Annotated in this window: 53 protein-coding genes and 1 pseudogene (2 of these 54 running past the window's edge); 35 read left to right on the top strand and 19 right to left on the bottom strand. The window is 64.9% G+C overall.

What is annotated here, in order from left to right; all coding sequences use genetic code 11:
- From HWQ56_RS08350 to HWQ56_RS08365, 4 genes are all read left to right on the top strand, one after another.
- Window positions 1-134 carry the 3' portion of a DUF58 domain-containing protein gene (locus HWQ56_RS08350; protein WP_176570193.1) on the top strand. The gene continues 853 nt to the left of window position 1, outside the view, so 134 of the gene's 987 nt are visible here — the last part of the coding sequence; the start codon falls outside the window, past its left edge; the stop codon is at window positions 132-134.
- The gene (locus HWQ56_RS08355) at window positions 92-2113 is read left to right on the top strand and encodes a transglutaminase TgpA family protein (RefSeq protein ID WP_425331956.1); all 2022 of its coding nucleotides are present in this window, start codon (window positions 92-94) and stop codon (window positions 2111-2113) included. The genes HWQ56_RS08350 and HWQ56_RS08355 overlap by 43 nt, the downstream gene beginning before the upstream one ends.
- Window positions 2114-2878 (top strand): CHAD domain-containing protein, encoded by a 765-nt coding sequence (locus HWQ56_RS08360; protein ID WP_176570195.1) that lies wholly within the window; start codon window positions 2114-2116, stop codon window positions 2876-2878.
- An 83-nt stretch (window positions 2879-2961) separates the two neighbouring features.
- Window positions 2962-3759 (top strand): acyl-CoA thioesterase, encoded by a 798-nt coding sequence (locus HWQ56_RS08365; RefSeq protein ID WP_176570196.1) that lies wholly within the window; start codon window positions 2962-2964, stop codon window positions 3757-3759.
- Between the two features lie 21 nt (window positions 3760-3780).
- Here the strand turns inward: HWQ56_RS08365 and HWQ56_RS08370 are convergent, their stop codons facing one another.
- From HWQ56_RS08370 to HWQ56_RS08380, 3 genes are all read right to left on the bottom strand, one after another.
- On the bottom strand, window positions 3781-3978 hold the full coding sequence (locus tag HWQ56_RS08370) for a terminase (protein WP_158153707.1): 198 nt from the start codon (window positions 3976-3978) through the stop codon (window positions 3781-3783).
- Between the two features lie 102 nt (window positions 3979-4080).
- Window positions 4081-5334, bottom strand: a complete 1254-nt coding sequence (locus HWQ56_RS08375; RefSeq protein ID WP_176570197.1) for a methyl-accepting chemotaxis protein — start codon at window positions 5332-5334, stop codon at window positions 4081-4083.
- Window positions 5335-5418: 84 nt separating this feature from the next.
- Window positions 5419-6225, bottom strand: coding sequence for a TatD family hydrolase (locus HWQ56_RS08380; RefSeq protein ID WP_176570198.1), 807 nt, complete (start codon window positions 6223-6225; stop codon window positions 5419-5421).
- 125 nt (window positions 6226-6350) lie between these two features.
- Here HWQ56_RS08380 and HWQ56_RS08385 point away from each other — a divergent pair, with 125 nt between their 5' ends.
- From HWQ56_RS08385 to HWQ56_RS08410, 6 genes and pseudogenes are all read left to right on the top strand, one after another.
- Window positions 6351-7781: an MltF family protein gene (locus HWQ56_RS08385; protein ID WP_176570199.1), complete on the top strand. Its 1431-nt coding sequence runs from the start codon at window positions 6351-6353 to the stop codon at window positions 7779-7781.
- A gap of 147 nt (window positions 7782-7928) precedes the next feature.
- Window positions 7929-8365 (top strand): annotated as a pseudogene (locus tag HWQ56_RS08390) (DoxX family protein).
- A 212-nt stretch (window positions 8366-8577) separates the two neighbouring features.
- Window positions 8578-9387: an alpha/beta fold hydrolase gene (locus tag HWQ56_RS08395; protein WP_176570200.1), complete on the top strand. Its 810-nt coding sequence runs from the start codon at window positions 8578-8580 to the stop codon at window positions 9385-9387.
- Entirely contained in the window at window positions 9384-10238 is an 855-nt protein-coding gene (locus HWQ56_RS08400) for an alpha/beta hydrolase (RefSeq protein ID WP_176570201.1), read from the top strand. Before HWQ56_RS08395 ends, HWQ56_RS08400 begins: the two co-directional genes overlap by 4 nt.
- A gap of 101 nt (window positions 10239-10339) precedes the next feature.
- Window positions 10340-11152 carry a DUF4892 domain-containing protein gene (locus tag HWQ56_RS08405; RefSeq protein ID WP_176570202.1) on the top strand — a complete coding sequence of 271 codons (813 nt, stop codon included), beginning with the start codon at window positions 10340-10342 and terminating at the stop codon, window positions 11150-11152.
- Between the two features lie 17 nt (window positions 11153-11169).
- Complete coding sequence (locus HWQ56_RS08410) at window positions 11170-12222, top strand: AI-2E family transporter (RefSeq protein ID WP_176572360.1); 1053 nt, start codon at window positions 11170-11172, stop codon at window positions 12220-12222.
- A 35-nt stretch (window positions 12223-12257) separates the two neighbouring features.
- Here HWQ56_RS08410 and xopAW read toward each other — a convergent pair whose 3' ends face one another.
- The 3 genes from xopAW to HWQ56_RS08425 all read right to left on the bottom strand — a co-directional run bounded on the left by xopAW (window position 12258) and on the right by HWQ56_RS08425 (window position 15136).
- A complete protein-coding gene (xopAW, locus tag HWQ56_RS08415) occupies window positions 12258-13154 on the bottom strand; it encodes a XopAW family type III secretion system calcium-binding effector (protein WP_176570203.1) in 897 nt (298 codons plus the stop codon).
- A gap of 132 nt (window positions 13155-13286) precedes the next feature.
- On the bottom strand, window positions 13287-14372 hold the full coding sequence (locus HWQ56_RS08420; protein ID WP_158153716.1) for a sensor histidine kinase: 1086 nt from the start codon (window positions 14370-14372) through the stop codon (window positions 13287-13289).
- Window positions 14372-15136, bottom strand: a complete 765-nt coding sequence (locus HWQ56_RS08425; protein ID WP_027978584.1) for a response regulator — start codon at window positions 15134-15136, stop codon at window positions 14372-14374. The genes HWQ56_RS08420 and HWQ56_RS08425 overlap by 1 nt, the downstream gene beginning before the upstream one ends.
- Before the next feature lie 394 nt (window positions 15137-15530).
- On the opposite strand from HWQ56_RS08425, the gene kdpF reads away from it, so the two are divergent.
- Genes kdpF through HWQ56_RS08455 form a run of 6 tightly spaced genes read left to right on the top strand, consistent with a single transcriptional unit; the run spans window position 15531 to window position 23369 of the window.
- Window positions 15531-15620, top strand: coding sequence for a K(+)-transporting ATPase subunit F (gene kdpF / locus HWQ56_RS08430; protein WP_158153717.1), 90 nt, complete (start codon window positions 15531-15533; stop codon window positions 15618-15620).
- A gap of 8 nt (window positions 15621-15628) precedes the next feature.
- Window positions 15629-17323: a potassium-transporting ATPase subunit KdpA gene (kdpA, locus tag HWQ56_RS08435; RefSeq protein ID WP_158153718.1), complete on the top strand. Its 1695-nt coding sequence runs from the start codon at window positions 15629-15631 to the stop codon at window positions 17321-17323.
- 4 nt (window positions 17324-17327) lie between these two features.
- Window positions 17328-19391 carry a potassium-transporting ATPase subunit KdpB gene (gene kdpB, locus HWQ56_RS08440; protein WP_425331937.1) on the top strand — a complete coding sequence of 688 codons (2064 nt, stop codon included), beginning with the start codon at window positions 17328-17330 and terminating at the stop codon, window positions 19389-19391.
- Window positions 19392-19410: 19 nt separating this feature from the next.
- A complete protein-coding gene (kdpC, locus tag HWQ56_RS08445; RefSeq protein ID WP_176572361.1) occupies window positions 19411-19968 on the top strand; it encodes a potassium-transporting ATPase subunit KdpC in 558 nt (185 codons plus the stop codon).
- Window positions 19969-20025: 57 nt separating this feature from the next.
- The gene (locus HWQ56_RS08450) at window positions 20026-22683 is read left to right on the top strand and encodes a sensor histidine kinase (protein ID WP_176570205.1); all 2658 of its coding nucleotides are present in this window, start codon (window positions 20026-20028) and stop codon (window positions 22681-22683) included.
- On the top strand, window positions 22680-23369 hold the full coding sequence (locus HWQ56_RS08455) for a response regulator (RefSeq protein WP_176570206.1): 690 nt from the start codon (window positions 22680-22682) through the stop codon (window positions 23367-23369). The genes HWQ56_RS08450 and HWQ56_RS08455 overlap by 4 nt, the downstream gene beginning before the upstream one ends.
- A 36-nt stretch (window positions 23370-23405) precedes the next feature.
- Here HWQ56_RS08455 and HWQ56_RS08460 read toward each other — a convergent pair whose 3' ends face one another.
- Window positions 23406-24806, bottom strand: coding sequence for an MATE family efflux transporter (locus tag HWQ56_RS08460; protein ID WP_176570207.1), 1401 nt, complete (start codon window positions 24804-24806; stop codon window positions 23406-23408).
- Window positions 24807-24942: 136 nt separating this feature from the next.
- Between HWQ56_RS08460 and pdxB the strand changes: the two genes are divergently transcribed.
- Window positions 24943-26088 (top strand): 4-phosphoerythronate dehydrogenase PdxB, encoded by a 1146-nt coding sequence (gene pdxB, locus HWQ56_RS08465; RefSeq protein WP_176570208.1) that lies wholly within the window; start codon window positions 24943-24945, stop codon window positions 26086-26088.
- A 75-nt stretch (window positions 26089-26163) separates the two neighbouring features.
- Here the strand turns inward: pdxB and HWQ56_RS08470 are convergent, their stop codons facing one another.
- The gene (locus HWQ56_RS08470) at window positions 26164-26349 is read right to left on the bottom strand and encodes a PA1571 family protein (protein ID WP_158153724.1); all 186 of its coding nucleotides are present in this window, start codon (window positions 26347-26349) and stop codon (window positions 26164-26166) included.
- Between the two features lie 262 nt (window positions 26350-26611).
- Here HWQ56_RS08470 and HWQ56_RS08475 point away from each other — a divergent pair, with 262 nt between their 5' ends.
- Window positions 26612-28381 (top strand): ABC transporter transmembrane domain-containing protein, encoded by a 1770-nt coding sequence (locus HWQ56_RS08475; RefSeq protein ID WP_176570209.1) that lies wholly within the window; start codon window positions 26612-26614, stop codon window positions 28379-28381.
- Between the two features lie 30 nt (window positions 28382-28411).
- On the opposite strand, the gene ppnP is transcribed toward HWQ56_RS08475, so the two are convergent.
- Window positions 28412-28693 carry a pyrimidine/purine nucleoside phosphorylase gene (ppnP, locus tag HWQ56_RS08480; protein WP_158158510.1) on the bottom strand — a complete coding sequence of 94 codons (282 nt, stop codon included), beginning with the start codon at window positions 28691-28693 and terminating at the stop codon, window positions 28412-28414.
- 78 nt (window positions 28694-28771) lie between these two features.
- Entirely contained in the window at window positions 28772-29314 is a 543-nt protein-coding gene (locus HWQ56_RS08485; RefSeq protein ID WP_158158509.1) for a 3'-5' exonuclease, read from the bottom strand.
- A gap of 169 nt (window positions 29315-29483) precedes the next feature.
- Here HWQ56_RS08485 and HWQ56_RS08490 point away from each other — a divergent pair, with 169 nt between their 5' ends.
- From HWQ56_RS08490 to HWQ56_RS08500, 3 genes are all read left to right on the top strand, one after another.
- Window positions 29484-30107 (top strand): TetR/AcrR family transcriptional regulator, encoded by a 624-nt coding sequence (locus tag HWQ56_RS08490; RefSeq protein ID WP_176570210.1) that lies wholly within the window; start codon window positions 29484-29486, stop codon window positions 30105-30107.
- Between the two features lie 148 nt (window positions 30108-30255).
- Window positions 30256-31029 (top strand): substrate-binding periplasmic protein, encoded by a 774-nt coding sequence (locus tag HWQ56_RS08495; protein ID WP_158158512.1) that lies wholly within the window; start codon window positions 30256-30258, stop codon window positions 31027-31029.
- Between the two features lie 99 nt (window positions 31030-31128).
- Window positions 31129-31557, top strand: a complete 429-nt coding sequence (locus tag HWQ56_RS08500) for a hypothetical protein (RefSeq protein WP_158158507.1) — start codon at window positions 31129-31131, stop codon at window positions 31555-31557.
- Here the strand turns inward: HWQ56_RS08500 and HWQ56_RS08505 are convergent.
- Window positions 31543-32397 carry a TlpA family protein disulfide reductase gene (locus HWQ56_RS08505; RefSeq protein WP_176570211.1) on the bottom strand — a complete coding sequence of 285 codons (855 nt, stop codon included), beginning with the start codon at window positions 32395-32397 and terminating at the stop codon, window positions 31543-31545. The two genes, HWQ56_RS08500 and HWQ56_RS08505, sit on opposite strands and share 15 nt — an antisense overlap.
- 161 nt (window positions 32398-32558) lie before the next feature.
- On the opposite strand from HWQ56_RS08505, the gene HWQ56_RS08510 reads away from it, so the two are divergent.
- The 4 genes from HWQ56_RS08510 to HWQ56_RS08525 all read left to right on the top strand — a co-directional run bounded on the left by HWQ56_RS08510 (window position 32559) and on the right by HWQ56_RS08525 (window position 35762).
- A complete protein-coding gene (locus HWQ56_RS08510) occupies window positions 32559-33224 on the top strand; it encodes a response regulator (protein WP_176570212.1) in 666 nt (221 codons plus the stop codon).
- Window positions 33221-34540: an ATP-binding protein gene (locus HWQ56_RS08515; RefSeq protein ID WP_158158504.1), complete on the top strand. Its 1320-nt coding sequence runs from the start codon at window positions 33221-33223 to the stop codon at window positions 34538-34540. The genes HWQ56_RS08510 and HWQ56_RS08515 overlap by 4 nt, the downstream gene beginning before the upstream one ends.
- Before the next feature lie 69 nt (window positions 34541-34609).
- Window positions 34610-35113 carry a GNAT family N-acetyltransferase gene (locus HWQ56_RS08520; protein ID WP_176570213.1) on the top strand — a complete coding sequence of 168 codons (504 nt, stop codon included), beginning with the start codon at window positions 34610-34612 and terminating at the stop codon, window positions 35111-35113.
- A 169-nt stretch (window positions 35114-35282) separates the two neighbouring features.
- Window positions 35283-35762, top strand: a complete 480-nt coding sequence (locus HWQ56_RS08525) for an ANTAR domain-containing protein (protein WP_176570214.1) — start codon at window positions 35283-35285, stop codon at window positions 35760-35762.
- 45 nt (window positions 35763-35807) lie between these two features.
- On the opposite strand, the gene HWQ56_RS08530 is transcribed toward HWQ56_RS08525, so the two are convergent.
- Window positions 35808-36353, bottom strand: coding sequence for a PaaI family thioesterase (locus tag HWQ56_RS08530; RefSeq protein WP_176570215.1), 546 nt, complete (start codon window positions 36351-36353; stop codon window positions 35808-35810).
- A 212-nt stretch (window positions 36354-36565) separates the two neighbouring features.
- On the opposite strand from HWQ56_RS08530, the gene HWQ56_RS08535 reads away from it, so the two are divergent.
- From HWQ56_RS08535 to HWQ56_RS08570, 8 genes are all read left to right on the top strand, one after another.
- On the top strand, window positions 36566-37876 hold the full coding sequence (locus HWQ56_RS08535; RefSeq protein ID WP_176570216.1) for an MFS transporter: 1311 nt from the start codon (window positions 36566-36568) through the stop codon (window positions 37874-37876).
- Window positions 37877-38068: 192 nt separating this feature from the next.
- Window positions 38069-39067 (top strand): 2-dehydro-3-deoxygalactonokinase, encoded by a 999-nt coding sequence (locus HWQ56_RS08540; protein WP_176570217.1) that lies wholly within the window; start codon window positions 38069-38071, stop codon window positions 39065-39067.
- Between the two features lies 1 nt (window position 39068).
- Window positions 39069-39689: a 2-dehydro-3-deoxy-6-phosphogalactonate aldolase gene (locus tag HWQ56_RS08545; protein WP_158154628.1), complete on the top strand. Its 621-nt coding sequence runs from the start codon at window positions 39069-39071 to the stop codon at window positions 39687-39689.
- Between the two features lie 33 nt (window positions 39690-39722).
- On the top strand, window positions 39723-40871 hold the full coding sequence (gene dgoD / locus HWQ56_RS08550) for a galactonate dehydratase (protein ID WP_176570218.1): 1149 nt from the start codon (window positions 39723-39725) through the stop codon (window positions 40869-40871).
- A gap of 169 nt (window positions 40872-41040) precedes the next feature.
- Window positions 41041-42351, top strand: a complete 1311-nt coding sequence (locus HWQ56_RS08555) for an MFS transporter (protein WP_176570219.1) — start codon at window positions 41041-41043, stop codon at window positions 42349-42351.
- Window positions 42352-42413: 62 nt separating this feature from the next.
- Window positions 42414-43247, top strand: coding sequence for an IclR family transcriptional regulator (locus HWQ56_RS08560; protein ID WP_176570220.1), 834 nt, complete (start codon window positions 42414-42416; stop codon window positions 43245-43247).
- 87 nt (window positions 43248-43334) lie between these two features.
- Entirely contained in the window at window positions 43335-43517 is a 183-nt protein-coding gene (locus tag HWQ56_RS08565; protein WP_176570221.1) for a type II toxin-antitoxin system HicA family toxin, read from the top strand.
- Window positions 43518-43548: 31 nt separating this feature from the next.
- Window positions 43549-43950, top strand: coding sequence for a type II toxin-antitoxin system HicB family antitoxin (locus HWQ56_RS08570; RefSeq protein ID WP_176572362.1), 402 nt, complete (start codon window positions 43549-43551; stop codon window positions 43948-43950).
- Window positions 43951-44059: 109 nt separating this feature from the next.
- On the opposite strand, the gene HWQ56_RS08575 is transcribed toward HWQ56_RS08570, so the two are convergent.
- From HWQ56_RS08575 to argC, 5 genes are all read right to left on the bottom strand, one after another.
- Window positions 44060-45250 (bottom strand): DUF3322 domain-containing protein, encoded by a 1191-nt coding sequence (locus tag HWQ56_RS08575; protein ID WP_176570222.1) that lies wholly within the window; start codon window positions 45248-45250, stop codon window positions 44060-44062.
- Entirely contained in the window at window positions 45247-48627 is a 3381-nt protein-coding gene (locus tag HWQ56_RS08580; RefSeq protein WP_176570223.1) for an ATP-binding protein, read from the bottom strand. The genes HWQ56_RS08575 and HWQ56_RS08580 overlap by 4 nt, the downstream gene beginning before the upstream one ends.
- A complete protein-coding gene (locus tag HWQ56_RS08585; protein ID WP_176570224.1) occupies window positions 48620-49363 on the bottom strand; it encodes a DUF4194 domain-containing protein in 744 nt (247 codons plus the stop codon). Before HWQ56_RS08585 ends, HWQ56_RS08580 begins: the two co-directional genes overlap by 8 nt.
- Entirely contained in the window at window positions 49360-50814 is a 1455-nt protein-coding gene (locus HWQ56_RS08590; protein ID WP_176570225.1) for a DUF3375 domain-containing protein, read from the bottom strand. The genes HWQ56_RS08585 and HWQ56_RS08590 overlap by 4 nt, the downstream gene beginning before the upstream one ends.
- Window positions 50815-50970: 156 nt before the next feature.
- Window positions 50971-51897: an N-acetyl-gamma-glutamyl-phosphate reductase gene (argC, locus tag HWQ56_RS08595; protein WP_176570226.1), complete on the bottom strand. Its 927-nt coding sequence runs from the start codon at window positions 51895-51897 to the stop codon at window positions 50971-50973.
- 107 nt (window positions 51898-52004) lie between these two features.
- Here argC and HWQ56_RS08600 point away from each other — a divergent pair, with 107 nt between their 5' ends.
- Window positions 52005-52889, top strand: coding sequence for a LysR family transcriptional regulator (locus HWQ56_RS08600; protein ID WP_176570227.1), 885 nt, complete (start codon window positions 52005-52007; stop codon window positions 52887-52889).
- 9 nt (window positions 52890-52898) lie between these two features.
- Here HWQ56_RS08600 and HWQ56_RS08605 read toward each other — a convergent pair whose 3' ends face one another.
- Both HWQ56_RS08605 and HWQ56_RS08610 read right to left on the bottom strand, forming a co-directional pair.
- A complete protein-coding gene (locus HWQ56_RS08605) occupies window positions 52899-53123 on the bottom strand; it encodes a hypothetical protein (RefSeq protein WP_158155918.1) in 225 nt (74 codons plus the stop codon).
- 209 nt (window positions 53124-53332) lie between these two features.
- Window positions 53333-54997 carry an electron transfer flavoprotein-ubiquinone oxidoreductase gene (locus tag HWQ56_RS08610; RefSeq protein WP_176570228.1) on the bottom strand — a complete coding sequence of 555 codons (1665 nt, stop codon included), beginning with the start codon at window positions 54995-54997 and terminating at the stop codon, window positions 53333-53335.
- A 202-nt stretch (window positions 54998-55199) separates the two neighbouring features.
- On the opposite strand from HWQ56_RS08610, the gene HWQ56_RS08615 reads away from it, so the two are divergent.
- Window positions 55200-55330: the 5' portion of a hypothetical protein gene (locus tag HWQ56_RS08615; protein WP_158155914.1), read on the top strand. The gene runs 19 nt beyond the window's last position; 131 of the gene's 150 nt are visible here — the first part of the coding sequence; the start codon lies at window positions 55200-55202; its stop codon lies off the right edge, out of view.

Consider the following 55330-nt stretch of genomic DNA (forward strand, 5'->3'; position numbering starts at 1 on the left):
TGCTGGCATTGTCCCGCGAGCAACGGCCGTTTGCCCTGCGACTACCGGGTGTGTACCTCCCGGTGGACAACAGTGACGGCCACCGCGAGGCCTGCCTGCGCGCCTTGGCGCTGTACCGGCAGGGGGGCGCATGACCCCGAGCATCCCGCGGATCAGCCTGACGTGGCTGCTGTTGGCCCAATGCCTGGTGATCGTGCCGTTCTGGCCCCATGTGCCCCTGTGGATGGTGGGCCTGTGGCTGGGCTGCACCCTGTGGCGGGTGCAGATTTTGCGCATGCGCGCCGCGTTCCCGGGCTTGCTGCTGAAAGTCGCGATGGTGGTGGCCACCGCCGCCGGGGTGTTCATGTCCCGGGGTGTGCTCATCGGCCTCGACGCGGCGGCGACGCTGCTGGTCGCCACCTTCATGCTCAAGGTGGTGGAGATGCGCACCTTGCGCGACGCGCGGGTGCTGATCTACCTGGGCTTTTTCTGTGTGGTAGTGGCTTACCTGTACGACGCCAGCCTGCCCTGGGCACTGTACAGCGTGCTGCCGGTGACGGCGTTGCTGACGGCCATGATCGGTTTGCAACAGACCCGCCTGGTGGCGCAGCCCCTGGCGACCCTGCGCCTGGCCCTGGCGATCCTGGCCCAGGCCTTGCCGCTGATGCTGTTGTTCTTCGTGTTCTTTCCACGCCTGGAGCCGCTGTGGTCGCTGCCCATCCCCAGTAACAAGGCGCAGACGGGCCTGGCCGAGAGCATGACGCCGGGGGACGTGGCCGAGCTGGGGCGCTCGGCGCAGTTGGTGATGCAGGTCAGCTTCGAGGGGCCGATGCCGTCGCGCCAGGCGTTGTACTGGCGGGCCTTCACCCTGGAGCGGTTCGACGGCGGGCGCTGGAGCCAATCGGAAATGTCCCGAGGCTTGCCGGTGGCCGCCTGGCAGCCCAACGGCCCGCAAGTGCGCTACCGCATCATTCAACAGCCCGGGGACCGTTGGCTGTATGGCCTGGACGTGGCCCACACCGACTTGCCGGGCGTGCGCCAGATGGCGGACTTCCGCCTGACACGGGTTCAGCCGCTGGACCGCCCCTTGCTGTACAACGTGACATCGTCGCCCCAGGCCATTCGCGACCTGCAGTTGAGCGAAGCCATGCGCCGCCAGGACCTGCGGCTACCTGCCACCGGCGACCCGCGGACTCGCCAATGGGCCCAGGAGCTCAAGGGGCGCTACCCGCAGCCTGACGCCCTGGTGCAGGCGGTGCTTCAGCGTTTTCACGACGACGATTACCATTACACCCTCAGGCCGCCGGCACTGGGTAGCGATAGCATCGACAGCTTCCTGTTCAACAGCCGCGCCGGTTTCTGCGCCCACTACGCCGGGGCCATGACGTACCTGCTGCGTGCCGCCGGCATACCGGCGCGCATGGTGGTGGGCTACCAGGGCGGTGAGTTGAACCCGGCCGGGCGCTACCTCACGGTGCGTCAGTTCGATGCCCATGCCTGGGTCGAGTATTGGCAGCCTGGGCGCGGTTGGCGCAGCGCCGACCCCACGGCGGCAGTATCGCCGCTGCGCATCGACCAGGGCCCGGAAGAGGCATTGGCCAGCGACGAGGAGTTCCTCAGCGATGCACCCTTTTCGCCGTTGCGCCTGCGCCACTTCAGTTGGGCCAACGACTTGCGCCTGGGCTGGGATAACCTTAACTATGGCTGGCAGCGCTGGGTACTCGATTACCAGAGCGCGCAGCAACTGGACTTCCTCAACCGCTGGTTCAAGGGCCTGGCCAGTACGGTGTTGCCGGTGGGCCTGCTGGTGGTGCTGGGAGCATTGGCCCTGGTGCTGTTAAAGCCTTGGCGTCGGGCGGCCGATAGTCAGTTGCAACTGTATCAGCGCTTCGAGGCGTTGCTGGCCCGCCACGGGCTTGCCCGTGCCACGGGTGAGGGCGCCCAGGCTTACGCACGCCGGGCCAGCCGGCATTTTGCCGACCAGGCGGGGGTGATCGAGGCGTTCAGCGAGGCGTTCATCGCCCAGCGCTACGGCGGCCAGCCGGCGAACCTGGGCCAGTTGCGTCAACAATTCAAGGCAGTGCGGGCCAGCCTGGACGGCGTGCATCGCGTGGCGGTTCGGGAGTCCTCTTAAATGTCGACATTGCTGGATGAAGTCATCGCCCACCTGTTGGGCATCGAAATACGCTTACTGGCGTGCCAGGCGCGGCTGGAAGCGCACACCGACCCTGAGGCGCTGCACGATCTGCGCACCACGGTGCGTCGCTTGCGCAGCCTGATCCGGCCGCTGCGTGGCCTGCCCGGAGTGGATCAGCTGGAGGAGGCCGCCAAGGGCGTTGGCCAGCTGACCACCCCCTACCGCGACCGCGAGGTGTTGGCCGCTCACCTGCATAAACGTGGGCATCACGCGTTGGCGCAGCGACGGGTGGCGCAGATGAAGGGTGTTTACCCTCAGGTCGCGGCCAGTGCCGAACTGGCGCGGCTGGTGCGCATCCTCGATGGTTTCCCACGCTTTGCCCGCGCGGCGCAACGGGAAAAATTGCTCGGTGGCCTGCACAAGCGGGTCGACAAGCGCCTGGGCAAGCAGTGGCGGCAGCTGGAAGCAGCACTGCAGGACCCGGGGCACGACCGGCACCGCCTGCGCTTGCTGATCAAGCGTGTGCGTTACGCGGTGGAAGCCTACCCCGCGCTCAGCCGCGCCAGCGACCCACTGGTCAAGCGGCTCAAGCAGGCCCAGGGCGCCCTGGGGGATTGGCACGACAACTGGCAATGGTTGCTGAAAGTCGAACAGGAACCCGACCTGCTGCCGTGCCTGCCCGAGTGGCAGGCAGCCCTGGTCGAGGGCGAGCAGCGCAGCGACCGGGCGTTGGACAAATTGCTGGCCGCCGTGAAGTATTAACCCGCGAAAATGGCTGAAACAGCGCCTGCTGGCCCAAGGCTTGCTGGTTAAGATTCGCCTTTGTCACCGTATTCGAGGTCGCCATGAAATTCGCCGAGCTGCTGGCCGCTGTCCGTCATCACCCCGAGGCCGTGACCATTCCCGGTGAATGGGCCCAAGGCCGCGCGGGGTACGGCGGGCTGATGGCGGCGCTGCTGTTCGAAGCGCTGCAGGCAAAGGTGGGGCCGGGGCGACCGGCGCGGTCCTTGGCCATCACCTTCGTGGCGCCCGCGCCGCTGGACGCCCCCATCCGTTTTGACGTGGAGGTGCTGCGCGAGGGTAAATCGGTGGTTTCCCTGCTGGGCCGGGCGGTGGCCGAAAGCGGCACGGTGACGCTGATGCAGGCAAGCTTCGGCGCGCCGCGTGAATCGGCCATCGAGGTGCCGGCGTTACCCGCGGTGGCACTCAAGCCGTGGGCCGAATCCACCGCCTTGCCGTATATCCAGGGCGTGACGCCAGAGTACATTCGCCATCTGGACATGCGCTGGGGGATCGGCGGGCTGCCGTTCACAGGAAGCGGTGGCCGGCAGATGGGCGGCTGGGTGCGCCTGCGTGACGACACCGAAGCGGGGCCCATCACCGAGGCGCACCTGCTGGCGCTGGTCGATGCCTGGCCGCCGGCGGTGCTGCCACACCTGCGCCACCCGGCGCCGGGCAGCACCCTGGCCTGGACCCTTGAATTCATGCAACCGCTGGCGGCGTTGAGCACCCTGGACTGGTGCCGTTATTGCGCGACCATCGAGCACGCCCGTGATGGGTACGGGCATACCTCGGCGATGCTGTGGACGGAAGCGGGGGAGTTGGTGGCCATCAGTCGGCAGACGGTCACCGTGTTCGGGTAAGCGGGGTTGTGCGGCAGCGGATCAATGCGCTTTGCGCAACCCCAGCCCGGCGACCACGCCTATCACGCCGACAGCCAGGGGAAGGAAGCTGGCGTCCAGCACGCCCGAGACGATCAGCACGCCACCCAGCCCGATCAGCGGCAAACCGATCAGCTCGCCGGTATGGTCGGCGTTGTTCTGCCAGTGGAAACCGGGGATGTGGGGCAGGTACTTGCTCATGGTGCTCTCCTCAATGCATTGCGTTGTTGCTTGAGGTAAGCGTAGCGCCGGGCGCCGAGCCCGGCGAATGATGCTTGGCTATCGTCGCGATAGCCGCCGTCTTTACAGCTTCAGCTGCCCGATGGCCTGGTTCAGTTCCGTGGCCAAGCTGGCCAGGTCGGTGCTGGTGGTGGCCGAATCGACGGTCTGTTGCACGGTATTTTCGGTGACGTCGCGAATGCTCACGACCGCCCGGTTCATTTCCTCGGCCACCTGGCTTTGCTGCTCGGCGGCGACGGCGATCTGCGTGTTGCTTTCGCGCATCTGCGCCACCGCCCCGGTGATCTGCGCCAGCGCCTCACCGGCTTCGCGGGCCTGCTGCACGCAATCGTCGGCCTTGAACGAACTCTCTTGCATGAAGTCGACGGCGTCGCGGGTACCCGCCTGCAGGGCGGTAATCATGGTGGTGATTTCGTCGGTGGATGCCTGCACGCGCTTGGCCAGGTTGCGTACCTCATCGGCCACCACGGCGAAGCCGCGGCCCATTTCCCCGGCCCGCGCGGCTTCGATGGCGGCGTTCAGGGCCAGCAGGTTGGTCTGCTCGGCGATGCTGTGAATGACGCCGACCACGCCATTGATCTTCTGACTGTCCTCAGCCAGGCGCTGGATCATCTCGGCGGTTTGCTGCACGCCGGTGGACAGGCCGGCGATGGACAGTTGCACCCTGTCCACCACCTGCTGGCCGCTGCCGGCCAGGCTGTCGGCGCTCTGTGACAGGTCGCGGGTGGCACCGGCGTGCTGGGCGATGTGGTGCACGGTGGCGGTCATTTCATTGATGGCGGTGGCGGCCTGGTCGGTCTCGCTCTGCTGCCCCAGCATGCCATGGCGCACCTGGCCCATGCTGCTGGCCAGGCGGGCCGCACCTTCGTCCAACTGCGCGGCGGTGCGCGCCACGGTGCCCACCACGCGCTGGTAACCGGCCTGCATGGCGTTGAAGGCCGCGGCCATCTGCCCGACCTCGTCATGGCCGGCCACGGGCACCCGGGCCGACAGGTCACCGGTTTTCTCGACGTGCAAGATCACGTCCTTGAGGGTGTTGAGCTGGCTGAGTAGAAAGCGGATCAACAGCTGCGAGGCGCCGAGCATGGCCAGCATCAACACCAGCACGGCCCCGGCGTACTGGGCGAAGCGCGCTTCGAACACCTGGGCGAAGCTGGGGCCTATGGCGCCGGCCGACACTGCCTGCAGGTCAGCCACCCGGCCCTGCTGCTCCAGGTGCACGGCGTACAACACCAGCAGCAGGGTGGTGACGAAGGCGACCGCGTTCACGGCCCAGAATTTGTACTTGAGGGAAAGGTTGCTGAGCCAGGTACCCATGGAGGTCTTCTCTGAAGTCGCGGAACATTAAAGGCAAGGTGCCATCATTGTTCCAGAAGACCATGATGCAAACGTTGACGTGGGTCAAGCCGGGCTTGGCAGGTTGAAGAACGCGCGTGCGCATGCCGTGGTGTGGGCGGCCAGGTCGTCGGCGCTTTCGCCTCGGTGGCGGGCCACTTCGTGGAGCACCTCAGGCAAGTAGGCAGGTTCATTGCGGCCGTTCTTCGGCTTGGGCCGCAGGGTGCGGGGCAGCAGGTAAGGCGCATCGCTTTCCAGCATCAGCCGCCCGCGGGGGATATTGCCCACCAGAGGGTGCAGGTGGGTGCCACGACGTTCGTCGCAGATCCAGCCGGTGATACCGATGTGCAGGTCCAGGTCCAGGTAGCTGAACAGCGCTTTCTGTTCGCCGGTGAAGCAGTGCACCACGGCGGCGGGCAACCGGTCGCGGAAGTCTTTGAGGATCTCCAGCAAGCGCACGCTGGCATCGCGCTCATGCAGGAACGCCGGGCGCTGCAACTCCACGGCCAGGGCCAGGTGCTGTTCCAGCACCTTTTCCTGCTGCGGGCGCGGGGAGAAGTCGCGGTTGAAGTCCAGGCCGCATTCGCCCACGGCGCGTACCCGCGGCTGGGCCAGCAGGTGGCGCAACTGGCGCTCGGTGTCGGCGGTCCAGTCGCTGGCGTGGTGGGGGTGAATGCCGGCCGTGCTGAACAGCCGCGTGGCGCTTTCGTCCAGTTGCTCGCACAGGGCCAGCGACTGCTCGCTGCAGGCGATTTCAGTGCCGGTGAGCACCAGTTGAACGACGCCGGCGGCGTAGGCGCGCTCCAGCACCGCCTGGTGTTTTTCGTGGAAACTGGCGTTGGTCAGGTTGACGCCGATGTCGATGAGTTGCATGGTGTGCTACCTCGGGCCGCAGGCCGGACAGCATAACAGAGCGTGTGAAAGACCAGTAAAGCCAAGAACTTCAAGACGTTATCGTGGTCTCTTGAGGTCGATCATGAATCAGGCCTGGAACCCCGATGACGCGTCCCTCACTGTTGACCCTGCTGGTACTCGCCTTGCTGGCCCCGCTGCCGGCCATGGCGCGCCCGCCCGGGCCGCTGCAAGTGGCGCACGCGACCAAGGTCCGTGACCTGGCCGATATTCGCCAGGGCCGGGTACTTCGGGTGCTGGTGAACCAGAGTCGCAACAGCTCCGGCGAGGTCAAGGGTGAGGCCATTGGTGTCGAATACCACCGGCTCAATGCCTTCGAACAGTACCTCAATGGCCATGCCGACGGCGGCCAGGCCATTCACCTGAAAATCATTCCCCGCCCCAAAGAGCAGTTGATCGGGGCCTTGCAGCGTGGCGAAGGTGACCTGGTGGCGCCGGGGGAGGTGCTCGATGTGCCCGATACCCCGTTGGTCAGCGCCAGTGCCCCCGTGCTCGACAACGTACCCTTGGTACTGGTGGGTGCCAAGGGCGCGCGGCGCTATGCGCGCATCGAACAACTGGCGGGCAAGACGGTGACCTTGCCAGCGGGCAGCGTGGCTGGCGATGTGCTGCAGGGCATCAACCAGAAACTGGCGGCGCGTCGGTTGGCACCGGTTAGGGTCGAATGGGCTGACCCCAGCCTGGCCGTGGAAGACGTGCTGGAAATGGTGCAGGCCGGTATCTACCCCATGACCATTGTCGAGAAGCCCATCGCCGGGCGGTGGGCCCGGGTCATGCCCAAGCTGATGGTGCAGGGCAACCTGCACCTGGGCGCGCCGCGGCAGATCACCTGGTACGTGCGCAGCGATGCGCCCATGCTGCACGCCAGCATCGACCGTTTCACCCGCATCTACCGCGCGCCGGCGGACCAGGATGCAGCCTTCGCCCGGGTTTACCGCACGGCTTACCAGGTGCACAACCCGCTGGCCCATGCCGATCGCCAGCGCCTGGAAAAGCTGCGCCCGGTGCTGCAACGCTATGCACGTGAACAAGGGATCGACTGGCTCAACCTGGCGGCGCTGGCGTTCAAGGAGTCCAAGCTTGACCCTTCGGTGCGCGGTGCTGGCGGCGCGACGGGGCTGCTGCAGATCACGCCTGCGGCGGCCCAGCGGGTGGGCGTGGGCAATATCCAGAATGTCGATAACAACGTCCAGGCCGCCTCGCGCTACCTGGCATTGATCCGCAAGAAGTTCTTTGCCAGCAGCAAGCTCAACGAGCGCCAGCGCATGGCGTTTGTCCTCGCGGCCTACAACATGGGGCCGGAACGAGTGCAAGCCATGCGCGCCGAGGCCCGCCGCCGCGGCTTGAACCCCAACCAGTGGTTCTTCCAGGTGGAGCGCATCGCCATGGAGCAGGTGGGCATGAACGCCGTGAGCTACGTCAACAGCGTCAACAAGTACTACCTGGCCTACGACCGCGAGCGTGACACCCTGGAGCCGGGTGGCGACAAGGCGCGGCGGTTGGCTGCCAACCCCTGATTGCTCAGCCGTGCCCCACAGGGGGGAGTAGTTTTTTAAAATATCGAATAAATCGATTTGTTTTGTCGTTTATTTGCGATTTTATTATTTGATAGGTTGATTAATATGGCGCCATCAACCGCTGACAACCCTTTCAAGGAAAACGCCATGAACGCTTCGATCAAACGCCTCTTCGTCACCAACGCCGGCCTGGGCTTCACCGTGCTGCGCCTGCTGGTGGGTATCATCTTCGTCGCCCACGGCAGCCAGAAGCTGTTCGGGCTGTTCGGCGGCTACGGCCTGAAGGCACCGGCCAATGGATGGAGAGCATCGGCATTCACCCCGGCTATTGGATGGCGCTGCTGGCCGGCAGCGGTGAGTTCTTCGGCGGCCTGGCGCTGGTCCTGGGCCTGCTGGTGCGCCCGGCATCGCTGGTGCTGATCGTGACCCTGGTGGTCGCCATCCTCAGCGTGCACATCCATAACGGCCTGTTCATGGCCAACAACGGGTACGAGTTCGCCCTGGCGCTGCTGGCCGGCACGGTCGCGACCCTGGTGGAAGGCGCCGGCAAACTGTCCCTCGACCGCCTGATCGCCCGGGCCTGAGCTTGAATCCGTAGCCGCGGACCTGGCTGCGTCACCCACGCCGCGCAGCATCAGGCACATCGCCTGCGCCGCCGACGCGGCCAGGTCCGTCGCTACAGGGCATAGCCGTCAATCAATGGCCTGAATACCCCCTTCAATGGCCGTTCCCCGCATTGCCCTCGCCACCCGGCTTGCGGACAATCCCTACAGGATTCGCCCACGAGCCATCGCCCATGCCCCAACCCATCTTCTTCGCCCACGCCAACGGCTTTCCTGGCGGCACCTACCGCAAGCTCTTCGCCGAGCTGGGCCCCGAGTTCCAGGTCACGCACTTGCCTCAGCACGGCCACGACCCGCGCTTTCCAGTCACGGACAATTGGCATGCGCTGATCGCCGAGTTGGTCCATCACCTTGAAATGCAGCCGGAGCCGGTATGGGGCGTGGGCCATTCGTTCGGCGGCCTGCTGCACCTGTATGCCGCGCTGCAGCGCCCTGAGCTGTACCGTGGCGTGGTCATGCTCGATTCCCCCGCGTTGACGCTGGCCGACCAATGGCTGATCCGCGCCGCCAAGCGCTTTGGTTTCATCGACCGCCTGACACCCGCGGGGCGCACGTTGGGCCGCCGCGAGCGATTCCCTGACCGTGAGGCGGCGCGTGCCTACTTCGCCGGCAAGGCGCTGTTCCGCCATTTCGACCCCGACTGCTTCGAGGCCTACCTGGAACATGGATTGTGCCCGGCAGGCGAGGGGCTGCGCCTGTGTTTCGAGGCCGACACGGAAATTGGCATCTACCGCAGCGTGCCCCATGTGCGGCCGGCCAGTACCCGGCAGCTGCGCGTGCCGTTGGCGCTGCTGCACGGCGAGCAAAGCCGCGTGGTATTGCCCCACCATGCGCGCGCCGTGCAGCGCCTGCCCCACGGCGAAGCCCACCGTGTGCCGGGTGGGCACATGTTTCCCCTGGAACGACCGGCAGCCACCGCGCACCTGCTCAGGGCCATCGTCGAGCGCTGGCAGGTGGGTGCTCGCCGGGGGGCCTGCGCATGAGCAGCGGCGTGGAGGAAATACGCCTGAGCCTGCCGCACATCGAACTGGCCGCCCATGTGTTCGGACCCACCGACGGGCTGCCTGTGATCGCGCTGCACGGCTGGTTGGACAACGCCAACAGCTTCGCGCGCCTGGCGCCCCGTCTGCAGGGCCTGCGCATCGTTGCCCTGGACATGGCCGGGCATGGGCTGTCCCAGCATCGGCCGCCCGGCGCCGGCTATGGGCTGTGGGACTATGCCCACGATGTGGTGCAGGTCGCCGAGCAACTGGGTTGGCAGCGCTTTGGTCTGCTGGGCCATTCCCTGGGCGCCATTGTCTCGGTGGTGCTGGCCGGGGCGGTGCCCGAGCGGATCGAACGCCTGGCCCTGATCGACGCCGTGCTGCCGCCGCCCACGGCACCGCAGACCACGGCCGAACGCTTTGGCCAGGCGTTGCAGGAGCAACTGGCGTTGCCCGCCAAGCGTAAATCGGTGTACCCCAGTTTCGAACGCGGGGTAGAGGCCCGCATGAAGGGCATGGTCGCGGTCAGCCGCGAGGCGGCCGAGCTGCTGGCCCAGCGCGGCCTGATGCCGGTGCCGGGTGGTTTCAGTTGGCGCAGTGACAGCCGCCTGACCCTGCCAACGCCCTTGCGCATGACCCAGGAACAGGGGTTTTCCTTCGTCCAGCGCATCGCCTGCCCGGCGCATGTGCTGGTAGCCGCCGAGGGCATGCTGGCCAAGCACCCGGGCTTGCTTTCTCAGCTACCCTTCAGTCACGAAACCTTGCCCGGTGGCCACCACCTGCACCTGAACGACGAGGAGGGGGCCGCCCTTGTAGCACGCTGTTTCAATCGCTTTTTCGCCATGCCTTGACTTGGCGCGGGCAAGTGTCGAGGCTTGGCGGGTTCACATGGAAGCCGGGTTGAAGAGGGAAACACCATGAACCACCGCCACACTGCCACGATGCCCCCGCGATGAATACCGCGACGCGCGTTCCTCGCCTGGTGGCCGGCCTGTTCGCCGGCCTGCTCGTTTCTGCTGCCCAGGCTGCCGACCTGGCCGAGGTGGCGGCGCCCGCCGACGCCCAGGTCATCGAACGGAAGCCGGCCACCGAGGCCGAGCGCCTGTACCCCTTGGGCGCGGTACGCAAGATCAGCAATCAGCTGCGCATGGACGCCCAGATCAACGCCCGCGGGCAGCTCAGTTCGGTCACCTATGAGCTGGCACCCGGCGCGTCGGCCATCGCGGCGCTGGACACCGCGCGCCAGAGCCTGCTGGGCCAGGGCGCGCATGTGCTGTTCTGGTGTCAGTCGCGCGATTGCGGCGAATCCAGCCTGTGGGCCAATGACATCTTCGCCAACGGCAAGCTGGTGGGGGCCGACGAACAACAGGGCATGGTGCTGATGCGCCGTGCCGCGTCCGGGCCCGACACCGTGTTTGCCCTGTACGCCATCAACCGCGGCAGCCGCCGGCCTTACCTGCACGTGGAGCAATTCGTGGCGGCCACGCCGCTGGGCACGGTCTTGCCGACGCCCGGCACGGTACTGCGCGAATTGCGCAGCACCGGCCGCCTGGACTACCCCGACCTGGGCAGCGCGCCGCCGCCCGCCGACTGGGTGGTGTTGCTGGCGCGCAGCCTGAACCAGGACAGCACCCTGCGCGTCACGCTCGCCGGGCCGGCCGCCGAGCCCTGGCGCCAGGCGCTGGTGGCCCAGGGCGTGCGTGCCGCGCGCCTGGAACTGGGCGACCCGGCCAAGAGCGGCCTGCACATCGACCTGATTCGCTGAGGAGCCGCGCCGCCGTGATGTTCAACAATGACCGCCTGCTGGTACAGATCATCCTGCTGGTGCTGTTGGGTGCCTGCCTGTGGGTGCTGGCCCCGTTCATCTCGGCGCTGCTGTGGGGGGCCATCCTGGCCTACGCCAGCTGGCCGCTGATGCGCCTGTTGACCCGCTGGCTGAACGGGCGGGAGACCCTGGCAGCCAGTATCCTCACCCTGGGCTGGATATTGCTGGTGATCCTGCCGCTGGTGTGGCTGGGTTTCAACCTGGCCGACCATATTCGCGATGCCATCGCCTTTGTTCGCGATGTACAGGTGGACGGCTTGCCCGCGGCCCCCGACTGGCTGGTGTCGGTGCCGTTGGCCGGCCCGCGCCTGGCTGCCTGGTGGGACACCCTCGACCAGCAAGGCGCGGCGCTGATGGTCAGCGTCAAGCCTTACCTGGGGCAGGTGGGCAACTGGTTGCTGGCGCGCAGCGCCCAGATCGGCGGCGGTATCCTGGAACTGACCCTGAGCCTGGTGTTCGTGTTCTTCTTCTACCGCGACGGCCCGCGCCTGGCCGCCTTCGTGCTGCGCCTGCTGGAGCGGCTGGTGGGCGAGCGTGCCGAGTACTACCTGGAGCTGGTGGCCGGCACGGTGCAGCGGGTGGTCAATGGCGTCATCGGCACGGCGGCGGCCCAGGCGGTGCTGGCGCTCATCGGTTTTCTCATCGCGGGCATCCCCGGGGCATTGGTGCTGGGCATCGTCACCTTCCTGCTCAGCCTGATTCCCATGGGGCCGCCCCTGGCCTGGATACCCGCCACGGCCTGGCTGGTGTGGAAGAGCGAATACGGCATGGCGGTTTTTCTGGGGGTGTGGGGCACGTTCATCATCAGCGGCGTGGACAATGTGCTCAAGCCTTACCTGATCAGCCGGGGCGGCGACTTGCCGTTGGTGATCGTGTTGCTGGGGGTGTTCGGGGGCCTGCTGGCCTTCGGCTTCATCGGCCTGTTCATTGGCCCGACGTTGCTGGCCATTGGCTACAGCCTGTTGCTGGACTGGACCCGCAGCAGCCATGGCGGTGCCAACAGGGCCTGAGACGGGCAGCCCAAAGGCTGCCCGCGGCGTGAAGGTCAGGCAGCTACGCTGAGCTGACTGCCCACGGTTTGTTGCGTATCGGTACCGTACTGCTTGGTCAGGGCGGCGATCATCTTGTTCAGGGCCGCCGCGGTATCGCTGCTGGCGGTGTCCGAACTGCTGCTCTGGTCACCCGAGGACTGCAGGGCGGCGGCCAGTTCCTGGGCGCTGACGGTGCCGTCCTTGTTGGTGTCCAGGTCGCTGAACACCTGGGAAGCATCGGTGCTGCTGGTCGAACTGCTGCCCGACGTACTGCTGGCGCTCAGGGCGCTGCTCAGTTCTGTCGACGAGATGCCGCCACTGCCATCGGCGTCCAGGCTGCTGAACAGGTCACTGCTCAGGTCACTGGTATCGGACGGCGGGGGTGGCGGTGGTGGTTGCAGGGCGGCCGCCAGTTCGTCCTGGCTGACCGTGCCGTCGCCGTTGGTGTCCAGGGCCGAGAACAGCGCGCTGCTGTCATCGGTGGTATCGCCGGCGCTGCTCAGGGCCGAACTCAGCTCATCGCTGCTGATCGAGCCACTGCCGTCGCTGTCGATGGCGCTGAGCAGGTCGTCCACTTCGTCGGTACTGGGTGCGTCGCCGCTGCCCTGGGGTGGTGGCGGCGGTGGCTGCAAGGCCGCCATCTCGTCCAGGGTCAGGCCGTCGTCGGAGTCACTGTCCAGGCTGCTGAAATTCTTGCTCAGGCTGACCAGGATACCGCCGTCATTGGTGGTGCCACTGCTCGAACTGTTGGAAATCGCCGTGTTCAGCTCATCGCTGCTCACTTCACCATTGGCGTCTGTATCAAGGCTGGCAAAGAGTTCTTCCTGGAACTTCTTCAGTTGCGCGCTGGAAGTGGAGCTGGTTGAGCTGGTGTAACTGGTGTAATTGCTGCTGCTTACGCCGCTGATCATAGGGTTGTCTCCCCTGTTGGGACGCCGGTTACGAACCACCGGCGCCTAGAGAATCTATCGGGGGGATGTCGAGAGTGTGTGGGGTTTGTATGGTGGCGGATATGGGGGCAGGCGAGAGTCGCGGCAAGCCCTCTACCGCGGTAACCGGATAACCGCCGTCAATCCGCCGCCCGGCGTCTCCTCCAGGCTCAGTTGCCCGCCCAGTCGCTGGCAGGCCTCCCGGGCGATGGTCATTCCCAGCCCGACCCCGCCGGAATTGCGGTTGCGCGACCCTTCCAGCCGAAAGAACGGTTCGAACACCGCTTCCCGCTTGTCGGCGCTGATGCCCGGCCCGTGGTCGATGACGCGGATGGTCACCTGGTCGCGGGTGTCCTGGATGTCCACCAGGGTGGCGCCGCCATAGCGCAGGGCGTTGTCCACCAGGTTGCTGATGCACGAACGCAGGGCCATGGGTTGCACCTGCAGCGGCGCGCAGGTGCCCTTGGCCTCAATGGCCGCGCCGTGGTCCTGGGCGTTCTCCACCAGCGATTCCACCAGGGCCTGCAGGTCGTACCATTGCAGGGCCTCGCTGGTGCGCTGTTCGTGCAGGTAGGTCAGGGTGGCGTCGAGCATGCCGATCATGTCGTCCAGGTCCTGGCGCATCTGCCCTTGCAGCTTTTCGTTGTCGATCTGCTCCAGCCGCAGCTTGAGCCGCGACAGCGGTGTGCGCAGGTCATGGGACACGGCACCGAGCATGCGCGCCCGTTGCTGGACCTGTTCGCGAATACGTTCCTGCATGCGGTTGAAGGTATGCGCTACCTGGCGAGCTTCCAGCGGGCCGGATTCCTCAAGCGGTGGGGCGTCGAGGTTTTCACTCAAGCGTTCGGCCGCTTCACTGAAGCGGCGGATGGGCCGCGACAGCGCCTTGGCGCCGAACCAGGCCGCTACCACCAGGGTAATCACCTGGAACATCAGCGGTACCATGGGGCCGCCAAACAGCGGGGGCGGCGGCCGGCGTTCTTCCTCGCGCAGCTTTTCCAGCTCCGCGCGCGCCTCGGGCGTGGGGTTGGGCCCCAGCTCGGCGCGGCGCTCAGCCAGTGCTTCGCGCATTTCCTCGCGGTGCGGTGGCGGCGGGAAGCCGTACTGCTGGAACCAGAGGAAAGCCAGCAGGTGGGCGAAGATGATGGCAATCAGCGATACGCCGAACAGACGGGCGAACAGCGTATCAGGGCTGCGCATCAACCAATGTCCCGGGCATCGAACAGGTAGCCTTCACCGCGCACTGTCTTGATCAACTGCGGTGCCTTGGGGTCGTCGCCCAGCTTCTGGCGCAGGCGCGACACCAGCAGGTCGATGCTGCGATCGAAAGCCTCGATGGAGCGGCCACGGGCGGCGTCCAGCAGTTGTTCACGGCTGAGCACGCGGCGAGGGCGCTCCAGGAATACCCACAACAGGCGGAATTCGGCGTTGGACAGCGGCACCACCAGCCCATCGGAGGAGATCAGCTGGCGCAGCACGCTGTTCAGGCGCCAGTTGTCGAAGCGCACGTTGGCCCGCTGCTCGGTGCGGTCATCGCGCACGCGGCGCAGGATGGTCTGGATACGGGCCACCAGTTCGCGCGGTTCGAACGGCTTGGCCATGTAGTCGTCAGCACCCAGCTCCAGGCCGATGATGCGGTCGGTCGGCTCGCAGCGCGCGGTCAGCATCAGGATCGGAATATCGGATTCGGCGCGCAGCCAGCGGCACAGCGACAAGCCGTCTTCACCGGGCAGCATCAGGTCCAGGACCACCACGTCGAAGTTTTCTTCCAGCAGCGCCTGGCGCATGCCTTCGCCGTCGCTGACGCCCAGGGCAAGAATGCCGAAGCGCGCCAGGTAGTCGATCAGCAGCTCGCGAATCGGTACGTCGTCATCCACGATCAGGGCACGGGTATTCCAGCGTTTGTCATCGTCGCCGACGAGGGTCTTGCTGGCATCGCTGAGGGGGAGCGGGGTGTTCTGCATGCTTGCGTTCATCTGCCTGATATTGCTGCCAGCCACGGCGACGGGGCCGCGTCATTTACCCATGAGGTAAGCGTTCGCCCGGCGGGCTGGTAGTCATGTTCGGATTGGGAGCGGCGAACGAGGGTTACTCGCGGGCGTGTCGCTGGAATGTCGTCTATGTATCAATGTCGATACAATTGGCTACATTTTCCCGAGGTCGATCTGGAGACAGCTCTACATCGGCATTCTTTACGATTTCTTTATACCTGTCCGTTGCTTTCAGTCTCGTTCCTTTACGCGGTGTTTTCCGACAATACCGACGAATGGCTGGCTCCCTCCCCCCGCGGCTGCTCGGTTGACGCCGAATCCACAAGGGGCGCATGGGCGCTGCCTTTATCGAACGAGGAGAAACGGCATGAACGTTCTGGACGGGGTGGCCCTGCTGCTGGCAGCAGGGTTGTTCGTGTATCTGACCCTGGCGCTGTTACGCGCCGATCGCAACTAGGAGCGGCCATGCACAGCTACGACTATGGGCTGCTGGTGGCGTTCCTGGCCCTGGTGCTGGTTCCGGCGCCGTTCCTGGGGCGGTTCTATTACAAGGTGATGGAAGGCCAGCGCACGTGGCTGGCGCCCATCCTAGGCCCGGTGGAGCGCGGTTGCTACCGCCTGGCGGGCGTCGATGCCAATGAAGAGCAGAGCTGGCAACGCTACACCCTGGCGCTGCTGGCCTTCAACCTGGCGGGTTTCGCCGTGTTGATGGCCGTGTTGATGCTTCAGCAGTATCTGCCGGCCAACCCGCAGCACCTGCCCGGCATGGAGTGGACCCTGGCCTTCAACACGGCGGTCAGTTTCGTCACCAACACCAACTGGCAGGCCTATAGCGGCGAAGCGTCCCTGAGCTACTTCAGCCAGATGGCCGGCCTCACCGTGCAGAACTTCGTCAGCGCCGCCACCGGTATCGCCGTGCTGGTTGCCCTGTGCCGCGGCATTGGCCGGCGTTCGGCGAAAACCCTGGGCAACTTCTGGGCCGACATGACCCGTGCCACCCTCTATGGCCTGTTGCCGCTGTGCCTGGTGCTGGCCCTGCTGCTGGTGTGGCAGGGCGTGCCGCAGACCTTCATGCATTACATCGATGCCGTCACCGTGCAGGGCGCCGACCAGGTCATTCCCCTGGGCCCGGCGGCCAGCCAGATCGCCATCAAGCAACTGGGCACCAATGGCGGTGGCTTCTTCGGCGTCAACTCGGCGCACCCGTTCGAAAACCCCACGGCCCTGAGCAACCTGCTGGAAGTGGTATCGATCATCCTGATCCCGGTGGCGCTGGTGTTTACCTTCGGCCATTACGTGAAGGACATGCGCCAGAGCCGGGCAATCATCGCCTGCATGTTCGCCCTGTTTCTGATCGGTGGTGGGGTGGCGCTTTACGGCGAGTACCAGGCCAACCCGGCCCTGCAAGGCGCGCAGATTGAACAGACTGCACCGCAGGAAGGCAAGGAGGCACGTTTTGGCACCACGGCGTCGGTGCTGTGGGCCGTGACCACCACGGCCGCCTCCAACGGCTCGGTCAATGCCATGCACGACAGCCTCAACCCGCTGACCGGCATGGTCGCGCTGGTGAACATGATGGTCGGCGAGGTGATCTTCGGCGGCGTCGGCGCCGGGCTCTATGGGATGTTGCTGAACGTGCTGACGGCCGTGTTCCTGGCCGGGCTGATGATCGGCCGCACCCCGGAATACCTGGGCAAGAAAATCCAGGCCACCGAGGTCAAGCTGCTGGTCGTTACCCTGCTGGTGATGCCGATCGGCGTGCTGGTGCTGGGCGCCATCGCCGCCAGCCTGGCGGGGCCGGCATCGGCGGTCAGCAACCCGGGGCCCCACGGCTTCAGCCAGTTGCTGTACGCCTACACCTCGGCCAGTGCCAACAACGGCTCGGCATTCGGTGGCTTCAGCGCCAACACCGCGTTCCACAACCTGATGCTGGGGCTGGGCATGTTGATCGGGCGTTTCGGCTACATCCTGCCGATCCTGGCCCTGGCCGGCAGCCTGGCACTGAAGAAGACCGCACCCTTGGGCGCGAACAGCTTTCCTACCCACGGGCCGCTGTTCGTCACCCTGCTGACCGTGACGATTTTGCTGGTGGGCGGGCTGACCTTCCTGCCGACCCTGGCCCTGGGGCCGATCGCCGAACACCTGAGCCTGGGTTTCTGAGGACATGACCATGAATATGCCGATCCCTGCTGTAAAACCGGCGGTCGCCAGTACCCCGCAGAAAACCGCGTTCGCGGCCCTGTGGCGCCCGGCGCTGGTGCAAGCTTTCGTCAAGCTCGACCCGCGCCAGTTGCAGCGTGCGCCGGTGATGCTGGTGGTGGAACTGACCGCCATACTGACCACGGTGCTGTGTTTTCTGCCCGAGGCCGGCGTCGGCACGGGCGTGGCGGTGCAGATCGCCCTGTGGCTATGGTTTACCGTGCTGTTCGCCAACTTTGCCGAGGCCCTGGCCGAGGGGCGCGGCAAAGCCCGCGCCGACAGCCTCAAGGCAGGTAGCCAGGCCCTGAGTGCACGCCGCCGCGAGGCGGGCGGGCAGTTCCAGAGCGTGCCCGCCGCCAGCCTGCGCAAGGGTGACGTGGTGCGCGTCGAAGCCGGGGAAATGATCCCCGGTGACGGCGAGGTCATCGAAGGCATCGCCGCCGTTAACGAAGCCGCCATAACCGGCGAATCGGCGCCGGTGATCCGTGAGTCGGGCGGCGACCGTTCGGCCGTCACCGGCAATACCCGGCTGGTGTCGGATTGGCTGCTGGTGAAGATCACCGCCAACCCCGGTGAGTCGACCCTGGACCGCATGATCGCCTTGGTGGAGGGCGCCAAGCGCCAGAAAACCCCCAATGAAATCGCGTTGGACATCCTGCTGATCGGCCTGACCCTGATCTTCTTGCTGGTGGTGGTGACCCTGCAGCCGTTCGCCCACTTCGCCGGAGGCAGCTTGCCGCTGGTGTTCCTGGTGGCCTTGCTGGTGACGCTGATTCCCACCACCATCGGCGGCTTGCTCTCGGCCATTGGCATTGCCGGCATGGACCGCCTGGTGCGCTTGAACGTGATCGCCAAATCGGGCCGCGCGGTGGAGGCGGCCGGTGACGTACACGTCTTGCTGCTGGACAAGACCGGTACCATCACCTTCGGCAACCGCCGTTGCACCGCCCTGTATGCCGCCCCAGGCGTGACCGCCAAGGAGCTGGCCGAGGGCGCGCTGCTGGCCTCGCTGGCCGACGACACCGCCGAAGGCAAGTCGATCGTCGAGTTCCTGCGCCAGTTGCACAGCCTGGCGGAGCCTGCTGCCCACGAACTCACCGCGGTGCCTTTCAGTGCCGAGACGCGCCTGAGCGGCGTCGACCATGGCCCGCATGTGTACCGCAAGGGCGCGGTGGACTCGCTGCTGGCCTTCGTCGGCTTGCAGCGCCTGGAGATGCCCGCCGCACTGGCCCGTGAGGTGGACAAGATCGCCCAGAGCGGCGGCACACCGCTGCTGGTGTGCCGCGACAAACGCCTGCTGGGTGCCATTCACCTCAAGGACGTGGTCAAGCCCGGCATTCGCGAACGCTTCGATGAACTGCGCAAGCTGGGCATCCGCACCGTGATGGTCACTGGCGACAACCCGTTGACCGCGGCTGCCATCGCCGCCGAAGCCGGGGTGGACGACGTGCTCGCCGAAGCCACGCCAGAAAAGAAGCTGGCGCGCATTCGCCAGGAGCAGGACGACGGCCGTCTGGTGGCCATGTGTGGCGACGGCGCCAACGACGCCCCGGCCCTGGCCCAGGCCGACGTGGGCATGGCCATGAATGACGGTACACAGGCGGCGCGCGAGGCGGCGAACATGGTCGACCTGGACAGCGACCCCACCAAACTGCTGGACGTGGTGCAGATCGGCAAGGAGCTGCTGGTGACCCGTGGCGCCCTGACCACCTTTTCCATTGCCAACGACGTGGCCAAGTATTTCGCCATCCTGCCCGCGCTGTTCGCCGCTATCTACCCGCAATTGGGTGTGCTCAACGTGATGCACCTGGCCAGTCCGCAGAGCGCGATTGTCTCGGCGATTGTCTTCAACGCGCTGATCATCGTCGTGCTGATTCCCCTGGCCCTGCGCGGCGTGCGAGTGCAGGCGGCGAGTGCCGCGCACCTGTTGCGCCGCAACCTGCTGATCTATGGGCTGGGCGGCATCGTGGTGCCCTTCGTGGGCATCAAGCTGATCGACCTGCTGCTTACCGCGCTGCATTTGGTATGACCGCCTGGAGGAATGAATGATGTCGACTTACGTGCGTCCGGCCTTGAGCCTGATTGTATTGATGACCCTGATTACCGGTGGCGCCTACCCGCTGGTGGTGACCGGCGTGGCCCAGGTGGCCTTCGCCGACCAGGCCAATGGCAGCCTGGTGCGTGATGACAGTGGCAAGGTGCGCGGTTCCAGCCTGATCGCGCAGAAGTTTACCGGTGAGCAATGGTTTCACCCGCGCCCTTCGGCAGGGGACTTTGCCACCGTGTCCAGCAGCGCCAGCAACCTGGCGCCCAGCAACCCGGCCCTGGCCACCCGCATCAAGGACGATGCCGCCAAGCTCCAGGTGGCCGGCCAGGGGCCAGCGCCCATGGCCCTGCTGACCACGTCGGGCAGCGGCCTGGACCCCCACGTGCCGCCGGCCGCGGCCGACTACCAGGTGGCGCGCATCGCCCAGGCCCGGCAGTTGCCGGAGCCTGCGGTGCGGCAACTGGTGGCTGAGCACACCGAGCGCTCGCTGTTCGGCCCACCCGTGGTCAACGTGCTGGCTTTGAACCTGGCCCTGGATCGGCTACCTTCAGCGCAATGAGCGTAAGGTGCGTGCAATCCCTTCACACACTGATTTCCGCCTTGTCGAGTACCCGTGATGAGTGACGCTGTACGCGCCGACGCCCTGCTGGCCCAACTCCCCCGCAAGGGCCGTGGCAGGCTCAAGGTGTTCCTGGGGGCCGCCCCTGGGGTGGGCAAGACGTATGCCATGCTCCAGGCTGCCCACGCCCAGGTGCGCCAGGGCGTGAACGTGCTGGCGGGGGTGGTCGAAACCCACGGCCGCGCCGAAACCGAAGCGCTGCTGGGGGGCCTGCCTCAACAGCCGCTGGTGCGCTCGCGCTACCGGGGCGTGACCCTGGAAGAAATGGACCTGGACGGCCTGTTGCAGGCTGCCCCTCGCCTGGTGCTGGTGGACGAACTGGCCCACAGCAACGCTCCCGGCAGCCGCCACGCCAAGCGCTGGCAGGACATTCAGGAGCTGCTGGCGGCGAACATTGACGTGTACACCACGGTCAACGTTCAGCACCTTGAAAGCCTCAACGACCAGGTGCGGGACATTACCGGCGTGCAAGTGCGCGAAACCCTGCCCGACTGGGTGCTGCAGGAAGCCGATGAACTGGTGCTGATCGACCTGCCGCCGCGTGAGTTGCTGGAGCGCCTGCGCGACGGCAAGGTGTACGTGCCGGAGCAGGCCAGGGCGGCCATCGAGGCGTTCTTCACCCAGACCAACCTCACTGCGTTGCGTGAGCTGGCCATGCAGACGGCCGCCGCCCAGGTGGACGCCGACCTCACCCAGGGCTACCGGCGCCTGGGCCAGGCCGCCCCGGCACTGCGCGGGCGCCTGCTGGTGGGCGTGGATGCCGATGCCCAGGCCGAACGCCTGGTGCGCCACGCCAGCCGCGTGGCCGAGCGCAGGCACTTGCCCTGGACGCTGGTGCATGTGGACACCGGCCAGGCGCGGGACGAAAACGGCCGCCAGCACTTGCAGAATGCCCAGTTGCTGGCCGAGCGCCTGGGCGGTGAAGTGGTGGTGCTGCGGGCCGCGGAAGTGGCCAAGACCCTGATCCAGCACGCCGCCGAGCGCCGCGCCAGCCTGGTGCTGGTGGGCCAGTCGCGGCCGTTGCTGCGCCGGCGCCTGTTCGGCGGGGGGCTGGGGCCGCGGTTGTTGCGCGATACCCATGGCCTGGAGATCAACGTGCTGGACCGTGACCAGGCGCGGCCATTACCGCGCACCCGCGGGGCCGGGGAGTGGGTGTGGTTCGACTACCTGCTGGCGCTGTTCGCCACCCTCGCCGCCAGTGGCCTGGCCTCGGCGGTGGCCAGCGTGCTGGCGCTGCCGAACATTTCCCTGGTGTTCCTCGCCGCGGTGCTGCTGGTGGCAGTGCGCAGCAGCCTGGGCCCAGCGCTGGTGTGCGCGGCGCTGTCGTTCCTGGCCTATGACTTTCTGTTCATCCCACCGACGTTCTCCCTGACCATCTACCGCGAGGAAGACGTGCTGACCCTGCTGTTCTTCCTGCTGATGGCGGCGCTGACCGGCAACCTGGCGGCCCGCCAGCGCCGGCAGTTGCAGGCGCTGCGCGACACCCAGGAAGAAACCGGTGAACTGCTCGACCTATCGCGCAAGCTCACCGCTGCCACCGACCGCCAGGCCGTGCTCACTGCCGCCGCCCAGCACCTGCAAGGTTGGCGCGATTTACAGGTATGGGTGGTAGAGCGTGACGGCGACCAGGGCTGGAAAGACCCTGGCGGCCATGCCGTGGCCCTGGCCGATACCGAGCGAGCCGCCGCCGACTGGGCCTGGCAGCACGACCAGCCGGCGGGCATGGGCACCGGCACTTTGCCGGCGGGGCGCTGGTGGTGGCTGCCGGTGTCGGCGCAGGTGCGGCCGCTGGCCTTGCTGGGTGTGCGCGAACGCGAGGGCCGGCCCTTGAGTCTGCAACGCCGGCGCTTGCTGGCGGCGCTCAGCCAACCGCTGGCCCAGGCGCTGGCGCGGGCGCAATTGGCCCAGGACCTGGAAGCGGCCCGCTTGCACGGTGAGACCGAGCAATTGCGCAGTGCCTTGCTGGCCTCGGTGTCCCATGACCTGCGCACGCCCCTGACGGCCATGCGTGGCAGCATCGACAGCCTGCTGGCCCTGGGCGAAGCCATTCCCAAGGCCGACCGTGAGGAACTGCTGGAAGGCACCCGTGATGAAGCCGAGCGCTTGGACCGCTACATCCAGAACCTGCTGGACATGACCCGCCTGGGCCATGGCGCATTGAAGCTGGCCCGCGACTGGGTCACCCCGGCGGACATCGTCGGCAGCGCCCTGAACCGCCTGCGCGCGGTGCTGGCCCCCCTGGACGTGGTGGTCGAGGTTCCGGCCGCGCTGCCGTTGCTGTACGTGCACGCCGCGCTGATCGAGCAGGCGTTGATCAACGTGTTGGAGAACGCCGCGCGCTTTTCGCCCGCCCACGGCCGCCTGCTGGTCAGTGCCGCGGTTCAGGGCGATGAGCTGTGCCTGGCGGTCAGTGATCAGGGGCCGGGCATTCCCGAAGCCGAGCGGGCGCAGATTTTCGACATGTTCTACACCGCCGCCCGTGGCGACCGCGGTGGACAGGGCACGGGCCTGGGCCTGGCGATCTGCCAGGGCATGATCGGCGCCCACGGCGGGCGCATTCGGGTGGCTGACGGTGTCGATGGCCAGGGCACGTGCATCACTCTATGCTTGCCGCTGCAGACGCAACCCGGGCTTGAAGGTGAAACCTTGACATGAGTCAGACCGCAACGCTGCTGGTCATCGATGATGAGCCGCAGATCCGCAAATTCCTGCGCATCAGCCTGACCTCCCAGGGCTACCAGGTGCTGGAGGCCGGCACTGGCGCCGACGGCCTGAGCCAGGCCGCCCTGGGTCGCCCTGACCTTGTGGTGCTGGACCTGGGCCTGCCGGACATGGACGGCCAGCAGGTGCTGCGTGAATTGCGCGAATGGACCCAGGTGCCGGTGCTGGTGCTGTCGGTGCGCGCCAGCGAGGCGCAGAAAGTCGAGGCGCTGGACAATGGCGCCAACGATTACGTGACCAAGCCGTTCGGCATCCAGGAGTTTCTGGCCCGGGTACGGGCGCTGTTGCGCCAGGGCTCGACGGCCGATGCCCCGGCGGGGCCGCTCAGCATTGGCGGCTTGCTGATTGACCTGGGTTTGCGGCGGGTGACGCTCGACGCCGTGGAGGTGTCGTTGACCCGCAAGGAATACGCGGTCATCGCGCAACTGGCGCGCTACCCGGGGCGGGTGATCACCCAGCAGCAATTGCTCAAGGATATCTGGGGGCCGACCCACGTGGAGGACAGCCACTACCTGCGTATCGTGGTGGGGCACATCCGCCAGAAACTGGGCGACGACCCCACGGCGCCGCGTTACCTCATCACCGAGCCCGGCGTCGGCTATCGCTTGCAGGCCTTGTAGGGCGGGCCTCGCCCGGTCCTGCAAAAATAAGCGCTACTACGCGGCGCCCAGGCGAATGCGCTGGCGCGCACTGCGTACCAGGCGCACCAGCAGCATGGCCGCCGCGCAGGTCAGGCCGACGATCAGGCCTTGCCACAGCCCGCTCGGCCCCGCGGGTGCGCCCAGCCAGTCGGTCAGGCCCAACAGGTACCCCACCGGCAAGCCGATGCCCCAATAGGCGAACAGCGTCAGCAACATGGTCACCCGCGTGTCCTGGTAACCGCGCAGCGCACCCGCGGCCGTGACCTGGATGGCATCGGAAAACTGGAACAGCGCCGCGTACACAATCAGCATCGCGGCGATGTGCAACACCGCCGGGTCAGCGGTGTAGATGCGCGCGATGTACTCCCGGCCCAGGAACATCAGCGTCGCCGAGAAACAGGCGTAGGCCAGTGCCGTGGCCATGCCGATGCCGGCGGCGAAGCGGGCTTCGCGCGGCAGGTCGCGGCCCAGCGCCTGGCCGACGCGGATGGTCACGGCCATGCCCAGGGAGAAGGGGATCATGAACACCATCGAACTGATGCTCAAGGCAATCTGGTGCCCGGCCACCACGGTGGAGCCGAGGCTGCCGATCAGCAAGGCGATGACCGCGAAGATGCTCGACTCGGCGAACACCGCGATCCCAATGGGCAAACCGATGCCCAGCAACCGCTTGATCACCCCCCACTGCGGCCACTGGAAGTGCCCGAACACCGCGGCATCGCGGTAGGCCGGGGCCCAGCGCACCCAGGCCGCCATGCCCAGCAGCATCATCCACATCACGCTGGCGGTGGCCCAGCCACAGCCTACGCCGCCCATGGCCGGGACGCCCAGGTGGCCGTAGATGAACACGTAGTTCAGCGGGATGTTCAGCGCCAGGCCGCACAGGCCCAGGACCATGCTCGGCCGGGTGCGGCCCATGCCATCGCTGCAGCAGCGCAGCACGTGGTACAGCGCCACCGAGGGCAGGCCGGTGCCGATCCCGTGCAGGTAGCCCATGCACGGGCCAATGAGGTCGGGGTCCACCTTCATCAGGTGCAGCACGGGTTCGGCATTGAACAGCAGCAGGCTGGCGCCAAGGCCCGCGGCCAGGGCCAGCCACAGGGCCTGGCGTACCAGCGGGCCGATCTCGCCGGGGGTACCGGCGCCATGGCGCTGGGCGACCTTGGGCGTGGTGGCCAACAGGATGCCGGTCATCAGCAGGAACACCGGCACCCAGATGGAGTTGCCCAGGGCCACGGCGGCCAGATCACGTGGGCCGACCCGGCCGGCCATGACCGCGTCGACGAAGCCCATGGCAGTGTGGGCCAGTTGCGCGATGATGATGGGGCCGGCCAGGGCCAGCAGGGTGCGCAACTCCAGGCGCACGCGGGCAGCGCGGGTCTGGGGGGCGGTGATATCGGTTGCTGCTGCGGTCACGGGGCGTCGTCCACTGTAAGGCGCGGAAAACCGCCCATTCTACGCCCTGACGCCCAGGTCAGGAAACACTTGCCACGGCCGAGGTGACGGCAAGCGCGGCTGCGCCTAAACTGCCGCCCATACTGGGGAGCTTGCCATGCTGATTGTCGCTGACGAAAACATTCCACTGCTTGAAGAATTCTTTGCCGGTTTCGGCGAAATACGCCGGGTTCACGGGCGCAGCGTCGACGCAGAGTCGGTCAGGGATGCCGACGTGTTGCTGGTGCGTTCGATCACCAAGGTCGACCGCGCCCTGCTGGCGGGCAGCAACGTACGCTTTGTCGGTACCTGCACCATCGGCACCGACCACCTGGACCTGGACTACTTCGCCGAGGCCGGCATCCGCTGGTCCAGCGCGCCAGGGTGTAACGCCCGTGGTGTGGTGGACTACGTGCTCGGTGCCTTGGTCACCTTGGCCGAGCTGGAAGGCGTGAACCTTGCCGAGCGCACCTATGGCGTGGTGGGCGCGGGGCAGGTGGGGTCGCGGCTGATCCGCGTGCTGCGTGAACTGGGCTGGCAGGTGAAGGTGTGCGACCCGGTGCGCCAGGCGGCCGAGGGCGGGGATTACGTCACCCTGGACGAGATCATCGCGCACTGTGACGTGATCAGTTTGCACACGCCGCTGACCAGGGCAGGCGGGCATGCCACCTGGCACCTGCTGGATGAAGCGCGCCTGGCGCGGCTGCGGCCCGGTGCCTGGCTGGTCAACGCGGCCCGCGGGCCGATCGTCGACAACCTGGCGCTGAAAAACCTGCTGATCGAGCGCGAGGACGTGCAAGCGGTGCTGGATGTGTGGGAATACGAACCCAGCGTCGACGGCGAGTTGGCCGACCTGTGCGTGCTGGCCACCCCGCATATCGCCGGTTACAGCCTGGACGGTCGCCAGCGGGGCACGGCGCAGATCTACCAGGCCTATTGTGCCTTTCGCGGCGAAGCGCCGGGCATCCAGCTGGCCGACCTGCTGCCACCGCCCTGGCTGGCCGAGGTCGCCCTCAACGGCCTGGCCGAGCCGGACCTGGCCATGGCCATGCTGTGCCGGGCGGTGTATGACCCCCGTCGTGACGATGCCGACTTCCGCCGCAAACTGACCGACAACGACGCGCAGCAGCGCAGCGCGTTCGATGCGCTGCGCAAAGGCTACCCGACCTCCCGGCGGGAAATAGAAGGGTTGCGGGTGCGGCTGGACGGTTATTCGCCCGACCTGCGCAAGCTGGCGCAGGCACTGGGCTGCGAACTGGTGTAACCGACTGCGCGGCGCTCGCGGCACGCGCAAGAAAAACCCGGCCAACGGGCCGGGTCCAGGGTGTTTCGCGGGGCGTCAGTCTTGTTTGGCAGGGGCAGGTTTGACCAGACGTTTTTCCAGTTCCTGGCAGGCATCCTGGATCATGTCTTCGGTGATAGGGATCTCGCGTCCCTTGGCATCGATAATGGAACCACCGACCGCCTGGTGCGGCTGGATCCGGTGTACTTCCACGGTTTCGTTACGGCTGCTGTGCAAGCCCATGGCCCGTCTCCTCATCAGGTTGTGTGCTCAGACTAGAGCCGCCAGATGACTGCGTCGTGACAATCCCTGTGCATCTCTGGCGGCCCTTTTCAGTCCACCAGAAAGTGCCGCGAATCTCTACCCCAGGCTTAGATCAAAAGTATCTAGCGCAGGTAGCGGCGGCCTCTATTGAGCTGACTCTGATGCGCCAGCGGAGTTCCACCGGCGCAAATCACCCGTCAGGGTGTAGGCTGGCAACGTCTTCGTTTGCCACGGCCTGCCCATGACCTCATTGCTCTCTTCCCGCCAGCGGCGCGCTCTGCGCCTGGCTTTGCATTTCCTGCGCCCGTACCGCTGGCGCGCCTTGGCTGCGCTGGTGGCGCTGGTGCTGACCGCCGGCATCACCCTGTCCATGGGGCAGGGCATTCGCCTGCTGGTGGACCAGGGCTTCCTGACCCAGTCACCGGCGTTGCTCAACCGCTCCATCGGCGTTTTTCTCTTGCTGGTACTGGCGCTGGCGGCGGGCACGTTCACGCGCTTCTACCTGGTGTCGTGGATTGGCGAGCGCTGCGTGGCGGACATTCGCCAGCAGGTGTTCGACCACTTGATCTACCTGCACCCCGGGTTCTACGAACATAACCGCAGCTCGGAGATCCAGTCGCGGCTGACCGCCGACACCACCTTGCTGCAATCAGTGATCGGCTCGTCGCTGTCGTTGTTCCTGCGCAATGCGCTGATGGTGGTGGGTGGTATCGTCTTGCTGTTCGTCACCAACCCCAAGCTCACCAGCATCGTGGTGATCGCCTTGCCCCTGGTGCTGGCGCCCATCCTGGTGTTCGGGCGGCGCGTGCGCGGGCTGTCGCGCCAGAGCCAGGACCGTATCGCCGATGTGGGCAGCTATGTGGCCGAAACCCTGAACCAGATCAAGACCGTGCAGGCGTACAACCACCAGGCTGAAGACCAGCGCCGCTTTGGCGTGACCGTGGAACAAGCCTTCGAGACGGCACGCAAGCGCATCGTGCAGCGCTCGTGGCTTATCACCCTGGTGATCGTGCTGGTGCTGGGGGCGGTGGGGGTGATGCTCTGGGTGGGCGGCATGGACGTGATTGCCGGGCGAATCTCCGGCGGCGAGCTCGCGGCGTTCGTGTTCTACAGCTTGATCGTGGGCAGCGCCTTCGGGACGCTCAGCGAGGTGTTGGGGGAGTTGCAGCGCGCCGCGGGCGCCGCCGAACGCATTGGCGAGTTGTTGCAGGCCAGCAGTGACATACAGGCGCCGGCCAGTGGCCTGCAGGTGTTGCCGGCGCGGGTCAGCGGCCGGCTGCACCTGGAGGCCGTGCGGTTCGCCTACCCATCACGCCCCGAACGGCCCGCCATCGATGGCCTTGACCTGCGGGTCGAAGCGGGCGAGACCCTGGCGCTGGTGGGGCCTTCAGGAGCAGGGAAATCAACCTTGTTCGACCTGCTGTTGCGCTTCTACGACCCGCAGCAAGGCCGCATTCTGATCGACGATGTGGACCTGCGTCAGCTCGACCCGGCCGACCTGCGCCGACACTTTGCCCTGGTGTCACAGACCCCTGCGCTCTTTTTCGGTACGGTAGAGGACAACTTGCGCTATGGGCAGTCGATGGCAAGCACCGAGCAGGTACGCCAGGCGGCCCGTATCGCCCATGCCCACGACTTCATCGAACAACTGCCCCAAGGCTACCAGACCCACTTGGGCGAGGCTGGCCTTGGCTTGTCGGGTGGCCAGCGCCAGCGGTTGGCCATTGCCCGGGCCTTGTTGGTGGACGCGCCGATCCTGCTGCTGGACGAAGCCACCAGTGCCCTGGACGCCCAGAGTGAACATTTGATTCAGGAGGCCTTGCCGACCCTGATGCAGGGGCGAACCACCCTGGTGATCGCCCACCGCCTGGCGACGGTGCAGAACGCCGACCGCATCGCGGTGATGGAGCAGGGCAGGGTGGTGGCGGTGGGCACGCATCGGCAGTTGATCGCCAGCAATGCACTCTATGCCCGGCTGGCGGCGTTGCAGTTCAACACCCAGCCAGCCTAGCCGCTGTGGAAGCGGCGAGCAGTCGATGACTCAGCGGTATTCGCACAGGTAGGCGGTTTCGACTTCCACTTTGAGCTGGAACTTGCTGTTGGCCGGCACGTTGAAGCGGGTACCGCCTTCGAAGGTTTCCCACTCGGTGCTGTCGGGCAGGCGCACGACCAGCTTGCCGGTGACCACGTGCATGATTTCCCGTTGCGCGGTACCGAATTCGTATTCGCCCGGGGCCATGACGCCGATGGTGGCTGGGCCTTCCTTCATTTCGAAGGCAATCGACTTGACGGTGCCGTCGAAGTATTCGTTGACTTTAAACATGGGCTGATCCTCGGGATAGGGGCAAAAGGGCGGCCAGTATGCCGAAGCCGCCCCGGCCGTGCACGCGCTTTTAACTGTCTAGTTCGGTAGCGTCAGGGGCAACAGCCGCGCCGTGTTGCGTGCATCTTCCAGGGCCCGGTGCTGTTGGCCGTTGAAGGTCAACCCGGCCAGTTGCAGGGCGCCGTTGAGGCCCAGTGGGCGCTGCAACTTGCGCGCCTTGGCGAAGCGCTGCTTGAGGTTGGTGTGCGGTACTTCGGCCAGCAGGCTGTGCAAGTGGTGTTGCTGCCAACTGAGCAGCAGTTGCTGGCGGTCATAGTCGCCCCAGCTCACCCAGCCTTGCAAGCCTGGGCGATGATGGGCCAGCCAGCGCTCGAATTGCGGCCACACCTCGGTCAAGGACGCGGCGGCGTCAATGTTGGCCTGGGTGATGTGCGTCAGCTCGCGGCAGAACGGCGTGAGGTGAGGGCGCCGTTGTGGGCGCACGAAGCGTTGGAAATGGTCCACCTCACGACCGTCGCGGTTCACCAGGCTGGCGCCGATCTCGATGATTTCCATTTCCGCGACCGGCCAGCCTCCCTCGTCCGTGGTGGCTTCCAGGTCGATCACCAGCCAATGCGGCATAACAGGCTCCGATGCGCTGCGCTCATTGAGACCTAGAGCGTAGCGAAGTGTGAAGAGTTCCGGTATCCCCCTTCGGTTGCGCGGGGTAATATTTGCCCGAGCGCTTGCTCGGGCCTGCGGTAGCACCTACATTGCCGGGGCGAGCGGTAGTGAACGGGGAGCAAACAGCGTGGATGACGACAAGGCCCGCGAGGTCATGGAACAACTGATCAGCGACGGGCAGTTGATTGACCCGCAAAGCCCTCGCGGTGCATTGCTGCACGCCGCTGCCCACCTGTTCCGGGCCAAGGGTTTCGAGCGCACCACGGTGCGCGACCTGGCCAGCGCCGTGGGTATCCAGTCGGGCAGCATCTTCCATCACTTCAAGAGCAAGGACGATATCCTGTGCGCGGTGATGGAGCAGACCTTGCGTTACAACACTGCCCTGATGCGTGCCGAGCTGGCCGGTACCCAGGGCGCGCGGGCGCGTGTGCTGGCACTGATTCGTTGTGAACTGCAGTCGATCATGGGCGGCACCGGCGAGGCCATGGCGGTGCTGGTGTATGAATGGCGTTCGCTCTCCGCCGGCGGCCGGGCGCAGGTATTGGCCCTGCGGGACGATTACGAACACGTGTGGCTGCAGGTACTGGCTGACGCCAGGGACGCTGGTCTGATCCAGGGGGATATAGCGATCATCCGTCGCCTGCTGACCGGCGCCCTGTCCTGGACCAGCACCTGGTTCAACCCCCAGGGCGCCTTGAGCCTGGAACAGTTGGCAGAGCAGGCGCTGCAGTTGCTGCTCAAAGCGCCTTGAAATCGTGCGTACCGGTTGTCGAAAGGCCCGCAAACCCCTATTTTATGCGGATCCAATGATCCCTTGCCCGAGGTAAGAACCCGTGACTGCTACCCCTGTGCGCGTGGTCGCGCGGTTACTGACCTGGGCAGCCATTGGCCTGGCGGCGATGCCGGTTTGGGCGGCGCAAGAAGTGCGGGTGGGGGCGGCACACTTTCCGCCGTACACCGTCCGCCCCGAGACCGGTATCGATACCGGCCTGTTGCCGCAGTTGGTCGAAGACCTCAATCAGATCCAGGCCCAGTACCACTTCGTGCTGGTGCCCACCTCGATTCCCCGGCGTTTTCGCGACTTCCAGGACGGGCGCATCGACATGGCCATCTTCGAAAACCCCGAGTGGGGTTGGGGCAAGATCGAGCACACCAGCGTCGACATGGGCCTGGAAGACGCCGAGATATTCGTCACCAAGCGCGGTGAGCACCGTGACCAGACCTATTTCGCCGACCTTTCCGGCAAGAGCCTGGCGTTGTTCAGTGGCTACCACTACGCCTTCGCCGACTTCAACGCCGACCCTGAATACCTGAGCAAGCATTTCAATGCCACGCTGACTTACTCCCACGACAGCAACCTGATGATGGTGCTGCGCGACCGTGCAGACATCGCCCTCGTCACCCGTTCCTACCTGTATGACTACCTCAAACGCAACCCCGGGGTGGCCAAGGACCTGCTGATCTCCGACCGCATCGATCAGGTCTACCATCATTTCGCCTTGCTGCGACCCAAGGCGCCTATCAGCGGCGAGCAGTTCAGCCAGCTCCTGCAGCGGTTGCGCGAGAATGGCGAAATGCTGCAAGTGTTCGACCCCTACAAGATCGCGGTGCGGCCGTTAGCGGCGCAATCGGTGGTGGCCCATGCGGTGGATGGGGGTGCGGTCCAGCCCTGACCTGTCAAATGTGACAGGTTCGGGCGCGTTGCGGTTCGGTTAGCCTGAGGAGGCTCGGTAAGCGGGCGAACCAACAACCGGAATAGGCGGGACGAGCTCATGGGCACTCCATCACAGGTATTTGAATACCAGGGGACATTCAAGTTTACCGTGGCGAATCACACGTATTATGCAGATCGAATTTTTTTTGCAAAAGAGGGTGCCCAATGGGACATCGTTGGGCTTTTCGGAAGGGATACCGAGCTGCGTTGCGTTTTTCTGACCTTTCACGGGGGTGGGTTTGGCAGTTACCGCATTCAGGATCCCGCGGCTGGTGAAGACCCAACCACTGCCCGATATATCGCCGGGGGCAACCACAGTTCTGCGTCGGGCGGGCAACTTGACGTGTGGCTGGAAGACGACGGCCAAGGCGGCGGCGACTTTCACTTTAGCGGCGCGGGGCCCAATGAGGTGGTAGGTAACTTTACGTTGCTTGGCCCACCTGCCGAGGTGCTGGATCAGGAGGTCCGGGCCCTATTCGAAAGGTGATGCCTCTTCCTTGCTCGCCGATTGAAGGGGGGTGGCGCTTCCGAACACCTTCAGCCCATCGGCAAGGCTGGCGGCGGAGAGTTCGCCCAGGTGGCTGCCCAGCAGATGGCCACTGGCGCTGTAGAATAGCGTGGTGGGCAACGCTGCCGCGCCAAGCTGCCGGCCCCATTGACTGTCCGGGTCATACAGGACATGGCTGGGCGCCAACCCTGTGGTGGCGACGAAATTGCTGACCGTCTGTGGCAATTCGCCCTGGTTCAGAAAGACGAAGCGGATATCCGGATGCTGCGCCTGCGCCTGCAGCAATACCGGCAGTTCGCGGCGGCACGGCGGGCACCAGCTGGCCCAGAGGTTGACCACCATGGGCCGCGAGTCGGTGCCGGGCAATGCCACGGGGTCGCCCAGCGCATCGTGCAGCACCGTACTTGGCATCGGTTGCCCGGCCTGATGCTGGTCCACAGCCCAGTGCGCCGCGCCCCAGAACACCAGGCCCGCCGCCATTGCCGCCGTCAGGGGCACGCGCGACGGCGCATCGCGCCATCCTCGCCAGGCGAGGTACGCGGCCAGCACCAGCAGCCCTGGCATCAGCAGGAAGCCGCCGTCGCGCAGGTCGATGATTTGCCAGGGCGTGGCCAGGTACTGGTGGGCATAACTGGCGACGAAAGCCACCCGCGCGCCCAGCAAACCCAGTAGAAAACCCCGAAACAATATGGCTTCCGGATTGGGCGCTGCACGCCGCCGGGCCAGCCACCAGCCACTGGCCAGCGCGATGGCCAGTGCCGCCAGCATGATCAGGTGGTTGATGGCTAGCACGAAGGGGCCGAAGCCGAAACTGAGCATGAGCACTTCCTGGTCGTTAGGGGGAGGTACGCCAGGGTGGCGGCATCAGGTTAACCGGCGATTAACCGTCGAACGCCCAAACGCCTGCCGCGGCGCAATTCGCGGCATAATCGCCCCTTAACGCTGATTGGTGATACTGCCGTTTTATCCAAGGTAACCTCATGCACGTACTGCTCTGTGAAGACGACGAGTTGATCGCCAGTGGCATAGTCGCCGGCCTGCAGGCCCAAGGGCTGACCGTGGACCACGTGGCCAGTGCGGGCGCGGCCCGGGCGTTGTTGCAGGCAGCGCATTTCGACGTCATGGTGCTGGACCTGGGGCTGCCGGACGAAGACGGCCTGACCCTGCTGCAGGCCCTGCGCCAGCGCGGCGAAGCACTCCCCGTGCTGGTGCTGACGGCGCGCGACACCGTGACCGACCGGGTAGCGGGGCTGCAAGCCGGCGCAGACGACTACTTGCTCAAACCGTTCGACCTGCGTGAATTGTTCGCCCGCTTGCACACCCTGTTGCGGCGTGTTGCCGGCCGCGCGGTCAATACCATCGAGCACGGCCCCCTGCGTTACGACCCCAGCACGTGCCAGGCGTGGCTCCAGGGCCAGCCGGTGGACCTGTCACGGCGTGAACAGGCGTTGCTGCAGGCCCTGTTGCACAGCCGTGGCCGGGTGCTGTCGAGCGAGCAGTTGAAGGACAGCGTTTATGGCTTCTCCGATGAGGTGGAAAGCAACGCGTTGAACGTGCATATCCATCATCTGCGCCGCAAGCTGGGCAATGACATCGTGGAAACGGTGCGCGGCCTGGGGTACCGCCTGGGCAAGGTGCAGCCATGAGCCTGCGCTTGCGCTTGAGCCTGATACTGGGCACGGCGTTCCTGGTGGTGTGGGCGTTGGCGGCCGCCTGGATGTTCCGTGACCTGCGCCAGCAGATGATGTTTTCCCTGGACCAGCGCCTGGTGGCATCGGCGCGCATGGTGGCCGGCCTGGTGGACCAGTTGCCCCCCTTGAACCCCCAGGGTGAAGGGCGTCGCTTCAGTGCCGACCAGCTGAGCATTCCCGATGGCATGGCCTGCCAGGTCAGCTCCCTGCGTGGCGAAATTCTGGCCCGCAGCCATGGCGCCAGCGATTCGCTGGACGATCAAAGCACCGGGTTCCACGACCAATCCGTCGAAGGCGGTCGCTGGCGCAGCTTCACCCTGATGCACGGCGATGTGCGCATCACCACGGCCGACCGCCATGAAGAACGCGAGGCCCTCAATGCCTCCATCCTGTTGGCGGCCTCGGTGCCGGTGCTGGTGGCCCTGCTCGGCACCCTGGGGGTGTTGTGGCTGTGTGTCGGCGTCGGCCTGGCGCCGCTCAACCGCATTCGCGACGCGCTGATGCGCCGGGGCCCCGATGCCCTGGAACCTTTGCAGGTGCAGGCGTTGCCACGGGAGTTGATGCCGCTGTTGGACAGCCAGAACCAGTTGCTGCTGCGCATCGGCCAGACCCTGGAGCGGGAGCGGCGCCTGACCGGCGATGCCGCCCATGAACTGCGCAGCCCGCTGACCGCCATCAAGACCCACTTGCAGGTGGCGCGCATGACCCAGGGCAGCGCACGGGAAACCGCGCTGGAACATGCTGAGGCAGGTGCCGACCGGCTGCACCGTACCCTTGAACAGCTACTGTTGCTGGCCCGGGTGGAGGGCAGCCTGTCGTTCGATGACGGTTGTGCCTGTACCGCCGGGCAAGTCGCCCGTCAGGCGGTGCAGGATGCCAGCGCCGGCGACCGCCGGCGGATCGCCCTCCAGCTGCCGGACGCCGTGGCCGAGGCGCGTTTGCAGATACCCTCGGCCCTGGCGGTGGCGGCGGTGCGTAACCTGCTGGATAACGCCTTGCGCCATAGCCCCGCTGACGCACCGGTGGCCTTGACCCTTCGCCAGCAGGAGGGGGTGGTGTATTTCGAAGTGCGTGACCACGGCCCCGGCATTCCGGCAGCGGACTTGCCCAACCTCACCCAGCGCTTCTGGCGCAGCCCCCACAGCGGCGGCTGTGGGCTGGGGCTGGCCATCGTGCAAGCCATTGTGCAGCGCTGTGGCTGCAACCTGACATTCGACAGCCGTGCCGATGGCTTGCGGGTCGAGCTGGGGATGCCGCTACATTCGGTGTAACGCCGCGCCGCTAGGCGCCAATGGGGATGGGCGTTAGGGTAATGCCTGCCCAAGGACAGGAGACCGAGCATGGACCCGCTTATTGCCATCACCCAGCCCGCCGCCGACGAGGCCGGCATCGTCAGCCGCATCGTTCAGCGCTCCATTCGCGATGGCTGTGCACTGGACCACCGCAATGATGCCAGCCTCGTCGAGGCCTGGACCCGCCACAAAGGCTGCGACCAGGTGGCGCGCTGGTTGCTGGACGAAGCCTTGTGCCTGCGCTTGGCCTGGCTGCAGGGCAAGCCCGTGGGCGCGGGCATGGCCCTGGCCACCGGCGAGGTGTGCCTGTGTTACGTGCAGCCCGAAAGCTTTCGCCGCGGCGCCGGGCGTGCCTTGATGGCAGCGCTCGAACATTTCCTGGGCACGGCAGGTCACAGCCACGCGATGCTCTACAGTACCCGAACGGCCGCGGGGTTCTACGCTCGCATGGGGTACCGGCCCATGGGGCGCCCCGTGAGCTTCACAGGGTTGGTGCTGACCCCCATGCGCAAACCACTGGCCGTCAGCGCCGGTGCGTGGCACGAAAGGTAGGCTGCTCACGGACTGGTCCGATCATCGGGTAAATGGCCAGGGCGCCCGCACAGGCTTGATTTCACCATCCATCGGGCAGAAGATCGTCCCAGCATGTGGATGATACCGCCTGGCGTGGGCGGCGAACGGGTCAAGGACGCCCTTGGCGCTGCGGCGCAGGTCACCGACCATGATCAACAAAGCTTTGCGAATTTTGATTGCCGATGAGCACCCCGGTCAATTGATGCACGTGGAAAGGATGCTCAACCACATGGGGTACTACCGAATCGCCCCTGTGCATTCCTTCGATGCGCTGTTGGCGCTGGTGCAGAGCGCCATCGAGCCGTTCGACCTGCTCATCGCCAACACCGATATGGCAGTGCGCGCGGGCGTCGACCTGCCGCGGTTGTGCAAGGGCAGCGCGCAGGTGCATCACGCTTTGCTGTACGAAAGCGAAACCGTGGTCGTGCCGGCCATTACCCGCCAACAGCGCGATGCCGTGAATGTCTGCTTGACCCGCCTGCCTGACAGCGAAGCACTCGAAACCCTGATGGGCATGGTCGACTTCGAGCCCGTGCGCGTACCGCCTGTAACCGCCGTCAACCCGCGCCGCCAGCCGCCGCGCAAGCGTCCCAAGCTGAAGGAGCCCGCGCTCTTGCGCCATTCGTGACACCCGCCGGCATCTGGTCCGCAAGGCTAGGGCCCGGGCACCGCACTAAGGGGTACGTGGGGTGCCCAGGATCATGCAGGTGGTGCTTGCGGTGGCATATAGTTTGCCCTCGGCATCATAGAGGCGGCCTTCGGCCAGCGCCGTGGAGCGCCCGACATGCACCGCCTTGCCTTCGGCCCGCACTGGTCCGGTGCTGGCGTTCAGTGCCCGTACGTAGCTGATGCGCAAATCCAGGGTGGTATAGCCCTGGCCCGCCTGCAGCCGGGTATGGATCGCGCAGCCCATGCAAGAATCCAGCAACGTTGCCGCATAGCCGCCGTGCACGCTGCCCAAGGGGTTGTAATGGCGCTCATCGGGTGTGCCCTGAAAAATGAACAGGCCCGGGCCCCATTCGATCGGGATAAAGTCCATCAGGGTGCCTATGGGCGGCGAGGGCAGTTCACCCTTGCCAATCCCGTCAAAGAATTCGCTCGGCGCCAGGGCACTGACCTGGGCGAAGGTGAGCGTGCCTGGGCCAGCAAGGCGGGCGCGCATGGCCTGCTCCTGGGCTTGCCACAACGCAATGAGTTCCTGTGGGGGTAGCGACTGCATGGTGACACTCCTGGTGGTGAAAGGTCCGTCTCGATAATATTATGAGTGTAATATATATCAAGCCCGTTCATCGGCGGTCTTTTGCGCCCATGGCGCGGGTATTCACGCCTGGCGCTTGCCGGCACGGCTGGTCAGGTTGGCTCAGTTTGCTATCCTCTGCGCCTTTGGCAGGCGCCAGCATAGGCGCCGCCTGCCCATAGCGTGGATACCACATGACTGCCACACCTTCCCAAGGCCCGCTGCTGCTGTCGCGCGCCGACCACAAGACCCTTGGCCTGGCGGCCTTGGGCGGCGCCCTGGAAATCTACGATTTCATCATTTTCGTGTTTTTTGCCCTGACGCTGAGCCAATTGTTTTTCCCACCGCAGATGCCCGAGTGGCTGCGCCTGTTGCAGAGCTTCGGCATCTTCGTCACCGGCTACCTGGCGCGGCCGCTGGGCGGGATCCTGATGGCGCACTTCGCCGACCACCTGGGGCGCAAGAAGGTGTTCAGCCTGAGCATCCTGATGATGGCGCTGCCCTGCCTGCTGATCGGGGTCATGCCCACCTATGCCCATATTGGCTATGCCGCGCCGCTCATCCTGCTGGCCCTGCGCATTCTTCAGGGCGCTGCCGTCGGCGGTGAGGTGCCCAGCGCCTGGGTGTTCGTGGCCGAGCATGCGCCGGTGCATCGCCGCGGCTATGCCCTGGGCTTTCTGCAGGCCGGCCTGACCTTCGGTTACCTGATCGGCGCCTTGACCGCCACGGCCCTGGCGCAACTGTTCACCCCCCAGGAGATTCTCGACTACGCCTGGCGCCTGCCGTTCCTGCTGGGCGGGGTGTTCGGCATCATCGGCGTATGGCTGCGCCGCTGGTTGAGCGAGACGCCCGTGTTCCTGGCGCTGCGTGAACGTCGCGAGGGAAGGGTGGAGTTGCCGCTCAAAACTGTGCTGCGCGACTATCGTCCGGCGCTGCTGCCCGCCGTGCTGCTGACCTGCGTGTTGACGTCGGCCGTGGTCGTGCTGGTGGTCATCACCCCAACGGTCATGCAACAACGCTTCGGCCTCAGTGCCAGCCACACCTTCGCCTTGAGCAGCCTGGGCATCGTGTTCCTCAACCTGGGGTGCGTGCTGGCCGGCTTGCTGGTCGACCGTATCGGTGCCTGGAGGGCGCTGATGGTCTACAGCCTGTTGATGCCGCTGGGCATCGGCGCACTGTACGCCAACCTGGTGGCGGGCTGGGGCCTGCCGGGCGTGGGTTACGCCTTGGCCGGGCTGGCCTGCGGTGTGGTGGGCGTGGTGCCGTCGGTGATGGTCGGCCTGTTCCCGACGGCTATTCGGGTGTCGGGCATTTCCTTCACTTACAACATTGCCTACGCCCTCTGGGCCAGTGTCACGCCGCTGGCGCTGATTGCCGCGATGCCGTGGAGCCCGTGGGTGTGCGTGGGCTTCGCCGCGGTCATGGGCCTGACAGGCTTGGCTACCGCGCTGGTGTTCGCCGGGCGTGGGGTGTTGCAGGTGGAAGGGGCACGGGCGTGCGGGTAATCGCGCCTGAACCGCTTTCCGGGGTACTGGCAGCCATTTGAGCCGACGCAACGGCTTGTCTCTGGTCGTTCATGATCTAATCGATATCCCTAAATATGGGATTGTAAATTATATATTGAGATTTTCCGTCATCTCGTTTTATAGTCCTGACCAGCTCTACGCCCTCACTCCAACAACAACTCAGGTGAAGCGATGCAGGCGCATTTGATCGCGCTCGATTGGGGAACCACTTCCCTTCGAGCCTACAAGCTTGGCCGCAGCGGCCAGGTGCTGGACCAGCGCGCGCTGGCTTCAGGCATCATGCAACTCCCCACCACACCCCGCACGATCGCCGGCCGGCCATGCGGCAACGGTTTCGAGCTGGCCTTCGACGATGCCTGCGGTGATTGGCTGGCCGCCGAACCCCACGTACCGGTGATTGCCTGCGGCATGGTCGGCAGCGCCCAGGGTTGGCGCGAAGCGGCCTACTGCCCGACGCCCGCGCGGGTCGCCGACCTGGGGGCCAGCCTGCAGACCGTCGAGACCCTGCGTGGCACCGTGTTGCACATCGTGCCCGGGGTGATCCAGCATTCGCGTTTGCCCAACGTCATGCGGGGTGAGGAAACCCAAGTGCTGGGCCTGTTGTGCGACTTGCCGGCCGACACGCGCCAGGACAGCCTGCTGATCGGCCTGCCCGGCAGCCATAGCAAATGGGTGAGCCTTGAAGAGGGCTGCATCCAACGGTTCGACACCTTCATGACCGGGGAGGTGTACGCGGCCCTGTGTGCCCACACCATCCTCGGGCGTACCCAGCAACCCAGCGCTGGCTTCGATGAGGCCGCCTTCATCCGCGGTGTTCAGGTGGCACTGTCGCCCGATGGCACCCTTGGCCTGCTGTCGAACCTGTTCAGTGCCCGCACCCTGGGCCTGACCGGGCAATTGGCCGGCACCGAGCAGGCCGACTACCTGTCGGGCCTGATGATCGGCCACGAATTGCACGCCTTGGCCCAGGCCTGCCGCGAGCGCCGCGGCGAGGTGGGGTTGCCTCAGGTAGTGCTGATTGGCAGCGTGGCGCTGTGCCAGCGCTACCAGATTGCTCTGCGCTTGTGCGGTTTCGCCCAGGTGGGCCTCGCCGAACAGGCCACCGAACGCGGTTTATGGAGCCTGGCCGTGGCGGCCGGGCTGCTCGCTCCCCTGCCAGAAGAGGTTTGACATGCTCAAGCAAGCGCTCGCCGCCAACGGCCTGATCGCCATCCTGCGCGGCCTTCGCCCCGAAGAGGCCCAGGCCATCGGCCAGGTGCTGTATGACGAAGGTTTTCGCGTGATCGAGGTACCGCTCAATTCCCCCAGCCCCTACGACAGCATTCGTATCCTGCGTGACAGCTTGCCGGCCGATTGCCTGATCGGCGCTGGCACCGTGCTCACCGCTGAACAGGTGCAACAGGTCAAGGCCGCAGGCGGCCAGGTCATCGTCATGCCCCACAGCGATGCCAACGTATTGCGCGCGGCCAAGGCCGCCGGGCTGTACCTGTCCCCTGGCGTGGTCACCCCCACCGAGGCGTTTGCCGCGCTGGAGGAGGGCGCCGACGTGCTCAAGCTGTTCCCGGCCGAGATGCTCAACCCGGGTGTGGTCAAGGCGCTGCTGGCGGTATTGCCCAAAGGCACCGCCCTGGTACCGGTGGGCGGCATCAGCCCCGACAACATGGCGCCCTTCGTCAGCGCCGGGGTCAGCGGCTTCGGCCTGGGCTCAGGGCTGTTCAAGCCCGGCATGAGCGCCGACGACGTGGCCGTCCGGGCCAAAGCCTACGTGGCCGCCTGGAAACGCCTGCACTGATTCGACTGAAGACATCGACAAGAGAGACAAACGATGAAAATTACCCAACTGACCACCTATATCGTGCCGCCGCGCTGGTGCTTCCTGAAAGTCGAGACTGACGAAGGCGTCACCGGCTGGGGCGAACCCGTGGTCGAAGGCCGTGCTCACACCGTGGCCGCTGCCGTCGAGGAGTTGTCCGATTACCTGATCGGCAAAGACCCCCGCAACATCGAGGACATCTGGACGGTGCTCTACCGTGGCGGTTTCTACCGCGGCGGCGCCGTGCACATGAGCGCCCTGGCCGGCATCGACCAGGCCCTATGGGACATCAAGGGCAAGGCCCTGGGCGTGTCGGTCAGCGACCTGCTGGGTGGCCAGGTACGTGACCGCATCAGGGTCTATTCCTGGATTGGTGGCGACCGCCCGGCCGATACCGCGCGGGCAGCGAAAGAAGCGGTCGAGCGCGGCTTCACCGCGGTGAAGATGAACGGCACCGAGGAGCTGCAGTTCATCGATACCTTCGACAAGGTCAGCCTGTGCCTGGAAAACGTCGCTGCGGTGCGTGATGCGGTAGGCCCTAACGTCGGCATTGGCGTGGACTTTCATGGCCGGGTGCACAAGCCCATGGCCAAGGTGCTGATGAAGGAACTGGACCCCTTCAAGCTGATGTTCATCGAAGAGCCGGTGCTGAGCGAGAACTACGAAGCGCTCAAGGAGCTGGCACCCCTGACCAGCACCCCGATCGCCCTGGGTGAGCGGCTGTTCTCACGCTGGGACTTCAAGCGCGTGCTCAGCGAGGGTTACGTGGACATCATCCAGCCGGATGCGTCCCATGCCGGTGGCATCACCGAGACCCGCAAGATCGCCAACATGGCCGAGGCCTACGACGTGGCCCTGGCCCTGCATTGCCCCCTGGGCCCGATCGCCCTGGCGGCCTGCCTGCAGCTGGACGCGGCCTGCTACAACGCCTTCATCCAGGAACAGAGCCTGGGCATTCACTACAACGAAAGCAACGACCTGCTGGACTACATCAAGCGCCCCGAGGTGTTCGACTACGACAACGGCTTCGTCAAGATCCCCAACGGCCCTGGCCTGGGCATCGAGATCAACGAGGAATACGTCAAGGAGCGCGCGGCCGTCGGCCACCGCTGGCGCAACCCGGTGTGGCGCCACGCCGACGGTAGCTTCGCCGAGTGGTGACGCACCGTTGACCCAGTGTTCGCCGCCCCTTGTGGGGCCGGGCGAAGCTGGGGAAAGGAGCGGCACGGTCCGTCGGTGGGACCGGGTCGTGGCATTCCCGAGCTTCGCCCGGTCCCACAAGGGTGCTGTGCTTCTGACAGTCCTCGCATAATTACAACAAGAGGCTCCCATGCACACCCAGACCCTGCACGCCCATGCGGCGCTGGCCACGCCCAGCCGCAAGCGTTTCTTCATCATGGTGCTGCTGTTCATCACCGTGGTGATCAACTACCTGGACCGCAGCAACCTGTCCATCGCCGCCCCCGCGTTGACCAGTGACCTGGGCATCGACCCGGTACATGTCGGTCTGGTCTTTTCGGCCTTTGGCTGGACCTACGCCGCCATGCAGATCCCTGGCGGCTGGCTGGTGGACCGGGTGCCGCCCCGCATTCTCTACAGCGCTGCCCTGGCGTTGTGGTCCGTGGCCACCATCATGCTCGGCTTCGCCGGAAGCTTCGTTGCCTTGTTCGTGCTGCGCATGGCCGTCGGGGCCCTTGAGGCGCCGGCCTACCCGATCAACAGCCGTGTGGTGACCACCTGGTTTCCGGAGCGCGAACGCGCCACTGCCATTGGTTTCTATACCTCTGGCCAGTTCGTCGGCCTGGCGTTCCTGACCCCGGTGCTGGCCTGGCTGCAGCATGCGTTCGGCTGGCACATGGTGTTCGTTGCCACCGGGGTGCTGGGCGTCGCCTGGGCGCTGGTGTGGTATGCGGTGTATCGCGAACCGCGGGACTTCAAGGGGGCGAACGCCGCCGAAATCGAGCTGATCACCGAAGGCGGCGGCCTGGTGGACATGCAGTCGGCCGCCAAGGCCGCCAAGCCGGGCTTCAGCTGGGCTGACCTGGGCATCGTGCTCAGCAAGCGCAAGCTGTGGGGCATCTACCTGGGCCAGTATTGCCTGAACTCGACCCTGTGGTTTTTCCTCACCTGGTTCCCCACCTACCTGGTGAAGTACCGGGGCATGGACTTCATCAAGTCCGGGCTGCTGGCGTCGCTGCCATTCCTGGCGGCTTTCGTGGGCGTGCTGTGTTCGGGGTTCTTTTCCGACTGGTTGATCCGCCGGGGCGCCAGCATCGGCCTGGCCCGCAAGCTGCCGATCATCGGTGGGCTGCTGATCAGCACTGTCATCATCGGCGCCAACTACGTGGACTCCACGGCGTGGGTGATCGCCTGCCTGGCCGTGGCGTTTTTCGGCAATGGCCTGGCATCGATCACCTGGTCGCTGGTCTCCACCCTGGCCCCGGCGCGTTTGCTGGGCCTGACCGGCGGCGTGTTCAACTTCATCGGCAACCTCTCGGCCATCACCACGCCCATCGCCATCGGCTTCCTGGCCACCGGTGACTCCTTCGCGCCGGCCATCACTTACATCGCCGTGATGGCGTTGCTGGGTGCGCTGTCGTACATCGTGCTGGTCGGCAAGGTCGAACGCATCCAGCTGTGACTGGCACCCGCGCGGGCGGGCGCACATAATGCGCCTGCCCCGCACCCACAACAGGACCCTTCATGCAGGATGAACTGACCCCGCCGGCCAAGGACGCCGCGCCCGCCGGCACCCAGACCCTGATGCGCGGCCTTGCCGTCATCCAGGCCGTGGCCAGCGGCGCCCGTGACCTCAAGGCCATCGCCAGCCATGTGGGCACTACCCGCAGCACCACCCATCGTCTGGCCAGTGCGCTGGTGGATGAACGCTATTTGCGCGTGTTGCCCCAGGTCGGCTACCTGCTGGGTCCCAAGCTGATCGAGCTGGGCTTCCAGGCGCGCGAGGAAGTGCCGCTGGTGATGCTGGCGGGCCCTTGGCTGGACGAGCTGTCGCGCCAGACCGGCGATACCATTCACCTGGCCATTCGCGACGGCGACGAAGTGCTGTACCTGCACAAGACCCCTGGCCGCAACGGCCCGGAAATGCGCTCGCGGGTTGGCCACCGCATGCCCCTGGCGCGCACGGGCATTGGCAAGGCGCTGTTGCTGGACGCTTCCCCGGCCGAATGGCACCGCCTGTACGAAATCAGCCTGCCGGCCGCCGGCCACAACGCCTTGTGGCCCGACCACCCGGAGCAGACCTGGGAGCAGGTCCACGCGCGCATGCAAACCTACGTGAAGGGCGGCTACGCCTTCGACCTGGAAGACAACGAACCGTCGATCCGATGTGTGGCGGCACCGATTCGCGACGCCAGCAAGCGTATCGTCGCGGCGATCAGCGTGGCCAGCACCGTGCCGTACATGTCGCTGGAGAAGATGGACGCGCTGGTGCCGGTGGTGCAGGAGGCGGCGGCGGGGATATCGGCAGAGGTGGGGGGTGTGGCGAGGGGAGTCGCTACTCAGCGTAATTCGCTTTAAAAATAATTACATTGTGTGTATCGTGTGTATAGTGTGATGCGCGCGCTGTATCCTCTGCTCCGGGTCAAAGGGAACAAGGCATGGCGTATGCGCAGTCGCGAAATGATCAGGTTGATCATGCAAGACGGTTGGTTCCTCGTGGCTGTCAATGGCAGTCATCACCCATACAAACACCCGCGTAAATCAGGAAGGGTGACTATCAAGCATCCGGATGGGGATCTGCCGAAAGGAACCATCAACAGCATCCTTAAGCAGGCGGGCTTGAAATGATCCGACTGGCCGTCATAAGCAGGTGGCAATGATGAAATTTGCGGTCGTTCTACATAAGGATGAAGACTCGGAATACGGCGTGATCGTCCCGGACGTTCCCGGGTGTTTCTCGGCGGGTACTACGGTCACCGAGGCACTTGAGAGTGTCGAACAGGCGCTGGCCTTTCACTTCGAGGGCCTGGTTGTGGACGGCGAGGTACTGCCCAACCCCAAATGCATAGATGAGCATATGAATAACCCGGATTATGCGGGTGGGGTCTGGGCGGTGGTTGAAATCGATATCACGCCGTATTTTGGTAAGTCGGTGCGGTTTAACGCGACATTGCCAGAGCATCTGCTGGATCGCATCGACCAGACGGTCAGCCGCGACCGTCGTTATAAATCGCGTTCGGGGTTCCTGGCCGCGGCGGCATTGCGCGAGCTTTCTGCCTGAATTCAGACGCGGCTCTCGTCGGCACTGCGGCTACCGTTGCGCACATGCAAACGGGCGATGAAGCAGGGCGTTCACCGTGCTCCGCAGGCCAACGCGAATTGAGCCTGGATCACAGTTCAGGGGGGTCGGCCCACTCCCTGAGCGCTTGATTTACCCAATCCTGGGACAGTCGCTCCTGTTCCAGCCGGCCAATGCCCAGCAAGCCGCTATGCAAGCTGTCGAACGTTTCGCGCTCGGCGGTCCTCAGGCCCGAGACAGGCATCTGCGCCGGGTTGGGTTCCGCGCAGCCACGCTCGCGATGACGAGCAAGCGTGGCGTTGTCCATTAATAGTGCTTGGATGTGAGGTTGAAGGCGCCGCGCATCAGCCAGCAGCTTGAAGCCCCAGGTGTCCAGGTCGCCCCAATAGCCGATGCGTTTGCCCTCAAGCCAGGGCGCCCGAAGCCACTTGGTATTGGCGCCGCCGCCACATACGGCGATGGTGTCGGGCAGCTCAGGCAGTTCGTAGCCCGTCTGCAGGTTTTCCACGACAAGGATATTGCTGGCAGGCAGCGGGTAGTCGAGCAACTGCTCCAACGGCAATTTCAACAGGCTGAGCCCAGCTAGCCGGATCCGGGCCGTGGAGCACAGGGGTTTCACGGTGAGCCAGTTCGAAGGTGTAGGTCGACATCCCAGCCATGCTTCCAGGCCGCCCTCTTCAGACACCTGCTGCCGATGGCGCTGGTCCAGCAAGGCAACGATCAACGCTTGATTGAGCTCCACGAACTTGGTGTCGACGCCCATCAGGGGGATGGCGCGCAAGTAGCGCCCCTGACCAAGCCCACGCTGCAATTGTGGAATGACCGCTGCCAGCAACCGCGCATCTTCAACCGTTAGCCGTTCCAGTGCAGCCAGGTGCCTGAGCAGCGAAGGGTAAAGGCTTTCATCCAGCGCCAGCAGTGGTTCAAGGCGTGCTTCCCAGGCCTTGCTGCGGGCAATGGCATCATTGCCAAGCACCGTGATCAGCTGTTGCACTGTATGAATGCGAATCTCCACGGGGATATCACATTCACCCAATTCCCGGAAGCTGCGGTTCACCCAGGTGACCAGGGTCGGCCAAGGCCAGTTGCGCCACGCGTTGAGGTAGGCATGAAATTGTTTGATGTCTGTCAGCGCGAGTGTGCCAGTAGGCGGGTTGAGGTTGTACACGATCGGAAACTTGCGCTTGCCTGCCAACCGCTCTCTCAGCCGGGCGGGATGCTGCCATTCCATTCTCGATAAATGCTGGATGACCTGCTCCGGCATCTTTCCCCAGGTAGTCATTCAGTCAACTCCGTTTCGATGCCAAGCGCAGCGGCGTCGGCTTGCGCCTTCGCCACCTGATGTTGGGCCTGTTGCTGGTCAATCTCTTCCCACGTCATCTCGCATAGGCGGCTTTCATGGTTGAGCGGATCGCGTTCAGCAATCAACAGCGAACGTGCCGATTCGCGAGCAAGGTTAAGGTTTTTATAGGGCGTGATCAGGTTGACGTGGATGCGCAGCTCCTTGAACACCTTCAACACTCTGCGGCTCACGGCCTCGGCCGTATTGGAAAAGGCCTCGTCGAGGAATACCGTGCAATAGACGGGCTGCTGGCAGCCGTCCGGCGTAAGGACGTAGGCCAGGCTAGCCGCCACGATAGTGCCAGCGAACGATTCCTTCTCGCCACCGGACTTGCCGCTGGACGAATCCAGAACATCGCGGATCGCCCCATTGGACTTGTCGATCTCTTCGGCAAAGAACGACAGTTGGTAGCGGGAGTCGAGCAACCGCAGGCTCTCCATGGTGCCCGACGTGGCGGGCTGGGTCGCTTTCTGCAACGTCGCGATCAATTCTTGCAGTTGCTGGAAGCGGGCGTCGTGGTCATCACTGCCAGCGCGTGCCAGGACGCTGCTGAGTTGCTGATTGAACAACTTCACATGATCGAAAATTTCGCTTCTGCTTCCCAGGCGCAGGTGGCTGCCCTGCCTGAACTCGGTACGTTCGAGCACGTTATTGATCGTGTCGATCCGGTCGCGAATATCTTCACGTTCAGCGTCGATGGCTTGTCGTATCTGCGCCAGCGATTGTGTGGCGTTACGATTGAGTCGTTCCCGAAAGCGTTCGACCAGCTCGGGCAGGCCTTCGTTTTCGAGGTGGCTGAGGTACTCCAGGTACTCGCCCAGGCCTTCGGTACCGCTGACCCAATCGTTGGAGATGAGTGGCCATTGGCTCTTGAAGGTGGCGACGATGCTGCTCGCTTCATTCGACGCGGTCAGTTCGCTGGTGGTGGTCTTTTCCTTGGCCTTTTCGAGGGCAATGCGCTGCTCTCGCTCAAGGCGAGCGGCGTCATCCAGGGACGCCATCGGCAGCGAGCCGATGCGTTGGGTGAGGACGTCACGGACATCATCGGTGATACCCGCCTGGAAGATACTCGACAGGTTCAGAAGTTGGCGTCCTGCGTCGCTGCACTGGCTCCTGAGGCCGCCTATTTCGTTGCCAGTCGACGTTTTCTCGACGTGAAGGGCGTCTCGTTCGTCCTTCGACGCCTGCCACCGCGCCTTGGCTTGCCCGAGGTCGCTCTGCGGGTCCTCCAGTACTTGCAGGTCGGCGGCCAGCGTTTCCATGCGCTGCTGGATGGACCATACGTCAACGGAGGCCCATGGGGTGGCGGCGATCGTCTCCCAGCGGGCATTGGTTTCAGCCAAGGCATCCATGGCGGCACGTGCGCCGGCAACCTGCTGATTCAGCGTTCGCATTTGGGCCTGCAGTTCTGCTTCATCTGCTTCTAGTGCCTGCAGACGCGCGCGGTTGTTGAATCCCAGACACCAATTCCGGGGATTGTCGATGGCCTGCTGGTCTTTCTTCTCGAACCTTCCCTTGTCCAGATGGACCAGGCCCTGGATGGTCATGGAGAAAGGGGTGTCATCCAGCTGTTGCGTGTTATCCAGGCAGTGAAGGTCGAAGCGTGCCAGGTGGTGTTTCAGCCAGTCCCGATAGGGGTGGGCGCTCCATTCCAACTTGCGCAGGTAGCCATCGAGCTTGAACGGCGCGGCCGTCCCCGCCTGGCCCACCACCTGAACGCGGACATGCAGCCCGGTATGCCGGCTATTAAGCCAACGGGTCACGAGTCGAAAATGCTCGACGTCCACCAACAGGGTGGTGCGAAGGCCGCCCAGGGCCCGCTCGATGGCGCCGCGCCAGGGAGCGTGTTCCGCACGCACGTCCAGCAACTCGCCCACGAAGGGCAGGCGGGTGGCCTCCAGCTGCAAGCTGCCGGCCAGTTCGTCGCGAAGCATCTGGTACACAGGGTCAATGTTGGAGTTGGGGCGTGCCTTGAGTTCGGCGATGTGTGTGGCAAGCGACCTGGCCTGTTCGCGCGCCGTGGCCAGCTGGCTGGCCGCGTCTGCAAATGTATTTTGGCTCGCTTCGCGTTGCGCCGGGTAGTCGCTGACGAAGGCGTGCGCCCTGGCCCGATGTTGTTGGAAGGCGTCTTCGCCCAAGGCATCAGCCTGGCCCAGCGCGCGCAAGGTTTCCTGGTAATGAACGGCGTTGCGCTGGGTGTCGCCAAAGCGCTGTCGGGCTTGCTGCACGTCCCGCCTCAGCCCTTCAAGCCGCTCACCGCCTTGGGATTGGTAGGCGTGATAAAGGATCTCCACGCGCTCGTTGGCTTCCAGTAACCGGCTGTCCAGAGCGCCTTGATGCGCGGTCAGCAGCGCCAGTTTAGCCTCCAGGTCAGCAAGGCGAATACTCCACAAACGATGACATTGCTCTGCGAAATAGATGGGCAGCGCCACCAACTCCCTGGTCAAGGCGATCAAGTGCAGCCTGGCCTCGACCAGGGCGTTGCTGATCTGCGGTAGGCGCGCGAGGGCATCGCGCTGCCTGCGGGCCTCGCTCAGTTCATGGTGGATGCCCACCAGGTCATCAAACTCCCGCACCGCCAGGGCCGCATGCTCCCTGACATTGCTGGGCTCCAGTACCAGATCGCGGATCAACCCGGTCAGGTCATCAATTTTCTTCAGCCCTAGCGCCCGCGAAAGCAGGGCAGGGGCGTTGCGGTTTTCCATGCGCAGCAATCGTGTGAAGGCTTCCTGGTATTCGGTAAACGTCGCGAACCACTCAAGCCCTTGCGCCTCGCCCACATGTTGCTTGAGTGTCCGAACATCGCCCTCGCCAAATTGATGCAGTATTTCTTCGAGCGTGACATTACGCTTGCCGATGATGAACAGGCGTTTCAGGCTGTCTGCCGCGTTCGTCGCCTGGGTGGTCCAGAACAGCGTGGCCAGGACTATCTCGCAGCCGTCATCACCCTTGTAGCAGGCCCGCAGCGCACTTGCGGTTGCGCCTGGACGCTTGAGCAGCGAAGCGGTCTCATTGCCGTCGTGCAGCTTGCCGTAGTTGCCGCGAATGTATGACATGAGCGTGCGGTCGGTGCGATCGCCCTGGGCAGCGGCGATATTGAATGAGGCTTTGCTGGGGGGTAGCAGCAAAGCCATCAGGCCGTCGATCAAGGTGGATTTCCCGGCACCGTTGTCTCCGGTGATCAAGGTCCCGTGAGCGTTGATCAGCGCGGTGTGCAACCCATGGAACGAGCCCCAGTTGTAGACCGACAGCTCAGCCAGGCGAATCTGTCCGGTTCCAAACAGATCACCGGGCTGCACAGTTTGCTGCTCATTCATCGTTATTCTCCTTGGGAGGTGCTGCTTCATCGGGACCCGTCAGGCGCTGGTATTCCGCCAGCAGACGGTCCAGGAAGTCGGCATTCACCACGTAGCGAATAACCGGGGTCACTTCGAATCGGTCGAGGTCACCGCGCACATTGCTGATCAGGCGTTTGTCGAGTAGAAATCTGGTCGCCCCACTCAACGTGCGGCGCTCGCCGCGCGTGCTTTGGGTCAAGGGTAGAAAGGGTGTCATCAAGGCCTCGATCTGCTCGGTGGCTATGATGATGCGTTGCTCGCCGGCGGTTTCACGCTCCTGGTAGTACTTGCGCAGCACTAGCAGCAGCAAGGTGTCATATAGCGTCAGGGTTCGTTTGTTCACCATCGAATACTGCTCATCGGTGTCCGTGTCGTCGATATCGTCGTCTTGCTGCAGGAGGATGGCGATGCCCGCCCGGCGATCCAGAATGAGGTGCAGGAACATGCTCGCCAGATGCTGGGTTATGGCAGGCTCATGCAGGCACAGTGCGTCAAAGGCCAGGCGTTTCTGGCTGGCCATGATCACACCCTGGCGCAACAGCAGAACCATGGCCCGGCGAGCATCCAATGGCATCTCGCCGTCGGCCGGGCTCTGTGCGTCCTGCGCGGGGGCGCTCTCATACTCCGCTTCCGGGGTGGTTCGATCCTCCACCACGGCGGGTCTGAAGCGGTCAAACAATGACGAGCCTTGCGGGGGTTTTTCTTGTTGGCTCATAAACCCAGGTCCTCCGGCTTGTCGGGAAAGTTGTCGGCAGCCATCAATAAGTAAGGCACTCGTACGTTGATCTGGTGGCCTGTCCGGTCGGTGACACCCACACTTTCGCAAGTATCAAGCTCCACGGCCTTGGTGGCCTTAGCGATTCGTACATAGGCAACCAGTTCTTCCAGGCCGCTGGTAAGCGGGCGGTGCGCAGCCACCTGGGCGACCGACAGGGGGCCGTGCAAGGCAAGCAGGGCCCGTAGCGCCTCCGCCAGTTCCAGCACCTTCACGCTGTCGAGATGCTCAAGCATGCTCTGGCTTGCTGCGGTAGCGTTGGCGGTGGCGGCCACATTGCGGGTGTCCAAGCGCTCCTCCGGCAGGCGGAGGTGGAGGCTGGAGGGGGAGCGCACTTTGAAACTGCCGGTGGGGATATGGAGGTGTACAGGCTGGCGGAAATTGACGTCCAGTTCTTTGAGCCTCACCGCCAGCCGCTCAAGCTGGCGCAAAGTGCGTTCCACGACGCGGCGCTCCTGCTGCGTGCCACTTTCAATGAAGGCCCGCAGGCTTTCCTCGGTACGGCGGCGCACCAGAAATATCCGCTCGCTCTCCTTGCTCAGTTCCCGGACCAGATGACCGAGGTAGCGGGCTTCGTCTCGGTCCAGATGGTGAACCGCGGGGCGCGCCAGAATCGAGCGGATCTGCTCGCGAAATTCGATGATACGATTCTGGTCGCACAACAGCCGATAGAAGCCATCGAACGCCCGTCCCGCATCTGTCTGCAACAGTTGATCTTCGTGCTTGAGCAATGCCTCCACAACTTCGCCGCGGCCTGACTCGGATTCGATCATGCGCACGCGCAGGGTTTGGTCGAGTTGGCGGATCTCGTCCTCGAGGCGCCGGAAATCACCGGTCAGCACGGCGGCCAGATGGTACAGGCCACGAATGCGCTCGCGTTGCTCCACGTCGTTGAGTTGCGTCAGCTCGCCCCGACGCAGTTGTTCTATTTGAAGGTCCAGATCGTGGCGGCGTGCTTCCAGCAGGGTGATGCGCTCTTTGGGGTCAGGGCTCAGCGCCGTGGCCAGGTCGCGCACGGCATCCTGCACGATACGCAAGTGCGATGCGGTGGCGCTGCTGTCGCGGTGTTCGAGACTTTGCGCAAAGCGCATGGCCAATTCGAAGGCGTCAGTGCGGGTCAGTTGATCATCGTGTTCGCGCAGCCATCCGGCATGAATCCAGTTGCGCAGATGTACCCCGGCGTTGTCCTGCAGGCCATACTGCTCCTGCCACATGGGCAGCTCTGTTTCCAGCGCCACCCGAGCCTTGCCGAACGGCACTTCCCTTTCTTCGTGGAACAGATCATTGATGAACGCCAGGACGATGGGCGCGTTGTCCGCGTGCAGCAGTCGCCAAGCGGCGTGCTCGGAAAACAGTCGTCGATACCGGGCTTGCTGCTCGTGCACGGACATGGTCGTTCCCTATCGTGATTGTCGGGGCAGAAAGTGCGCCACAACCGTAACTATGGACCAGCCTTTGGGCTAACGATGTAGGAGAACGATTAAGAGGTAGGGAGAAAATTCCGATAGGTGTTAAAGCGGCGTTCCTCACGCCGCCGGGTGGAGCCGTTACGGGCGCTGAGCGATCATCAGGTTGAGGTTCTGCACCGCCGCCCCCGCCGCACCCTTGCCCAGGTTGTCGAACACCGCCGCCAGCAGCACCTGCTGCCCATGCTCGAACACCATCAGGCGCAGATCGTCGGTGTCGTTCATCACCTGCGGGTCCAGCAGCGTCAGCGCTTTGCTCTGCGCCATCGGCATCACCTGTACGTGACGCTGGCCGGCATAGTGGTCGGCCAGGCAGGCGTGCAGACGCTCTGCGCTGGCATCGCTGCCCAGCAGGTGCAGTTGCAACGGGATGGTCAGCACGATGCCCTGGCGGAAGGCGCCATAGGCGGGCACGAACAGCGGGCGGTGGGCCAGCCCGCTGTGCTGGGCGATCTCCGGCACATGCTTGTGGGTCAGCCCCAGGCCGTAGACCTGAAACGCGGGCGCCTGGGCGGCGTTCTCGCCTTCGTACTGATCAACCCCGGCGCGGCCTTTGCCTGAATAGCCCGAGACTGCGTTGACGCTGACGGGATAGTCCGCGGGCACCAGCCCTGCCTGCAGCAGCGGCCGCAGCAGGCCGATGGCGCCGGTGGGGTAGCAGCCGGGGTTGCTGACGCGCGTGGCCGTGGCAATGCGTTCGGCTTGTTGCGTGTCCATTTCCGCGAAGCCGTAGGTCCAGTTCGCGTGAGTGCGGTGCGCGGAGCTGGCGTCGATCACTCGTACGTTCGGGTTGCGGATGCTGGCCACCGCTTCCCGCGCGGCGTCATCAGGCAGGCACAAAATGGCGGTGTCGCAGGCATTGATCGCCTCGGCGCGGTGCTGCGGGTCCTTGCGGTAGCGCGGGTCCAGGCGCAGCAGTTGCAGGTCGGCGCGGTGCCGCAGGCGCTGGTGGATCTGCAGGCCGGTGGTGCCTTGGTCGCCGTCGATGAAAACCAGAGGAGTGCTCATGTGCAGGGGCTCGCGAAAGTGGATGCGGCTATCTTCACGGAGGGCGTAGCATAGGGAAAGTTGAATTTGGCAAAGGCCTTGTTCAGTTTTCCTGAAGGTATTCATCAATGCGTGAAATCAGCCTGGACCGCCTGCGCACCCTGGTGGCCATTGCCGACCTGGGTTCGTTCGCCGAAGCCGCACGGGCGTTGAACCTTGCCCCGCCCACCGTGAGCCTGCACATCGCTGACCTTGAGGCGCGCGTGGGCGGCGCGTTGCTGTCCCGTTCCCGGGGCCGGATCACGCCCACGGCCGTTGGCGAAACCCTGGTCGAGCGTGCGCGGCGCCTGCTGGTGGACGCCCAGCAGGCGCTCGATGACGTGCAGCGCCAGGTGCAAGGGCTGGCCGGGCGGGTGCGGGTGGGGGCATCGACAGGGGTCATCGCCCAGTTGTTGCCCCAGGCCCTGGAAAGGCTCGGCCAGCGGCACCCCGGCATCGATGTGCAGGTGGCCGTGCTGACCTCGCAGGAAACACTGCTGCAACTGGCGGCGGGTACGCTGGACATCGGCCTGATCGCGTTGCCTCAGTTGCCGGTCAAGGGATTGGATATCCACCCTTGGCGGCGCGATCCGGTGATGGCCTTCCTGCCGGCGCGCTGGGAGCCACCGGCGGTAGTCACCCCGGCATGGCTGGCGGACCAGCCGCTGATCTTGAATGACAGCAGTACGCGGCTGTCGCGCCTGACCGCCGAGTGGTTCGCCAGTGACGGCCAGCAGCCGACGCCGCGTATCCAACTCAACTACAACGATGCCATCAAGAGCCTGGTGGCCGCTGGCTACGGCGCGACGCTGCTACCCCACGAGGCGTCCACGCCCCTGCCGGATGCGCGTATCAGCATGCATGCGCTGGCACCGCCGCTGTGGCGACAGTTGGGTATCGTGCACAGGGCAGGGGACAGCGCGCGGGCAACCGCTCATGTACTGGATGTGCTGTGGGAACAGGGGGTGGAGTAGGGCGCGGGTTCAGGCGACCTTGGCGATGTTCTGCGCCACGCCACGCAAGTCGGTGACCGAAGCGGCCAGGCCGGTGATGTGGTTTTCCAGGAAGGCGATGTCGGCGGTGTTGTCAGCGTAGGTGGAGCGCCGCAGGAACAGGGCGTGGCCTTCCAGCATCCTCGACAAGGCTTCCAGATGAGCGGCGGTGTGTTCGAGGTCGTGTTGAATGGTGCCGAGGCGCTCGATGTGCATGGCGAAGGTCCCGCGAAACTGACGATGGAGAGTGAAAGGGCGTGGCGAACAGTGTTCACTGGCCTGATGCTTTTTTTATCGGCACGTTGGCCGACTTCTCCAGTGTTTTCGGGTATCGGAAGCTTTACAGCAGTGTGAGTGACTTGATACGGATGGTGGCGTAAAGCCACGTGCGGGAGCAGGCCGGCCAGCCCCCGCGCTTGTGCAGCCTACATGTTCGGGTAAGTCGGCCCACCCGAACCTTCCGGCGCCACCCAGGTGATGTTCTGCGAAGGGTCCTTGATGTCGCAGGTCTTGCAGTGCACGCAGTTCTGGGCGTTGATCTGGAAGCGCTTCTCGCCGTCCTCCTTGGTGATCACCTCGTACACGCCCGCCGGGCAGTAGCGTTGCGCCGGTTCATCGTAGAGCGGCAGGTTGGTGCCGATCGGGATGCTCGGGTCAGTGAGCTTCAGGTGGCACGGCTGCTCTTCTTCATGGTTGGTGCTGGAAAGGAACACCGAGCTCAACTTGTCGAAGCTCAGCTTGCCGTCCGGTTTGGGGTAGTCGATCTTCTTCGAGTCCTTGGCCAGCTTCAGGCAGGCGTAGTCCGGCTTGGTGTCGTGCAGGGTGAAGGGCAGCTTGCCGCCGAAGAGGTTCTGGTCCAGCCAGTTGAAGCCGGCGCCCAGTATGGGGCCGAACTTGTGCATGGCCGGGCCGAAGTTGCGGCTGGCGAACAGCTCTTCATGCAGCCAGCTGGCCTTGAACGCGTCGACATAGCCAGTGACCAGGTCACCGCCCTGGGCGCCGGCGAACAGTTTGTCGGCCACCGCTTCGGCCGCCAGCATGCCGGACTTCATGGCGGTGTGGCTACCCTTGATCTTGGCCACGTTCATGGTGCCCAAGTCGCAACCGATCAGCGCACCACCGTTGAAGACCATTTTGGGCAGCGAGTTGAGGCCGCCCTTGGCCAGGGCGCGGGCGCCGTAGCTGATGCGCTTGCCGCCTTCCAGATACTGCTTGAGCACCGGGTGATGTTTGAGGCGCTGGAATTCGTCGAACGGCGACAGATAGGTATTACTGTAGGACAGGTCGACAATCAGACCCACCACGACCTGGTTGTTTTCCAAGTGGTAGAGGAAAGAGCCCCCCGTGTTCTCGGTGCTCATGATGTCCAGCGGCCAGCCAGCGGTATGCACCACCAGGCCTGGCTTGTGCTTGGCCGGATCGATTTCCCAGATTTCCTTCAGGCCGATGCCGTAGTGCTGTACGTCGGCGTCGCTGTCCAGATTGAAGCGCTTGATCAATTGCTTGCCGATGTGCCCACGGCAGCCTTCGGCGAAAAGGGTGTATTTGGCACGCAGTTCCATGCCCGGGGTGTACATGCCGTCTTTAGGGTGGCCTTCACGGTCCACGCCCATGTCGCCGGTGACGATGCCGCGCACTGCGCCTTCTTCGTCGATCAACGCTTCCTGGGCCGCGAAGCCTGGGTAGATTTCCACCCCCAGGCTCTCGGCCTGCTGCGCCAGCCACCGGCACAGGTTGCCCAGCGAGATAATGTAGTTGCCCTCGTTGTGCATGGTCTTGGGCACGAACAGGTCAGGCACCTTGGTAGCGCTGTCGGCACTGCGCAGCACATAGATATCGTCGCCGGTGACCGGGGTGTTCAGCGGCGCGCCGAGTGCCTTCCAGTCAGGGAACAGTTCATTCAGCGCACGAGGTTCGAACACCGCGCCGGAGAGAATGTGGGCGCCTACTTCGGAGCCTTTTTCCACCACGCAGACGCTGATCTCCTGGCCAGCTTCAGCAGCTTTCTGCTTCAGGCGGCAGGCGGCGGACAGGCCAGCCGGGCCAGCGCCGACAATGACCACGTCGAATTCCATGTATTCGCGTTCCACAGGTTCTCTCCTACTCAAGGCTCACGGTTTCTTCTGATGGGGCGTTGCCCTTGTCGGCGTCCGCTGCCGTGTAGCGCGGTCACGGACGCACTACAGGGCAATCTCTTTGGCCGCGCATTATATCTACACCACCGGCAGGGTCCAATACAAACGTTTGTTTGAATTTGCCCCAGCCCAGTAAAATCGCTGGGGCGGCGGGTGCATGACCGACAAGTTCCGGTTGTTGACCGGTCAGGGCGTAGCGGTCAAGATACGGGCGGTTCCGCATGTGCCGCAGCGTGTGCGCGGCACCAAGAGCATCTCTGAAAGCCAGGTCAGCGCCCGTGCACGCAT

It is taken from the genome of Pseudomonas eucalypticola (assembly GCF_013374995.1).
GTDB classification, from domain to species: Bacteria; Pseudomonadota; Gammaproteobacteria; order Pseudomonadales; family Pseudomonadaceae; genus Aquipseudomonas; species Aquipseudomonas eucalypticola.

Bases quoted from the DNA above. Each gene is read 5' to 3' on its own strand.
- HWQ56_RS08360 (WP_176570195.1), top strand. From the start codon at position 2,114: ATGTCGACATTGCTGGATGAAGTCATCGCCCACCTGTTGGGCATCGAA.
- HWQ56_RS08365 (WP_176570196.1), top strand. From the start codon at position 2,962: ATGAAATTCGCCGAGCTGCTGGCCGCTGTCCGTCATCACCCCGAGGCC.
- HWQ56_RS08370 (WP_158153707.1), bottom strand. From the start codon at position 3,978: ATGAGCAAGTACCTGCCCCACATCCCCGGTTTCCACTGGCAGAACAAC.
- HWQ56_RS08375 (WP_176570197.1), bottom strand. From the start codon at position 5,334: ATGGGTACCTGGCTCAGCAACCTTTCCCTCAAGTACAAATTCTGGGCC.
- HWQ56_RS08380 (WP_176570198.1), bottom strand. From the start codon at position 6,225: ATGCAACTCATCGACATCGGCGTCAACCTGACCAACGCCAGTTTCCAC.
- HWQ56_RS08385 (WP_176570199.1), top strand. From the start codon at position 6,351: ATGACGCGTCCCTCACTGTTGACCCTGCTGGTACTCGCCTTGCTGGCC.
- HWQ56_RS08395 (WP_176570200.1), top strand. From the start codon at position 8,578: ATGCCCCAACCCATCTTCTTCGCCCACGCCAACGGCTTTCCTGGCGGC.
- HWQ56_RS08400 (WP_176570201.1), top strand. From the start codon at position 9,384: ATGAGCAGCGGCGTGGAGGAAATACGCCTGAGCCTGCCGCACATCGAA.
- HWQ56_RS08405 (WP_176570202.1), top strand. From the start codon at position 10,340: ATGAATACCGCGACGCGCGTTCCTCGCCTGGTGGCCGGCCTGTTCGCC.
- HWQ56_RS08410 (WP_176572360.1), top strand. From the start codon at position 11,170: ATGTTCAACAATGACCGCCTGCTGGTACAGATCATCCTGCTGGTGCTG.
- xopAW (WP_176570203.1), bottom strand. From the start codon at position 13,154: ATGATCAGCGGCGTAAGCAGCAGCAATTACACCAGTTACACCAGCTCA.
- HWQ56_RS08420 (WP_158153716.1), bottom strand. From the start codon at position 14,372: ATGCGCAGCCCTGATACGCTGTTCGCCCGTCTGTTCGGCGTATCGCTG.
- HWQ56_RS08425 (WP_027978584.1), bottom strand. From the start codon at position 15,136: ATGCAGAACACCCCGCTCCCCCTCAGCGATGCCAGCAAGACCCTCGTC.
- kdpF (WP_158153717.1), top strand. From the start codon at position 15,531: ATGAACGTTCTGGACGGGGTGGCCCTGCTGCTGGCAGCAGGGTTGTTC.
- kdpA (WP_158153718.1), top strand. From the start codon at position 15,629: ATGCACAGCTACGACTATGGGCTGCTGGTGGCGTTCCTGGCCCTGGTG.
- kdpB (WP_425331937.1), top strand. From the start codon at position 17,328: ATGACCATGAATATGCCGATCCCTGCTGTAAAACCGGCGGTCGCCAGT.
- kdpC (WP_176572361.1), top strand. From the start codon at position 19,411: ATGTCGACTTACGTGCGTCCGGCCTTGAGCCTGATTGTATTGATGACC.
- HWQ56_RS08450 (WP_176570205.1), top strand. From the start codon at position 20,026: ATGAGTGACGCTGTACGCGCCGACGCCCTGCTGGCCCAACTCCCCCGC.
- HWQ56_RS08455 (WP_176570206.1), top strand. From the start codon at position 22,680: ATGAGTCAGACCGCAACGCTGCTGGTCATCGATGATGAGCCGCAGATC.
- pdxB (WP_176570208.1), top strand. From the start codon at position 24,943: ATGCTGATTGTCGCTGACGAAAACATTCCACTGCTTGAAGAATTCTTT.
- HWQ56_RS08470 (WP_158153724.1), bottom strand. From the start codon at position 26,349: ATGGGCTTGCACAGCAGCCGTAACGAAACCGTGGAAGTACACCGGATC.
- HWQ56_RS08475 (WP_176570209.1), top strand. From the start codon at position 26,612: ATGACCTCATTGCTCTCTTCCCGCCAGCGGCGCGCTCTGCGCCTGGCT.
- ppnP (WP_158158510.1), bottom strand. From the start codon at position 28,693: ATGTTTAAAGTCAACGAATACTTCGACGGCACCGTCAAGTCGATTGCC.
- HWQ56_RS08485 (WP_158158509.1), bottom strand. From the start codon at position 29,314: ATGCCGCATTGGCTGGTGATCGACCTGGAAGCCACCACGGACGAGGGA.
- HWQ56_RS08495 (WP_158158512.1), top strand. From the start codon at position 30,256: ATGCCGGTTTGGGCGGCGCAAGAAGTGCGGGTGGGGGCGGCACACTTT.
- HWQ56_RS08500 (WP_158158507.1), top strand. From the start codon at position 31,129: ATGGGCACTCCATCACAGGTATTTGAATACCAGGGGACATTCAAGTTT.
- HWQ56_RS08505 (WP_176570211.1), bottom strand. From the start codon at position 32,397: ATGCTCAGTTTCGGCTTCGGCCCCTTCGTGCTAGCCATCAACCACCTG.
- HWQ56_RS08510 (WP_176570212.1), top strand. From the start codon at position 32,559: ATGCACGTACTGCTCTGTGAAGACGACGAGTTGATCGCCAGTGGCATA.
- HWQ56_RS08515 (WP_158158504.1), top strand. From the start codon at position 33,221: ATGAGCCTGCGCTTGCGCTTGAGCCTGATACTGGGCACGGCGTTCCTG.
- HWQ56_RS08520 (WP_176570213.1), top strand. From the start codon at position 34,610: ATGGACCCGCTTATTGCCATCACCCAGCCCGCCGCCGACGAGGCCGGC.
- HWQ56_RS08525 (WP_176570214.1), top strand. From the start codon at position 35,283: ATGATCAACAAAGCTTTGCGAATTTTGATTGCCGATGAGCACCCCGGT.
- HWQ56_RS08530 (WP_176570215.1), bottom strand. From the start codon at position 36,353: ATGCAGTCGCTACCCCCACAGGAACTCATTGCGTTGTGGCAAGCCCAG.
- HWQ56_RS08535 (WP_176570216.1), top strand. From the start codon at position 36,566: ATGACTGCCACACCTTCCCAAGGCCCGCTGCTGCTGTCGCGCGCCGAC.
- HWQ56_RS08540 (WP_176570217.1), top strand. From the start codon at position 38,069: ATGCAGGCGCATTTGATCGCGCTCGATTGGGGAACCACTTCCCTTCGA.
- HWQ56_RS08545 (WP_158154628.1), top strand. From the start codon at position 39,069: ATGCTCAAGCAAGCGCTCGCCGCCAACGGCCTGATCGCCATCCTGCGC.
- dgoD (WP_176570218.1), top strand. From the start codon at position 39,723: ATGAAAATTACCCAACTGACCACCTATATCGTGCCGCCGCGCTGGTGC.
- HWQ56_RS08555 (WP_176570219.1), top strand. From the start codon at position 41,041: ATGCACACCCAGACCCTGCACGCCCATGCGGCGCTGGCCACGCCCAGC.
- HWQ56_RS08560 (WP_176570220.1), top strand. From the start codon at position 42,414: ATGCAGGATGAACTGACCCCGCCGGCCAAGGACGCCGCGCCCGCCGGC.
- HWQ56_RS08565 (WP_176570221.1), top strand. From the start codon at position 43,335: ATGCGCAGTCGCGAAATGATCAGGTTGATCATGCAAGACGGTTGGTTC.
- HWQ56_RS08570 (WP_176572362.1), top strand. From the start codon at position 43,549: ATGAAATTTGCGGTCGTTCTACATAAGGATGAAGACTCGGAATACGGC.
- HWQ56_RS08575 (WP_176570222.1), bottom strand. From the start codon at position 45,250: ATGACTACCTGGGGAAAGATGCCGGAGCAGGTCATCCAGCATTTATCG.
- HWQ56_RS08580 (WP_176570223.1), bottom strand. From the start codon at position 48,627: ATGAATGAGCAGCAAACTGTGCAGCCCGGTGATCTGTTTGGAACCGGA.
- HWQ56_RS08585 (WP_176570224.1), bottom strand. From the start codon at position 49,363: ATGAGCCAACAAGAAAAACCCCCGCAAGGCTCGTCATTGTTTGACCGC.
- HWQ56_RS08590 (WP_176570225.1), bottom strand. From the start codon at position 50,814: ATGTCCGTGCACGAGCAGCAAGCCCGGTATCGACGACTGTTTTCCGAG.
- argC (WP_176570226.1), bottom strand. From the start codon at position 51,897: ATGAGCACTCCTCTGGTTTTCATCGACGGCGACCAAGGCACCACCGGC.
- HWQ56_RS08600 (WP_176570227.1), top strand. From the start codon at position 52,005: ATGCGTGAAATCAGCCTGGACCGCCTGCGCACCCTGGTGGCCATTGCC.
- HWQ56_RS08605 (WP_158155918.1), bottom strand. From the start codon at position 53,123: ATGCACATCGAGCGCCTCGGCACCATTCAACACGACCTCGAACACACC.